This is a genomic window from Lentzea sp. NPDC051213 (assembly GCF_044455585.1).
GTDB lineage: Bacteria > Actinomycetota > Actinomycetes > Mycobacteriales > Pseudonocardiaceae > Lentzea.
Genome location: NZ_JBITEX010000008.1, coordinates 1 through 54,785, shown reverse-complemented (window position 1 = coordinate 54,785; position 54,785 = coordinate 1). Strand labels below are relative to the sequence as shown.

Genomic DNA, 54,785 nt, shown 5'->3' with positions numbered 1-54,785 from the left:
AGCGCCTGCACGGCCTTGGCCATGGCGAGGTAGGTCTTGCCGGTGCCGGCGGGACCGATGCCGAACACGATGGTGTTCTTGTCGATCGCGTCGACGTAGTGCTTCTGGTTCAGCGTCTTCGGCCGGATCGTGCGGCCGCGGCGGCTGATGATGTCGAGGCTCAGGATCTCGGCGGGCGACTCCGCCTCGTTCGCGCTCAGCATCGTGACGATGCGGCGGACGGTGTCCTGGCCGATGGCCGTACCCCGGCCGGCGAGGGTGATGAGCTCGGAGAAGACTCGTTCCGCGAAGGCCACGTCGGCGGGGTCGCCGGACAAGGTGATCTCGTTCCCGCGCACGTGCACGTCGGCGTCGAGGAGGTCCTCCGCGAGCCGGAGGTTCTCGTCACGCGACCCCAGCAGGGTGAGCACCGCACCTTCCGGCACGGCGAACCGGGACTGACCTTCCTTGTTGCTCTGCTGTGTTTCTTCGGCCACGTGGCCCCGGCCTGCTTCCTGTCGCTCGGATCTGGTGTGTCGATGCTAGTCCGGCCGAAAATGAGTGGCTACCGGATTGCTCACGGTGTGTGCTCGGGAACCGTGGAGATCCGCAGGCTTGGCGTTGACGACGTACCCGAGTGCATGAAGCTCGTGACGGACCGGGGTTGGGCGTGGACACCGGCGCAGTGGGAGCTGATGCTCTCGCTCGGTCCGGGCTGGGGTGCGTTCGACGAGACCGGGTTGCTGGCCACGACGCTCGTCACGCCGTATCCCGAAATGCAGGCGATCAGCGGCGTGCTGGTCGGTTCGTGGGCCGCACGGCGAGGCATCGCCACCACGCTGATATCCAATATATTGGATGCGGGTCCGTCGGTGCTCTACGCGACTCCGATGGCCGAGGCGCTGTACGTGAGGCTCGGCTTTCACCCGGTCGGGGCGACGAAGTCCTACTTCGGCGTGATCGACGGCGCGGGCACCGCCGTGACCCGGCCCGCCACGCCTGCCGACGTGCCGGAGCTGGCGGCGCTCGACCGCGAGGTGAGCGGGTTCTCGCGGTACGCGCTGTGGGAGCGGCTGGTCGACCCGGCGTCGTCGTACACGCTGCGCAGGTCGGACCACGGCCTGATCAGCACCCGCCCGAGTGGCGGCGGTCTCACCGTCGGCCCGCTGATCGCGCCGGACGCCGCCGCCGCGTGCGAGATGATCGCCGACGTGGCCGCCGGCGCGGGCGAGGTCCGCGTGGACACGGGTGCCGCGGACGTGGCGGCTTTCCTGCTGGGGCAAGGCTTCGAGGCGCGCAACGGTGGCTGCGCGCTGATGGTGCGCGGCGCCGCGGACGTGCCGGGCGACCGGTCGCGCTACTTCGCGCCTGCCTCGCACGCACTCGGATGACTGGGGGACGACCTTTGGAACTGCGACGACTGACCGCGGACGACCTGACCGCGTGCTCCGACCTGGCCGAGAGCCGTTCGTGGCCGCGCGAGGAGAGCAAGTGGGCGTTCCTGCTGACCCACGGCGAGGGCTGGGGTCTGTTCGACGACGACGGCCTCGTCGGCACGACGATCGTGACGCGCTACCCGGAGCTGGCGTCGATCAGCATGGTGCTCGTCGCCCAGCGGCGTGAACGCCAGGGCCACGCCCGCCGACTGGTGTCCCACGTAGTGGACACCGGCGTCTCGACGCTGTTCGCGACGTCGATGGGCCGCCCGCTCTACGAGCAGCTCGGCTTCCACGCCGTCGGCTTCACCGACATCCACACAGGCGTCTTCACCGGACCGATATCCAATATATCGGAGATCGCCACGGCCGCGGACCTCGACGACCTCGTCGCACTGGACGCCAAGGTCACCGGCCTCACGCGGCCGTTCCTGTGGAAGTCGCTGCTCGAAATGGGGTCCGTGCGGATCTCACCGAACGGCATCGCGGGCTCGTGGCAGGTCCGCGACGGGCGGCGGCTGATCGGCCCGGTCATCGCCGACTCCCCCGCCGACGCGTGCGCGCTCATCGCCGACTCCGCCGCAGGCCACGGCAGCGTGCGCGTCGACGTGCACGACCCCGAGGTCATCGCGTTCGTCCGGGCGAACGGCATCGACGAGTCGTGGGGCGAGTGCGCCTGGATGGTCAGGAACGCCGAGCAGCTGCCCGGCGACCGCGCCCGCTACCACGCACCACTGCTGCAGGCCCTCGGCTAGAGCCTGCAGGCCCTAGAGCTTTCTGCCGCCGAGCAGGTGGAGGTGGGCGTGGAAGACCTCCTGCCCACCGTCGGGACCGGTGTTGAACTGCAACCGGTACCCGCTCTCGGCGACGCCCTCGGCCTCGGCGACCTCCTTCGCGGCGGCGAAGAGGTCACCGAGCTGGTCGCGGTCGAGCGCCACGGCGTTCGGCACGTGCTCACGCGGGATGAACAGCACGTGCACCGGCGCCTTGGGGTGGATGTCGCGGAACGCGAGCGTCGTCGGCGTCTCGTGCACGATCGTCGCGGGAATCTCCCCCGCGACGATCCGGCAGAACAGGCAGGCCATAGCCCTGAAACCTAGACGAAGATGGTGTCCAGGTAGGCGTCGATGGCCTCGATCATCTCCTCGGGGGTGATGTCGTCCGGCCCGAACTGGTGATGGATGTTGAGTCCGTCGACCAGCGCGAGGAACCGCCGCGCCGCCTTCATCGGCACCACGCCGGGACGCAACTCCCCCGCCTCCTGCGCGGCTTCGATGATGCGCGCGTACTCGGCGTAGAACTCGCGGGTGGCATCGCGCTCCAGCTTGTGCAGCGACGGCTCCACCAGCGCCCGCGGCAGGAACGACAGCAGCACACCGGCCTCGACGCGGCGTTCTTCGTCGAGCGCGAGGACCTCGTGCGTGATGGCTCTCAGCAGATCCCGGTGCCCCAGCGTCTGATCAACCTGCTCGAACCGCTTGAGGAACCGCTGGTACGCGAGCTCCATCGCAAATCCCAGCAAAGCGTCCTGCGTGGGGAAGTAGTGGCGTAACGACCCGCTCGACCACCCGGACTCGGCTGCGATAGCGCGCACAGTGGCGTGCTCGATCCCGTCCCGTTGCACGATGCGCCACATGGCCTCGGCCAGTTCGCGGCGCCGTTCGTCGTGGTCGACAACCTTTGGCACGTGATCTTTTTAGCAGTTAATTGCGAGTCGAACGACCGAGGCGCGGCAGCGATCCCACGAATCGGTCCCCGGCGTGATCATGTCCATGTGCCCAGCCCCCTCCACCACGATCAGCTCAGCCTGCGGTTCCACAGCACAGAACCCAACACTCTGCGCAAGCGGCACATCCTCGTCAAGATCACCATGCACGCAGATCACAGGCTTGCCAATAGGCACCAAGGCAGCCGGCGAGGCAACCCCAAACTGCTCCTCCGAACACAACTCCAACGCCCGCTCAGTAACGTCCCGTGTGAAGTCCAGCACCCCAGCCTGAGCCACAGCTCCGACCACTCGCGCACTGTGCTTGGCCGCCCACACAGCGAGATGCCCCCCAGCACTGTGCCCAAGCGCAACAACGGGCCCAATATCAACGGCATCAATGGCAGCAAGAACGTCCTCGCCAGTCTGAGGCCACCCCCCACCCCCACCAACACGCCGATACTCAACGTTCCAAACAGCAAACCCCTCCCCAACAAGCACCTCAGCCAACGGCCGCCCCAACTCCAGCCCATACCGCTGATGCCAAAACCCACCATGAATGACGACAACAGCACCCTGAGTAACCCCACCAGGAAGGTAAAGCTCACCAAACTGACTGGGATGCGCCCCGTAAGCAATTCGCTGCACCCACAAAACCTACGCGAATCACGAACACCCCACGACAACCCAAAGCCCAAACACCAAGCCACCTGGGTTGGGCCGCGATGACGCGAAGCGTCGAGCCGGCCAGGGGGTCCGGGGGCGAAGCCCCCGGCTGGGGTTTGGGGGCTGGGCCCCCAAAAAACACGCTTTCGGTCCGACCAGCGAAGGCGCGCCAGCGCCGAGCAGGGAGGACCGAGACCGAAAGAGGCGCCCCGCGGTCCGAAGCCTGGGGGTCGCTTCGCCGCGGGGCGCCGACGCCGGACCGAGGGGGGAGGTGTCCGGCGAGTCTTTTGGTCAGAAGGGCCTAATCGTCTACTCCGTTTCCGGATAGACCAATCAACCCCTCTGCCGACAAGGGTAACCCCACGGGCCTGCGGTTCGCTACAACTTCCATCAAGCCAATCCATCCGATGTTCATCTTCGGAGTGATCGGGGTCACCAGCGGTCGGTAAGTACCCCAAGGGCACCAAGAGCAACCGCCGCAGCGGTAGAAGCACGCAGAACGGTTGGACCCAATCGGACGACACACGCACCCGAAGACCGCAACGCTTCCAGTTCTTCGGGCGTGATTCCGCCTTCCGGACCCACCACGAGCAGTACGTCTCCGGAAGCAGGCAGTTCGATGTCCGACAAACGCTCGGACGCGCTCTCGTGCAACACGAGCGTCAACGCCGACGCCGACACGCGCTTGGACAGCTGCGCCGTCGTCACCGGTTCGTCGACGAACGGAACTCGCGCGCGACGGGCCTGCTTCGCCGCCTCGCGAACCGTGGAACGCCAGCGCCCCAACGCTTTCGCGCCGCGCGGACCGTCCTCCCACTTGGCCACGCAACGAGCCGCGCGCCAGGGCACGACACCGTCCACTCCGGCCTCGGTCGCGAGCTCGACGGCGAGCTCGCCGCGGTCGCCCTTCACCAGGGCCTGGGCGAGCACCACGCGTGGGGCCGGTTCAGGCTCGACCCAGCGTTTCAGGACGCACAACAACAGCGCGGCGTCTTCCACCCCGATGACCTCGCAGTGCGCCAACGCACCCGAGCCGTCGGACACCAGCAGTTCCTCGCCCTCACGCAGACGGCGCACGTTCGCCGCGTGCCGGCCTTCGGGGCCGTCCAGCGTGAACTCCTCGGCTGCGGGCAACGCCTCGACGAGGAAGACCGGCAGGGTCACCGGTGACCGCGCGAGGCACGCAGGCGGGAGAACAGACCGCCGCCGCCCTTGCCGTTGTGCGACAACGAAGGCTCGTTCTCGCCACGCATCTCGGCGAGGTCGCGCAACAACGACGCCTGCGCCGCGTCGAGCTTCGTGGGCACGACGACCTCGAGGTGCACGTGCAGGTCGCCACGGCCGTCGACGCGGCCCGTGGAGCGCAGCTTCGGCATGCCGCGGCCGGTGAGCACCAGCTGCGTGTTCGGCTGCGTGCCGGGGTCGATCTGGAGCTCTTCCTCGCCGTCCAGCGTCTTCAGCGGCAACGTGGCGCCCAGGGCGGCCGTCGTCATCGGGATCTGCACGATGCAGTGCAGGTCGGCGCCGTCACGCTCGAAGATGTCGTGCGGGTGCTCCTCGACCTCGACGTAGAGGTCGCCGGCCGGGCCGCCGCCGGGGCCGACCTCGCCCTGGCCCGCGAGGCGCACGCGCATGCCCTCGGCGACACCCGCCGGGATGTTCACCGAGATGGTGCGGCGCGAGCGGACGCGGCCGTCGCCCTGGCACTGCTGGCACGGGTCGGGGATGACCTCGCCGAAGCCGCGGCACACCGGGCACGGGCGCGACGTCACGACCTGGCCGAGGAACGAGCGCTGCACGGACTGGACCTCGCCGCGGCCGTTGCAGGTGTCGCAGCGGACCGGCTTGGAGTCGCCGTTCGCGCCGCCGCCGTGGCAGCGGTCGCACAGGATCGCGGTGTCGACGGTCAGCTCACGGCTGGCGCCCGCCGCGCACTCCTCCAGCGTCATGTCGAGCCGGATCAACGCGTCGGAGCCCGGCTGCACGCGGCTGCGCGGACCGCGGCCGCCGCCGGTCGAGGCGCCGAAGAAGGCGTCCATGATGTCGCCGAGACCGAAGCCCGCGAACGGGTCGCCGCCCGCGCGGCCACCGCCGCCGGAGTCGAGCGGGTCGCCGCCGAGGTCGACCACGCGACGCTTCTCGGGGTTCGACAACACCTCGTAGGCGGCCGTCACCTCCTTGAAGCGGGCCTCCTCGTTGGGATTGACGTCCGGGTGCAGCTGCCTGGCGAGCTTGCGATAGGCGCGCTTGATCTCATCCTGTGTCGCGTTCTGCGAGACACCGAGGATGCCGTAGTAATCCCTGGCCACCTTGTTCGCTTTCGTCTTCATCAATTACCGCAAGTACATGTGGGCAAGTACGTCAGCGACCGGTCAGGATCTCACCGACGTAGTTGGCGACCGCACGCACGGCCGCCATGGTTCCTGGGTAGTCCATGCGCGTGGGTCCTACGACGCCGAGGCCGCCCAGCGGATTGTCGCGGCTGCCGTAGCCGATGGACACCACCGAAGTGCTGCGCATCTCAGCCGCCTCGTTCTCCTCGCCGATGCGCACCAGCACGCGACCGGGGTCGCGCGAGGCGGCGAGCAGCTTGAGCACGATGACCTGTTCCTCGAGCGCCTCCAGCACCTGCCGGAGCGAGCCGGGGAAGTCGGCCACGTTGCGGGTGAGGTTCGCGGTGCCGCCGAGCACCAGCCGTTCCTCCGGGTGTTCGACCAGCGTCTCGATCAGCACCGTGGCGACCCGCACCATCGGTTCGCGCAGGTCGTGCGGCACCTCGTCGGGCAGTTCGGCGACCTTGACCGAGGCGTCGGCCAGGCGCTGGCCCGCCATCGCCTGGTTCAGCACACCGCGCAGCTTCGCCACGGCGCCCTCACTGATCACGTCGCCCAGCTCGACGATCCGCTGGTCGACGCGGCCGGTGTCGGTGATCAGCACGAGCATCAGCCGCGACGGCGTGATCGGCAGCACTTCGAGATGCCGCACGGCCGCACGCGACAGGGTCGGCACCTGGATCACCGCGACCTGCCTGGTGAGCTGCGCGAGCAACCGCACGCTGCGGCGCATCACGTCGTCGAGGTCGAGCGCACCGTCGAGGAAGCTGCGGATGGCCCGCCGCTCCGCCTGCGACAGCGGCTTGATCTCGCTCAGCTTGTCGACGAAGAGCCGGTAGCCCTTGTCGGTCGGCACGCGGCCCGCGCTGGTGTGCGGCTGGGCGATGTAGCCCTCGTCCTCCAGCGCGGCCATGTCGTTGCGCACGGTCGCGCTCGACACCCCCAGGTTGTGCCGATCGACCAGCGCTTTCGACCCCACGGGCTCCTGGTTGGACACGTAGTCGGCGACGATGGCGCGTAGCACCTCGAACCGACGCTCATCGGCGTTCACCGCTGTTCACCTCCGTGTCCCGTACTCCCGAGTTTACCCAGCCGGTTTGCTGCCGGGCGCCCGCTCTGAACCCCACCGGATGTAAACACCGCAGAACTCCCCGGTTCGCTTGACTGACGGCTCAATCAAACCGTTGGGTAAAGGCGCCGTCGCCCCGGTCAAGTGAGGGGTGCGCGCATGCACAGACTGATCTGCCTGCTGCTCGGAGTGACCCTGCTCGCTCCGCCCGGTGCCGCGGTGGCGGATGGTTCGAGCCGGAACGCGATCCGCGGCTGGACCATCCTCTCCGACAGCGACTCCGGCGCCGGCGAGGTACTCGCGTCTGCCAGGAAATACCAGGTCAACCACCTGCAGCTGTCCCACGACGTGGTGCACGACCTGCAGGAGGTCCGCGACCCGCGCCGGCAGGCACAGGTGAACCGGCTGACCGACCTGGCCCACTCGTCGGGCATCGAGGAGGTCGCCGCCTGGGACCACGCCCTCTACAACCTCGCCTACTACCCCGCCCAGTTCCGCAGCGGCCCGAACGGCACGATCGACCTGGACAACCCGGCGTTCTGGGACTGGTTCCGCGGCGACTACCGGCAGATGCTCGACCTGGTGCCGGACGTCGACTCGATCATCCTGACGTTCATCGAGACCGGCGCCCGCGTCGAGAACCAGTACTCTGCACGGCTGAAGACCGCCGAGGAGAAGCTCGCCTACCTCGTCGACCAGATCGCCTCGGTCATCGACGAACGCGGCATGCTGCTGTACCTGCGCACGTTCGGCTACTACCCCGCCGAGATGGACCGCACGATCGGCGCGATCGACCGCGTGCAGAACAAGCGCATCCGCGTGATGGCCAAGGCGCAGCCGCACGACTTCTTCCTGACGCACCCGATCGACGTGACCGTCCCGAAGATCAAGCGCCCGGTGCTGATCGAGTACGACACCACCGGCGAGTACAACGGCCAGGGCAAGATCGCGAACGCGCTCGTCGCCGAGCACGCCGACCGCCTGCGGCACTACCGCAAGCTGCCCAACGTGATCGGCTACGTCGCCCGCACCGACCGCTACGACGAGTCGCGCATCACCAACACTCCCACCGAGATCAACCTGTTCGCGCTGAAACGGGCTTCGGAAGGCGCGTCGAACTCGCAGATCTACCTGGAGTTCGCGGCCCGCAAGTACGGCCTGCTCGCCGCACCGCGCGTCGCACGGGCGCTGGCGAGGTCACCGGAGATCATCACGTCGACGCTGTACACGTTGGGCAGCAACAACGCGAACCACTCGCGCCTGGACTTCGACCCGTACTGCTCCAGCTACCACCGCAGCGTGTCCGGCAAGTGGATCGACCCGCCCACCACGTACGTGCGGCACGGCGTGAACAAGAAGTTCCACTACTGGATCGACGTCGCGAACCACCTGGCGCCGCCGCACTGCAAGACCGACGGCATCCTGCGCCGTGAGGCCGGGTACGTGCTCGACCGCGGCTGGGTCACGCCGGGCAACCTGATGACCCAGGAGTACCTGAACTACATCAACATCGAGAAGGACCACGGCGTCATGCTCGCCGAAGCCTCGCTCAAGGACGTCGAGCACGTCCGGAAGTTGCTGCGCCCCAACGACTACGCGCAACTGAAGGCCTACTTCGAACGGACCGTGCTGACCGCGAAGCTGCACAGGTCCGTCGCGAAGGCCTACTTCGGTTACCGGATCTACGTCCAGCACCCGTCGGTGGAACTCGCCGGCACGATCTGGGCAGGTCTCGACGAGGCGCAAACCGTTGCCGCACAAGTGAGGGCGTACCCGGCGCCGGCGACCGGGGAGTGGAACTGGGTGGTCGACGCGGCCCAGGCCGACCTGTACGCGAAGCGGATCTCCGAAGGCTGGGACCGCTATTCCGGCATCAAAGTGCCGCGGCCCTGACCGCACGCCGCTTGGCCAGCGCCATCTTCACCAGGTAGACAGGTGTCGGCGGAACCCAGCCGAGCTGCTGCCCGACGCCGAGGTCGTCGCGGTTGGCCCAGTGCTCCACGATCCGGCCGTCCTCGAGCCGGAACCAGTGGGACTGGGTCACCGCGAACGTCCGGCCGGTGGGCGGAAACGCGGAGTCCACCTCGGCATCGGCGTCGTAGAACACCCACGGGGCGATCTGTCTGCCGTGCATGGTCGAGTTCACCACCACCAGGTCGCCGTCCGCGACCGCGTGGTGGATGTCGTAGTGCAGGTCGGCGCACGCGCCGCGCAACCACAGCGCCGTCGAGTAGAAGCCGTCCGGTCCCGGCACCCGCGAAGACGGCGGCTGGACCGCGTTCTCCCGGTCGGTGGCGAGCGGGTGGTACAAGGGCTCGAAGTCCGCCCGGTCACCGCTCGCCATGGCGTGGATGCTGCGCACGGCGAGAGCGATCGGATCGGCCGACACGTTCGTGGTCATGACGTCCCCAATCAGATACAGTTGGACTGTATCTAAAGCTTGGAACGAGGAATGGCACAAGTCAAGAGGTCTTACGACTCCTCCGGACGGCGTGAGCAGGCGCGCGCCCGGCGGCTCTCCGTCGTGCTCGCGGCCCGTGAGCTGTTCGAGCGCGACGGGTTTCGCACGACGACGATCGCCGCGGTCGCCAAGCACGCCGGGGTGTCGGCGGAGAGCATCTACAAGGGCTTCGGCACCAAGGCCGCACTGGCCAAGGCCGTGTTCGACGTGGTGATCGCGGGCGACGACGAACCGGTGCCGGTCGCCCAACGCCCTGCCGCACGGGAGATCGGCGACGAGCCCGACGTCCGCCGCAAGATCGCGCTGTTCGCCGAGGGGCTGGCCGGGAGGCAGGCGCGGTCGGCGAAGGTGCAGATCCTGATCCGCGACGGCAGGCACGTCGACGACTCGCTCGAACCGATCTGGGCGAAACTCACCGAGGAGGGCCTCACCGGCATGACGATGCTGGGCCGCCATCTGCTCGGCACCGGCGGCCTGCGCGAGGGCATCGAACTCGACGAGGTGCGGGACGTGCTGTGGAACTACCTCGCGATCGACCACTACGAGCGGCTGGTCCTGCTCCAGGGCTGGTCACTCGAGCGCTACACGCGCTGGCTCACCCGCGCGATGACCACCACTCTGGTCTAGCGGAATTGTCGGTGCCGGTCGCTAGGGTCCAAACGTGGACAACGTGGTGTGGCTTCGGCCGCCGGGGAGGGCGTGTCTGGTCCAGAGCGACGGCGAGTGGTGGGAGGGCGCCGTCGTCTGGGAGGAGGCCCGCCGGGAGGACGGGTTGTGGTGGGGCACCGTGACGTACCGCAAGGGCGGACAGGTGATCACCGAGGTGCACAGTCAGCACGACCTGCGCGCCCGGTGACGACTACGGCAACAGCCGCCTGACCACGGCGTCGGCCAGCAGCCGGCCCCGGTCGGTCAGCACGCACAGATCATCGAGGGGCTCCAGCAGCCCGTCGGCGATCGCCTGCTTCGCCTCCTCACGCCCGGCGCTGTCCAGCACATCGGTCGGCAGGCCCTCGGCCAGGCGCAGCTCCAGCAGCACCCGCTCGACCCGCTGGTCCTCCTCCGACAGCACCTCACGCCCAGCCGCCGGCGAAGCACCTTCGGCGAGCAGGGACGAGTAGCGAGCCGGGTGCTTCACGTTCCAGAAGCGGACGCCACCGACGTGGCTGTGGGCACCGGGCCCGAAGCCCCACCAGTCGGCGCCCTTCCAGTACAGGACGTTGTGCTGACACTGCGCCTCCGGAGACGTGGCCCAGTTCGACACCTCGTACCAGGAGAAACCGGCGCCCGAGAGCACCGAGTCGACCATCTCGTAGGACGACGCCAGCACGTCGTCGTCCGGCATCGGCAGGTCGCCGCGGCGGATGCGGCGGGCCAGGCCGGTGCCGTCCTCCACGATCAACGCGTAGGCGGACACGTGGTCGACGCCCGCCTCCAGCACGGTGTCCAGCGACGTGGCCAGATCCGCGGGCCGCTCCCCCGGTGTGCCGTAGATCAGGTCCAGGTTCACGTGCTCGAAGCCGGCCGCGCGTGCCTCCCGGGCAGCTTCCAGCGGACGGCCAGGCGTGTGCTTGCGGTCGAGCACCTGCAGAACGTGGCGGGCGGCGGACTGCATGCCCAGCGACACGCGCGTGTAGCCGGCGGCGCGGATGCCGGAGAAGAACTCCAGGGACGTCGACTCGGGATTCGACTCGGTCGTCACCTCGGCCCCGTCGGCCAGGCCGAACGACTGGCGTACCGCGTCCAGGACGTCGGTCAAGCCCGAGGCGCCCAGCAACGAAGGAGTGCCACCTCCGACGAAGACCGTCGAGGCCGCGGGAGGTGACCCCAGCACCGAGGCGGCGAGGTCCAGTTCGCGGCGCAGGCCCTCCAGCCACGACTCGGGCGACGCGGACGAGCCGAGCTCGCCCGGCGTGTAGGTGTTGAAGTCGCAGTAGCCGCACCGGGTGGCGCAGAACGGCACGTGCACGTAGATGCCGAACGGACGGGTACCGACAGCGGCCAGAGCGGAAGCGGGCAGCGAACCGTCGGCGGGCGCGGGCTCGCCTTCGGGCAAAGCGGAGGGCATGGGGTCAAGTGTCCCCTACACGGCCCGATTGGCGGTGTTCAGCCAGGGAAAGTGTCTGTCGGTGACAGAGATACTACGGAGTGAAACCAGCCTAGGATGTCAACTTCTCCTCGTCAATCCCAGCATTCGGTTGGCGGTGGACCATGCACTGGACGCCAGGCACACTGGTCCCATGCATTCGACTGGAGTTCGCCTCGTGGCCCGGCGCCACGTCGACTTCCGTCGTGTCTCCAGCGCGATGTGCCGTCGTTCGGCCTGATCGCGCGCTGATTTGTTCCCGTCGGCGCCCGGCGCGCTGACGATGCCCCCACCACAAGCACCTCTGGGCTCGCATGCGCACCTGGCGCCTCGAAACCCCGGAGGATGGCGATGGTCCCGCCGCAGACGTCACCGCGCGCCAAGCAGCGTCGCGGCGAGGGACAGTGGGCACTCGGCTACCGAGAGCCGCTGAACCCGAACGAGCGGAGCAAGAAGGACGACAACCCGCTCAACGTCCGGGCCCGCATCGAGAACATCTACGCCCGTGGCGGTTTCGACTCGATCGACCCTGCCGACCTGCGTGGACGGTTCCGCTGGTACGGCCTCTACACGCAGCGCAAGCCCGGGATCGACGGCGGCCGCACGGCGACGCTGGAGCCGGAAGAGCTGGACGACGAGTACTTCATGATGCGCGTCCGCAGCGACGGCGGCGCCCTCACGACCCAGCAGCTCACCGTGCTGGGCGAGATCTCGACCACGTACGCGCGTGACACCGCCGACATCACCGACCGGCAGAACATCCAGTACCACTGGATCCGGATCGAGGACGTTCCCACGATCTGGCAGAAGCTCGAAGCGGTCGGGCTCACCACGATGGAGGCGTGCGGCGACAGCCCGCGCGTCATCCTCGGTTCGCCGGTCGCGGGCATCTCCCAGGACGAGGTCATCGACGGCCAGCCCGCGATCGACATCATCCTCGAGCGCTACATCGGTGACCCGCGCTTCTCCAACCTGCCGCGCAAGTTCAAGACTGCCATCTCCGGCCTGCAGGACGTGGCCCACGAGATCCACGACATCGCGTTCGTCGGTGTGAACCACCCCGAGCACGGCCCCGGCTTCGACCTCTGGGTCGGCGGCGGCCTGTCCACGAACCCCATGCTGGGCAAGCGACTCGGCGCGTGGGTGCCCCTCGAGGACGTGCCGGACGTGTGGGAAGCCGTCATCAGCGTCTTCCGCGACTACGGCTACCGGCGCCTGCGTCACCGCGCGCGCATCAAGTTCCTCGTCGCGGACTGGGGTCCGGAGAAGTTCCGCCAGGTCGTCGAGGACGAGTACCTCAAGCGCAAGCTGATCGACGGCCCCGCGCCTGCGGTGCAGGACAAGGCACTCGACCACATCGGCGTGCACAAGCAGAAGGACGGCCTCTACTACGTCGGCGCGGCACCGATCGCGGGCCGCGTGTCCGGCTCGATCCTCGTCGAGGTCGCGAAGCTCGTCGAACGCGCGGGATCGGGGCGCGTGCGCCTCACGCCGCAGCAGAAGATCATCGTGCTCGACGTGCCGGAGCAGGAGATCAAGGCGCTGCAGGTCGATCTCGCGAAGCTCGGCCTGCAGACCGAGCCCTCGCCGTGGCGGCGCGGGGTCATGGCCTGCACCGGCATCGAGTTCTGCAAGCTGGCGATCGTCGAGACCAAGGCCAGGGCGAACGAGCTGGTCACCAGGCTGGAGCACAACCTCGCGGACATCGTCGACGGCGTCACGGCGCCGATCACGGTGCACATCAACGGCTGCCCCAACTCCTGCGCCCGCATCCAGACCGCAGACATCGGCCTCAAGGGCCAGATCGTCACGGACGAGGACGGCAACCAGGTCGAGGGCTTCCAGGTGCACCTCGGCGGCGGTCTCGGCCTCGACGCCGGCTTCGGCCGCAAGCTGCGCGGCCACAAGGTGACCGCGAAGGAGCTCCCCGACTACGTCGAGCGCGTGGTGCGGAACTTCGTTGCACAGCGCGAAGAAGACGAGCGGTTCGCCCAGTGGGTCGGTCGTGCGGAAGAAGGTGCGCTGAAGTGAGCGAACGCGCGACGCCCTTCTACTGCCCCTACTGCGGTGACGAGGACCTCCGGCCGCAGGAGGAACCCAGCTACGCGTGGCTGTGCACCGGTTGCCGGCGCGTCTTCAAGGTCTCGTTCGTCGGTCTGAACCTGCCGCAGGAGGTGAAGAAGTGAGCGTCAAAGAGGATCTCCGCATCATCGCGGAGGCGGCCGAGCTGGAGCTGAAGGACGCCACCGCCGAAGAGGCACTCGAGTGGACCGCGCGGACGTTCGGCGACAACTACATCGTCGCGTCGAACATGCAGGACGCCGTGCTGATCGACCTCGCGGCCAAGGTGAAGCCCGACTTCGACGTGCTGTTCCTGGAGACCGGCTACCACTTCCCGGAGACGGTCGGTGTGCGCGACGCGGTCGACCTGGTCTACCCGGACGTGCGCATCGTGAACGCGGCGGCCGAGCAGTCGGTCGAGGACCAGGAGCGCGAGTTCGGCCTGCTGTACCAGTCGAACCCCGCTCAGTGCTGCAACCTGCGCAAGGTCGTGCCGCTGCGGCGTGAGCTCGCCAAGTACGACGCGTGGGTCACCGGCGTGCGCCGCGTGGACGCGCCCACCCGCGCGAACACGCCGATCGTGCAGTGGGACGAGCGCAACGGGCTGGTGAAGATCAACCCGATCGCGCCCTGGAGCGACGACGAGTTCAACGCCTACATCCAGGAAAAGGGAATCCTCGAGAACTTGCTGGTGCAGGAGGGATATCCCTCGATCGGCTGCGCGCCGTGCACCGCCAAGCCGCTGCCGGGGCAGGACGCCCGCAGCGGCCGGTGGGCCGGCCAGTCCAAGACGGAATGTGGGTTGCACGGATGACACTGGCACTGGACACCCTGGGACGCCTCGAATCGGAGGCGATCCACATCTTCCGCGAGGTGGCGGGCGAGTTCGACCGGCCGGTGATCCTCTTCTCCGGCGGCAAGGACTCGACCCTGCTGCTGCATCTCGCGATCAAGGCGTTCTACCCGGCGCCGGTGCCGTTCCCGCTGCTGCACGTCGACACCGGGCACAACTTCGACGAGGTCATCGAGTTCCGCGACCGCGTTGTGGCACAACACGGTCTGCGCCTGGAGGTCGCGAAGGTCCAGGACTGGATCGACGACGGCCGCCTCGAGGAGCGCCCGGACGGCACGCGCAACCCGTTGCAGACCGTGCCGCTGCTCGACTCGATCACCGCGCACAAGTTCGACGCGGTGTTCGGCGGCGGGCGGCGGGACGAGGAACGCGCCCGCGCCAAGGAGCGGATCTTCAGCCTGCGCACCGCGTTCGGCCAGTGGGACCCGAAGCGCCAGCGTCCGGAGCTGTGGAACCTCTACAACGGCCGGCACCGCGCCGGTGAGCACGTCCGGGTGTTCCCGCTGTCGAACTGGACCGAGCTCGACGTGTGGAACTACATCGAGCGCGAAGGCATCGAGCTGCCGGACATCTACTACTCGCACCAGCGCGACGTGTTCCTGCGCGACGGCATGTGGCTCGCCGAAGGCCCGTGGGGCACCGCGGGTGACGGCGAGACGTTGCTGCGCAAGACGGTTCGCTACCGCACGGTCGGTGACGGCTCCTGCACGGGCGCCGTCGAGTCCGACGCCGCCGACATCCACGCGGTGATCGCCGAGGTCGCCGCGTCACGACTGACCGAGCGCGGCGCCACGCGTGCCGACGACCGGCTGTCCGAGGCCGCCATGGAAGACCGCAAGCGGGAGGGCTACTTCTAAATGAGCGACCTGTTGAGGCTGGCTACGGCAGGCAGCGTGGACGACGGAAAGTCCACGCTCGTCGGCAGGCTGCTCTACGACACCAAGTCCGTGCTCGCGGACACGCTCGACGCGGTGCACCGCGCGAGCGCCGACCGCGGTCTCGCGACGCCGGATCTCTCGCTGCTGGTCGACGGCCTGCGGTCGGAACGCGAGCAGGGCATCACGATCGACGTGGCGTACCGGTACTTCGCGACGCCGAAGCGCAGCTTCGTCCTCGCGGACACCCCCGGCCACGTGCAGTACACCCGCAACACGGTCACCGGCGCCTCCACCGCGCAGCTCGCGGTGCTGCTGGTCGACGCGCGCAAGGGCGTGATCGAGCAGACCCGCCGGCACGCCGCTGTGCTCGCATTGCTGGGCGTGCCGCGGCTTGTCCTGGCCGTCAACAAGATCGACCTCGTGGACTACGACGAGGTGACGTTCGCCCGCATCGCCAAGGAGTTCACCGCGCATGCCACGGCTCTCGGCTACACCGAAGACGCGGTGGTCGAGATCCCGGTTTCCGCTCTGGCCGGCGACAACGTCGTGGACAAGTCCGCGAACACGCCGTGGTACTCCGGCCCGACCCTGCTGGAGCACCTGGAGAACGTGCCGGTCGAGCCCGACCCGCACGACGCCCCGTTCCGGTTCCCGGTGCAGTACGTGATCCGCCCGCGCACGGCCGAGCACCTCGACTACCGCGGCTACGCCGGTCTGGTGGCCGCGGGCACGGTCAAGCCGGGCGACGAGATCGTGGTGCTGCCCTCTGGCAGGCGCTCGACGGTGACGAAGATCGACACGGCGGACGGCGAACTGACCGAGGCGGCGGCGGGCCAGTCCGTGACGTTGCTGCTGGCCGACGACATCGACATCTCGCGCGGCGACCTGATCTCGGTGGCGGACAACGCCCCCAAGGTCACCGACGAGCTGGACGCCACGCTCTGCTGGCTCGCGGAGAAGCCGCTGCGACCCGGCGCCCGTGTCCTCGTCAAGCACGGCACGCGCACCGTGCAGGCGATGGTCACCGACCTGCGCGACCGCTTCGACGAGCAGACGCTGTCCAGTGTGGACAGCCCGGCTTCGCTCGAGCTCAACGAGATCGGCCGCGTGGCCTTGCGCCTCGCGGAGGAAGTACCGCTGGACGACTACAGCTTCAGCCGGCGCACCGGGTCCTTCCTGGTGATCGACGCGAGTGACGGTTCCACTCTCGCCGCCGGACTGGTCGGGGCTCCGCTGCCGCTGCTTGAGGACGGCGTGGAGAGCTGTACCGGGGGTAGCGAGATCGCTGCCCCCGACACCCACGCCCTCGTCTCCCCCGGTCCCTGAAAGGCCTTGTTCCCGTGAACCTCAAGCCCGCCGTTGCCATCGCACTCATCGCCCTGACAGCACTTTCCGGTTGCAGCCGCGCCGGATCCAGCGACGCTCCCGCCGCCCAGTCCAAGGGCGCCGCGGCCGAGGTTCGCATCGGCTACTTCCCGAACGTCACGCACGCCGCCGCGTTGATCGGCGTGGAGAAGGATCTCTTCAAGTCCGAGCTCGGCTCCACCAAGCTGACGACGCAGACGTTCAACGCCGGTCCCGACGAGGTGAACGCGCTCCTCGGTGAGTCCCTCGACATCGCCTACATCGGTTCCGGTCCCGCGATCAACGCCTACTCGAAGTCCAAGGGCGAGGCCGTCAAGCTCATCGCCGGTGCCACGTCCGGTGGTGCGCAGCTGGTCGTGAAGCCCGAGATCAACTCGATCGAGGACCTCAAGGGCAAGACCGTCGCCACGCCGCAGCTCGCGAACACCCAGGACGTGTCGCTGAAGAAGTACCTGGCGGGCAAGAACCTCACCGGCCAGGTCACCGTCCAGAACGTGGAGAACGCGCAGAGCCTCGACCTGTTCAAGAAGGGCGACATCCAGGGCGCCTGGGCGCCGGAGCCGTGGTCGTCGCGCCTGGTGGCCGAGGCCGGCGCGAAGGTGCTGCTGGACGAGAAGACGCTGTGGGACGGCGGGGCGTTCCCGACCACCGTGGTCATCGTGCGGACGAAGTTCCTCCAGGAACACCCGGAGACGGTCGAGGCCGTGCTCAAGGGCCACGTCGCCGCCATCGACTGGGCCAAGGCCAACTCCGCCGACGCGAAGAAGACCGTGAACGCCGCGCTGGAGAAGCTCACCTCGAAGAAGCTCGGCGACAAGATCCTCGACTCCGCGTGGGCCAACATCGAGCTCACCACGGACGCGCAGGCGAAGCACTTCCCGCAGCTCGCGAAGGACGCCGTGACCGCCGGGGTGGCCAAGGCGGCCGCGGACGTGGCCGGGTACGCCGACTTCACGCTGCTGAACAAGGTCCTGCAGGCGCAGGGCAAGCCGCAGGTCCAAGCAGCAGGCCTGGACAAGAAGTAGTTCACGAGACGTTGAGGGGAAGGCACACGACCATGACCGCCACGCTCGAGACCACTGCTCTGTCCACTGTGGATACCGCCGTCGAACTGGCAGGCATCCGCAAGGTGTTCGGCCACGGCAGCTCGGCCGTGGTGGCGCTCGACGGCGTCGACCTGAGGGTCAAGCCGGGTGAGTTCGTGTGCCTTCTCGGCGCGTCCGGCTGCGGCAAGAGCACGCTGCTGAACATCGTCGCCGGCCTCGACGGCGCGACGTCGGGCTCGTTGGAGCTCAACACGTCGCGCCCGGCCGTGATGTTCCAGGAGCCAGCGCTCATGCCGTGGCTGACCGCGTCGCGCAACGTCGAGCTGGCGCTGCGGTTCGCCGGCGTCGGCCGGTTGGCGCGCAAGCGCCGCGCACTGGACCTGCTGGAGCTGGTGCGCCTCGGTGACGTCGCGGACAAGCGTCCGCACGAGCTGTCCGGCGGCATGCGTCAGCGCGTGGCTCTGGCCCGCGCACTGGCGTCGGCCACCGTGTCCCAGGACGGTTCTCCCGCCCTGCTGCTGATGGACGAGCCGTTCGCGGCACTGGACGCCATCACGCGGGACGTGCTGCAGAGCGAACTGCTGCGCGTGTGGGAGACCACGAACACCGCGATCATCTTCGTGACGCACGACGTGCGCGAGGCCGTGCGCCTCGGCCAGCGCGTCGTGCTGCTGTCCTCACGCCCCGGCCGTGTGGTGCGCGAGTGGGACGTCACGAACTCCTCCGACACGGTTCTCGACGAGATCAACACTCATCTGCGAGAGGTCATCAGTGGCCACGCCTCCTGACACGCTCGACAAGGTCGGCGCCGGCCTAGATGCACTGGACGCGCCGCCTCAGGAGCACAAGCCACCGGTGTGGCGCCGGTTCCTGAAGACCGGCGTGCCACCGATCATCGCCTTCGCGCTGCTGCTCGGCGTGTGGCAGGCGATCTGGGCTTCGGCGATCCTGCCGGAGTTCCGGTTGCCCGCACCGGCCAACGTGTGGAACGAGCTAGTGCGCTCGGTCTCCTCGGGTGAGGCGTTCGGCATCCTGTGGACCTCGTTGCACCGCGCGGTGTTCGGGTTCATCGCGGCGGTGCTGATCGCGACGCCGCTGGGGTTGCTGATCGCCAAGGTCAGGGTGGTGCGCGCGGCGATCGGGTCGTTGCTGACCGGCCTGCAGTCACTTCCTTCGGTGGCTTGGGTTCCGGCCGCGATCCTGTGGTTCGGCGCGACGCCTTCCACGATCTACTTCGTGGTGCTGATGGGCTCTGTGCCGTCCATCGCCAACGGGCTGGTGGCCGGTATCGACCAGATCCCGCCGCTGCTCCCCCGCGTGGGACGGGCGCTGGGCGCGGGCCGGTTGGCCTCCGCGCGGCACATCCTGCTGCCGGCCGCACTGCCCGGGTATTTGGCGGGGCTCAAGCAGGGCTGGGCGTTCTCGTGGCGGTCGCTGATGGCCGCGGAGATCATCGCGACCTCGCCTCAGCTCGGTGTCGGGCTCGGGCAGTACCTGCACAACGGGTCGTCGTTGAACGACATCAACATGGTGATCGCGGCGATCTTCCTGATCCTGCTGGTGGGCATCGGGATCGAGCTGCTGCTGTTCCGGCCGTTGGAACGCGCTGTGCTGCGAGCCCGCGGATTGACTGGAGCGCTGTGACTTTTCCACTTGTCGCTGTCGCGCACGGCAGCCGTGATCCGCGATCGGCCGCGTCCATCCACCAGTTGCTGGACGTGGTGCGGGGGTTGCGGCCGGAGCTCGAGGTGCGCGGAGCGTTTCTCGATCTTTGTGCGCCTCGGTTGAGCGATGTGCTGCGCGGGCCTGCGGTCGTGCTGCCTTTGTTGCTGGGCAAGGCTTATCACGCTCGGGTGGACGTGCCGGCCGCCGTTGCCGAGGCACGGGTGCCCGCGGTCGTGGCTGACGTGCTCGGCCCGGATCCGCGGCTGGAGTCGGCCGCGTTGCGGCGGCTTTCCGAGGCCGGCGTTGATTTCGGCGACCGCTCGTTGGGCGTGGTGCTCGCGGGTGCGGGCTCCTCGCACGCACCCGCCAACGAGGCGGTGGCGGCGGTGGCCCGGCGGTGGGCCCGGGAATCCGGGTGGGCCGGGGTCGAGGCGGCGTTCGCCTCGATCGCGTCGCCGGACGTGCCGGAGGCCATCGCCCGGCTCAAAGCCCGTGGTGCCGAACGGATCGCGGTCGCCTCGTGGTTCCTGGCGCCGGGCTTGCTGCCGGACAAGGTGGCCAGGCTCGCCGGAGACGCCGTTGTCGCCGCCCCGCTGGGGGACGACGTCGAGGTGGCCCAGCTGGTGCTGGACCGCTACGACGAGGCGCTCGCACAGCAGCTGGTAGCCCGCTCGGCCTGAGCGCGCGGCCTCTCGTTGATCGGTTGATCACGCGAGAGGCCGCGCTTCACCTACACCACTAGCAGTGGTACCAGCCTGTCCAGTTCCTGCCGTCGAAGTTCAGGCAGTATCCGTTGAAGTCGCCGCCGGCGACCGCGATTCGCGGACGGTTCGTGGTGGAGCCGAGCGAACGGACACCCTGGTACACGCGACCGCCGAAGGTCTGCCAGCCACTCCATTCGGTGTCACCGTTCCACCGTTGCCAGATGTGGTGGACCGCAGCGTCGGTACCGACGACGAACGTCTCCCAGCGGCCGTCACTCCACTGGAAATCGACATACGTCCAGATGTGGGATCCGCACAGCACTCGGCCGACGTGAACTCCTCGCCGGAAGTCGCAATGACCGGTGGAGTCGATCGACGCGGCTGATACCGGCACCTCTTTGACCACGACGTCCTGACCTGCCAGGACCGTGGCCGCAGGGATCGTCGCCAGTATCAAGGCCATCGCGGCGACCACACCGCCGACCGTTTTCCAGAATCGCCTTTCCATGCGAGCTTCCTCTCCTTCGAGTGATCTGTTCCGACGTCCTCCACCACACCCCCAGCGGTGGTGGAGGACGCTGCGATCAACGGTGATCCCTCGTTGTTGCGGGAAGTTTGTGATTTCGTTGTCCCCCTGACCGGGGAGGCGAGATGGTCGTGGAGTTCCGCGTGCTCGGCGCCGTCGAGATGGACGCTGACGGCCGGCAGGTGGAGGTGGGGCCGCCACGGCGACGGTGTGTGCTGGCGGCGCTGCTGGTCGACGCGGGCCGGTCGGTGCCGGTCGAGCACCTGGTGGACCGGGTCTGGGGCGAACGGCCCCCGCCGAGTGCCCGTGCCACGCTGGCGAGCCACATCACCCGGCTGCGCCAGCTACCCGGCTGTGGTTGCCTGTCCCGGCGGTCCGGTGGCTATGTCCTGGACACCGAGGACGTCGACCTGCACAGGTTCCGCCGGCTCGTCGCACGGGCGCGGACAGCGGACGACGAACCGGCCGCCGCGTTGCTCGGTGAAGCGGTCGGCCTGTGGCGTGGAGAGGCGTTCGCCGGCCTGGACACCGAGTGGATCAACGTTGTGCGCGTGGGTCTCGCAGCCGAACGCCAGGCGGCCGAGCGTGACCTGACCGACGTCGGGCTGCGGCTCGGGCGGCACACCGAGCTTCTCGCGGGGCTGCGCGCTCAGGTGGACGACGATCCGTCGGACGAGCGACTGGCCGGCCAGTTGATGCTCGCGTTGTACCGCTCCGGCCGCCAAGCCGAGGCACTCACGGCGTTCCAGCGCCTGCGCACGCTGCTCGTCGACCAGCTCGGGGTGGAGCCCGGCGCGGCGGTTCGCGACCTGCACACCTCGATTCTGACGAACGACCGCGCGCTGGTGCCGCAGGCGGAAGAGACCATCCGGCTGCAGCGCAAGCTGATCGAGAAGACCGACGAACTCGCCGACGCACGCGGGCAACTGGCCGAGAGCATGCGCGCCGAACAGCGGTCCTCGCAACTCGTGCTGGTGCTGCAGACTGTGCTGACGCGATTGTCCACAATGGTCACCCAGCTCACCGAGGAACGGGGTGCCCTGCTGGCCAAGGCCACCACTCAGCTCGCTCAGGCCCGTCGCGAGCGGCGGCGCGCGGAAGCACTGGCCGACGCGGCGCAACGCCGGATCCTCGTGCTGGAACAACGGTTGCAGCCATTGGACGGCACGTCACCATTCGGCGAGCTCGTTCCGGTCCTGAGCGGTCCTACACCAGACGAGGTGCTCACGGACGCAGGCACAGGCCTGGACCGGGTCCAGCAGCTGCTGGACGAGCAGGACGAGCGGCTCACCGAGATCGAGACGCACCAGCTGCGCGACGACAAGGTCTGGGACATCTGGCAGAACGGGGCATTCCGCGAACTCTTCTTCGACCTCAAGATCGGCGTTGGCATCATGGGGCTCGACGGCGCGATCATGGACGCGAACCGCACGCTGCAGGACTTGCTCGGCCGGGACCTGCGCGAAATGCGGGCAGCGGGGCTGGACCGATACGTGGCGACAGAACATCTGCCGCAGTGGCGGGAGTTGCAACTGGATGTGTGGCGCGAGAGCCGCAACAACCTGGGCAGGTACATCAGGTTCGTCAGGGCCGACGGCGAGACGGTGCGGACGAAGTTCATGCTGTCGAAGGTGTCCGACGACAACGGGGCTCCGCGCTATCAGCTGGCGGTTGTGTATCCCATGCTGCGGCTGACTGCGACGGAAGACCCGTTGACCGGTCTGCCGGGCCGGGCCACCCTGATGAGGCGGCTGAAGCAGACCACCGCGTGCCGGGTCGGACTGTGCTACCTCAACCTCGACGACTTCAAACTCGTCAACGACCGCATCGGCCATCACCTCGGCGACCAGGTGCTGGCCGAGGTCGGCCGGCGATTGACCGAACTCGACACGTTCGTGGCGCGGGTCGGTGGCGGCGAGTTCATGTTGCTCGTCGAAGACGCCAAGGCGGAAGACATCGCTGAACGAGCCGTGCGAGCACTGCGGCGGCCGATGGTCATCGGTGACCACGAGCTGACGGTGACCGCCAGCGTCGGCGTAGTCGAACGGCCACTGGCCACCACAACCGTGAACGAACTGCTACGCGTTGCCGACATCGCGTTGCGCCTGGCCAAAACCTCTGGCAAGGACCGGTGGGTGACCACTGCCACCGTCACCGACGCGAACGACTGACTCCGTTGCAGGACGGTTTGCTCAGGACTTCTGGGCTCCGAGGTAACCGACAGTCGCCCAACCGATGCCGAGCAACGCTCCCCCGGCGATCGCGACGACCGTGAGCGCACCCGAACCGGAGACCGCCAGCAGAGCGATGACAGCCGCGTAGACCATCGACAGGATCAGCAGGACAAGACCGGACTTCTTCTTCGTCATGACCGCAAATCCTGGCGTCGCCGTGGTGCGGTAAACATCGACGGACCGGTGGGTTTCGCGATCCGTCGACCGGTTACTGGTGTTTCCGCGTGCGTGGCTGCACAGTTTGCTGGTGTCCTCCGAAGACGCCTGGGACCGCACCAAGGTCGCCTGGCACGTCGCCTTCGCGGTGTTCGCCGCGGTCGGCGTGATCCTGGTGGTCGCGGAGGACCAGGTCCCGCGGAACGCTCGCTTCGCCGCCTTGGCGCTGCTGGCCGCGCTGTGCCTCTGGTACTGGCGCGTCGGGGCGCCCCTGCAACGCGATGCCCGCGGGGTTCGCTACCTGGCCGTCGCGATTCCTTTGGTCATCGCGATGTTCGCCCTGGTACCGGCTCTGTCCGTGTTGTTCTTCGCGCTCTACCCGCACATCTGGTCGTTGCTGGAGCCGCGCCTGGCGATCTGGGCGACCGCACTGACGTCCGCGTCGATCGGGATCGTCGTGCTGGTGACCGGCAGCTTCGGGCCGGACTCGGTCGGCGCGGCGGTGATCATCTTTCTCAGCGTGGTGCCCGCGGTGATGCTGGGGCTGTGGATCGCCCGGATCATCCAGCAGAGCCGTGAACGCGCCGAGCTCGCCGACGTCAGCCACGAGGCGGGCGTGCTCACCGAACGGGAGCGGCTCGCTCGCGACCTGCACGACACCCTCGCTCAGGGCGCGACCTCGGTGCTGCTGCTGTTGCGTGCGGCCCGAACCGCCACTGATCCTGTTGCGCGCGACCAACATCTGGCGCTGGCCGAGCAGACCACGGCCGAGAACCTCGCCGAAATCCGCGCCCTGGTCGCGGCACTCACACCGGCCGCGTTGAACGGCTCCTCGCTGCCCGCCGCGCTGGAACGGCTGACCTCACGCCTCGGTCGCGAACTCGGGCTCGCCGCATCGATGAACGTGACCGGCGAGCATCGGCCGTTGCCACCTGATCGCGAGGTCATGCTGTTGCGCGTCACGCAGGAGGCACTGGCGAACGTCCGCAAGCACGCGCACGCCTCGACGGTGACCGTCTCGCTCGACTACTCGGACGCGATTTCACTGCGGATCGCGGACGACGGTCGCGGTTTCGGCGAAGACGCCCCGCAGGGCTACGGTCTCGACGGGTTGCGGGATCGGGTGCGGGCGGCCGGCGGGGTGTTCGACATCCGTTCTGCCCCAGGCGAAGGAGTCCACGTGCACGTGCGGCTGGAGGATTCGTGATCCGTGTGCTGCTGGCCGACGACCACCCGGTCGTCCGCTTCGGGCTGCGCACGATCCTCGAAGGCCAGCCGGATCTGACCGTCATCGGCGAGTGCGGCTGTGGCGAGGACGCGGTGCGGCTGGCGGGCGAGCTGGCGCCGGACGTCGTGCTGATGGACCTCAAGATGCCCGGCATGGACGGCGCCACCGCGACCGGGAAAGTCGTTGCGAGCACGGCTTGCCGGGTCGTTGTGCTGACGACGTTCGACACCGACGGCGACATCCTGCGGGCGATCGAGGCCGGTGCCACCGCGTATCTGCTCAAGGACGCGCCGAGCGACGAGCTGATCAACGCCGTTCGTGCCGCCGCCCGGGGTCAGACGGTGCTGGCCTCCCCCGTCGCGACCAAGCTCGTGAGCGCCGTGCAGCGGCCGGGGTTGAGCGCGAGAGAGGCCGAGGTGCTCGCGCTCGTCGCCCGTGGGCTGTCCAACATCGCGATCAGTCAGGAGTTGAGCGTCAGCGAGGCGACCGTGAAGAGCCACCTGCTGCACGTGTTCACGAAGCTCGACGTCAACGACCGCACCGCGGCCGTGACCGTGGCGTTGAGCCGGGGCTGGCTACCGCCGCTGTAGCAACGTTTGTCATAGCTCGTGTCCCTTTCGGGCGCGGCCACAAGATCGAATGTGCAGGGCCGTTCGGGCGATGTGAAGTGTGAACCGTTGACGTGAAACCTACTCATTAGTAGGCAAGAGATTACGCCGTGTGCTGGAACGCCCCTCGTCCCTCAACGAGGAGAGTCCATGAAGCTAGCCGGAATCGCATCTCTACTACTGGTACCCATGCTGATGTTCGCCACCAACGCCTCAGCGGCTCCGCAGACGATCACCTTCAAGATGCGGGCCAGCGCCGCCGGTCAGACGGCGGAGTTCACGCTCGAACAAGGGCTCGACGCCACCGCACCGGAGACCGTCGCACCCAACGGCTCCGTCAAGGTGACCATCGACCCTGCACCCAACAAGGTGCCGTCGGAGGCGGAGGGCAGGCAGGTGCGCGAGATCAAGAACTTCGCGCTCAGCATGCCCGTGCCCGCCAACTCGAAGTTCACGTCCGCGTCGCTCTCCGGCGGCTCCGGGCTGAACAGCACGCCCACCATCGGGCTCGTCGGCAACGACGTCGTGCTCAAGGTGCCTGGCCCGATCAAGGGTGGCGCCGACTTCGAACTGCCCGTGGTGACCATCGAGCTGCAGGCCGGCGGCACCGGGACCGTCGCCACGAAGCTCGGCGGCACCAGCTATGACGCGCCAGGCCTCACGTTCACCGCGGTCGTGATCGCGTTCGGCTTCCCGATCGACGCCGCCGCGAAGGGCTACCCGGACCCGAGCCCCGTCCTGACCAGCACCACCATCGGTTGAGACCCAGGAGATCGAGGGATGCCCCACCCCCTGCCGGGCATCACGAAGTAGCAGCGACCAACGCGGTCATCGTGGAGAGCGTCGTGCGCAGGTCTTCGAGCGAGACCTGCGCACTGACGCGATTGGCCCACTCGTACTGCGCGTCCCGCAACCGTTCGATCGCCGCGAAACCCTCTTCGGTGGGCCGGACGAGCTTCGCGCGCTGATGCGCGGGGTTCGGCAGGTACTCGGCCAAACCCTTGTCCACCAACAGGTCCGCGATCCGCTGCACGGACTGGCGGGCCAGCCCCATCTCGCGGGCGACGCCGGAGACGGACCGCGGCTCACGCAGCACCGCCCCCAGCACCTGCCACCACGCCGCGGTCAGGCCGACCGGCTTCGTCATCACCTCCGCCGCCTCGAGAAACGCCCCGTACAGCCGGAACGTCCTCATCACGACGTCGGTCAGCACGTCGCCCGACTCAGTCCTGGACACTCGCCACCAGCCTCTCGAACGCCGCCACGCCGTCCTCGCGGTTGAAGTCGTACCAGGCCTGAAGAGTCTTCGGCGAGTACGCCTCCAGCTCGGCCAGGACCTCGCGCGCCCACTCCAGCGCGCTCGCGCCGCCGGCCGTGATGACTCCCTGGTCGCGCACGACCCGTTCGTCGCGGTAATGCGCCGCACCGCCGTAAGAGCCAAGCCCCTCAAGGAAGTTCGACGTGTGCGCCACGTCGTCCAGCAGCCCCTCGGCCGCCAGCGCGACCGTCGCGCCGCAGATCGCCGCGATCGGCTTGCCCGCCTCGCGGAACTGCCGCGCGAGCTTCGCGAACGGCGCCAGCGCACCGCTCTCCCAGCCATCGCCGCCCGGCAGCACCAGCATCGCGGCGTCGTCGAGCGAGACGTCCGAGATCGCGATGTCCGGCAGCATCCGCACGCCGCCGATGGTCCGGATCGGGTCCGTCGTGAGGCCCACGGTCCTGATCTCGTAGCGCCCCGGCTGGACCTGGAACTGCTGCAGGCTCACCTGGGCGGCCACGTGGCCGTACTCCCAGTCCGCGAGGTCGTCGGCCAGAGCGAGGTACACCGTCGTTGTCATGACAGTAGACTGTCATATATGACAGCATGCTGTCAATATCGGAGGGCGTTAAGGTCAGCGGCATGGCAGATGAGCTGGTCCACTACGAGGTGCAGCGCGGCATCGCGACGATCACGCTGGACTCTCCCCACAACCGCAACGCGCTGTCCTCGCAGCTGCGCCGGGAGCTCCGCGAGCACCTGACGACAGCGTCGAAGGACGATCAGGTGCGCGTGGTCGTGCTGACCCACACGGGCTCCGTGTTCTGCTCCGGCATGGACCTCAAGGAGGCGGCGGGAGCGAGCGCGGGCGACCAGGGCGTCAACGAGTTCCCCGCGATCCTCGAGCAGCTCTGGACCAGCCCGAAGCCGGTCGTGGCCGCCCTCAAGGGCCCGGCCCGCGCCGGCGGCGTCGGCATCGTCGCGGCCTGCGACATCTCGATCGCCGCGAACGAGGCGACGTTCGCGTTCAGCGAGGTCAGGATCGGTGTCGTGCCGGCGGTCATCTCGGTGACCGTGCTGCCGCGGCTGCTCCCCCGCCAGGCGCACGAGCTGTTCCTCACCGGCGAGGCCTTCGACGCCGCACGGGCCGTCGAGATCGGGCTGCTCAACTCCGCCGTACCGGTCGACGGGGTCGACGCCGAGGTCCGCCGCTACACGGACATGCTCGCCCTGGGTGCGCCCAGCGCGTTGGCGGCGACCAAGGAGATGCTGCAGCAGGAGCGGTCCACCAACCTCGGCGAGGTCTTCGCGGACATGCTCAAGCTGTCGGCACAGCACTTCGGCGGGCCGGAGGGCCAGGAGGGCATCGCGGCGTTCAAGGAGAAGCGCAAGCCCTCCTGGGTGCCAGCGGACTAGAACCAGCCACTGCACTCGATCTTGCCCTGCGACGAACCGCAGGCGCGCATGACCTTGCCGTCGTTCTTGAAGGCCTCGGTGTACTTCGCGGTGCCCGAGTCGATCCTGGTGTACCCGAGGAACCCCTCGTGCTCGTTGGCCGAGGGGTCCTTGCGGTCCGTCCAGATCTCCTCGCCAGGCGTGCCGTAGGAGATGCGGCCCCACGCGCACTTGGACTTGTTCGAGGCGCGCAGCTCGATCACCCGGCCGTTCGGCATCGTCACCGGGTTGTCACCGTCGATGGTCTCGAACGGCGTGAAGGGCCCCTCCTGCGAGCAGTCCGGGTCACCGGCGTACGACGTGGCGGGATTGAGCACACCAACAACTGCAACGACGCTGAGCAGAACGCCCAGACGGCGGAATTGCGTTCCCATGGAAGTGCACTGTCCACTCTGGACGGCGGAAACGCAGCACAAGTCACCGATCTGTGCGAACAACCCGAAGTCTGCGGTCACCTGATTCGGCGGTTTGCTTCGCAGCGTCACGCAATACTTCCGAGACGCTCGCGTCTAGATTTGCCGGTACGAACAGCACGTATTCGCCGGGATCCAGCCACGAGAGGTCGGTCAGGCTGTCGTACAGCGCGTCCAGGTTGTGCCCGAACCACTCCGGAAACGACAGCGCCTCCGCGATCGCCGCGATCGCCGCCTTCTTTTCCGAAACGAGAATGTGCCGTTTCACTTCTGCACGTCCACGACGACGAACGACGAATAGTGGTCGCCGGTGTAGAAGACTTCCTTTTCCGAACCGGTCACGAGCCTGCGTGCACCGCGATCCTGACTTCCCGGCGTCGGCACCGTGTACTCCTTGTAGTACCCGGAGTCCTTCTGCGGCAGCCGCTTCTCCCGGTTCTGGAACGTCACGCCGTCGTTGCGCGGGTGCGGGAACGGCCCGTTCGACCCGATCAGCTTCCAGGTCGCGGCCGCTTCCTTGGGCAGCGACGACAGCGCTTTGACGTCCAGGCCGGACTTCGCACCGGGCACGCCGGCGACCGCGGACGCCGAGGCCGGAATGCTCGCCGGGGGCTTCTCCGGGTTCGAGACGTTGTCCTTGACGAACCAGCCGACCACGACCAGCGCGATCAGGCCGACCAGTGCGACCGTCAGGCGGCGACCAGGGCTCACGCGGGGACCTTCTCCGGCTCGGGCTCAGGAGCCACCTCGGCCCCCGAAGCCGGGTTCTTCGCGCCCCAATCCACGACCCGGTCGATCAACCGCGCCACGCCCAGGCAGAGCGGCAGCACGACCACCATCACCACGGGGAACTGCACGGCGACGGGCAGCTGCACGACCCACAGCTCGACCCCGTCCCACCACTGCACCAGCCAGTCCACGACTCCGAGCCTAGCGTCTGCTGGCCTCGTGACCGGTGTCACGGCATTTGGCCGACCCAACGATGGGTATGTTGCGAACCATGTTCGCCGTTTACGCAGCAGAACCCAGTCCTGAGAACCCGCTGGCCTCGCTTCGCGTCGGCGAGCGCCCCGACCCGGAGGTCCCCGCCGGCTGGGTGCGCGTCGCCGTCAAGGCGGCCAGCCTCAACATGCACGACCTGTGGACGTTGCGCGGCGTCGGCATCAAGCCCGAGCAGTTCCCGATGATCCTGGGCTGCGACGGCGCCGGCACCCTCGACGACGGCACCGAGGTGGTGCTGCACTCGGTCATCGGCGACCCGAACTGGTCGGGCGAGGAGACCCTCGACCCGAAGCGGACGCTGCTCACCGAGAAGCACCAGGGCACGTTCGCCGACTACACGATCGTCCCGGCCCGCAACGCGCTGCCCAAGCCCGCCGACCTGTCGTTCGCCGAGGCGGCGTGCATGGGCACGGCGTGGCTGACCGCGTACCGGATGCTGTTCGTGAAGTCCGGTCTGCGTCCCGGTCAGACGATGCTCGTGCAGGGCGCGTCGGGCGGTGTCTCGACCGCGCTCGTCCAGCTGGGCCGCGCCGCCGGGTTCCGCGTCTGGGTCACCGGCCGCAGCGAGGAGAAGCGCGCGCTGGCGACCGCTCTCGGGGCGCACGACGTGTTCGAGTCGGGTGCGCGCCTGCCTGAACGGGTCGACGCGGTGTTCGAGACCGTCGGCAAGGCCACCTGGTCGCACTCGATGAAGGCGTTGAAGCCCGGCGGCATCGTGGTGATCTCCGGCGCGACGTCGGGTGACGCCTCGGCGGCCGAGTTGCAGCGGCTGTTCTTCCTGCAGCTGCGCGTGGTCGGCTCGACCATGGGCACCCGCGAGGAGCTGGGCGACCTGCTGCGGTTCTGCTCGATCAACGGCCTCAAGCCGCAGATCGGCGCCGAGCTGAAGTTCGAGGACGCCGAGCAGGGGCTCAAGTCCATGCTCGACGGTGAGACCGCGGGCAAGATCGTCTTCTCCCGAGGATAGACACTGGCCGTAAACAGCACGTCAGGACAAAAGTCGGCTTCCTGATTGGTGGGTTCGGACAAACCGCGTGACAGTTGACGCGAATAGGTTCGCCCGGACCCACTTCATCAAGGGAGCTGAAGCATGACTACGCAGGGCGTGTTCCGGCGAAAGCCCATCGACCAGATCTCCGAGGACAAGGGCGACGGGCTCACCAGAACACTGGGCCTGTGGCAGCTGACCGCGATCGGCATCGGCGGCATCATCGGCGCGGGCATCTTCTCGCTCGCGGGTGCCGTCGCGAACAAGACCGCCGGCCCGGCCGTGCTGATCTCGTTCCTCGTGGCCGGTATCGCGAGCGCGGCGGCGGCGTTCTCGTACGCGGAGTTCGCGGGCCTGATCCCCAAGGCGGGCAGTGCCTACACCTACGGCTACGCGGTGCTCGGCGAGATCGTCGGCTGGTTCATCGGCTGGGACCTGCTGCTCGAGTACACCGCGATCGTGGCGGTGGTCGCGATCGGCATCTCCGGCTACTTCACCGAACTGCTGTCGTTGCTGAACATCCATCTACCGCAGTGGATGCTGGGCGCGCCGGGCACCGAGACAGGTGGCGTCGCCGAGGGCACGTACAAGGTCAACCTGTTCGCGGTGTTGCTGTGCCTGCTGATCGCGTACGTGCTGAACACGGGCATGAAGAACGCGGCCCGCTTCGAGACCACGCTTGTGTACCTGAAGATGGCCGTGGTGGCGCTGGTGATCATCGTCGGCGCGTTCCACATCAACACCGACAACTACAACCCGTTCTTCCCGTTCGGCATCTCGGGTGCGCTCACGGGTGCGGCGACGGTGTTCTTCGCGGTGTTCGGCTACGACGCGATGTCGACGGCGGCTGAGGAGTCGAAGGACTCGCAGCGGCACATGCCGAAGGCGATCATCTACTCGCTCGCGGTCTCGATGGTGCTGTACGTGCTGGCCTGCCTGGTGCTGACCGGCATGGTGAACTACAAGGACGTCGACTCGGAGTCCGCGTTCGCCACGGCGTTCGCCGACATCGGCCTGCCGGCGCTGGGCATCATCATCTCGGTCGGCGCGATCCTCGGCATCACGACGGTGCTCTTCACGTTCCTGCTGGGCGCGGCCCGCGTCGGCTACTCGATGAGCCGTGACGGCCTGCTGCCCCAGTGGTTCGCGAAGACGCACCCGGTGAAGCACGTGCCGTCGCGCATCACCTGGGTGCTCGGCATCGCCTCGGCGGTCATCGCCGGGTTCCTGCCGATCGCCGAGGCCGCCGAGCTCACGAACATCGGCATCCTGCTGGCGTTCGTCGTGGTCTGCATCGCCGTGATCGTGATGCGCTACAAGCAGCCGGACCTGCCGCGCACGTTCAAGACGCCGGGCATGCCGGTGGTGCCGATCATCGGCGTGATCTTCTCGGTCTGGCTGATCACGTTCCTCACGCCGGAGACCTGGCTGCGGTTCGCGGTCTGGTTCGTGATCGGCCTGATCATCTACTTCACCTACTCGAAGCGGAACTCCGTCATGGAGAAGCAGTCCAAGCAGTGACGATGTCGTCGAGAACGGACAGCGGTACCGATCCGGAGCCGATCACCAGGTCGTGAAAGGCACGCACGTCGAAGCGGTCGCCGAGCTTGGCCTCCGCTTCGGCGCGCACCCGCTGGATCTCCAGGCGCCCCACCATGTACGCGAGCGCCTGCCCCGGTGCCTCGATGTACCTGTCGACCTCGGAGCTGATCTCCGACTCCGCCATCGCGGTGTGCTCGCGCAGGTAGTCGACGGCCTGCTGCCTCGACCAGCCGAACGCGTGCAGGCCGGTGTCGACCACCAGACGGCCGGCGCGGATCGCGTCCAGCGCCAGCATGCCGAGGCGTTGCTCGTCTGAGGAGTACAGGCCCATCTCGTCCGCGAGGCGCTCGCTGTACAGGCCCCAGCCCTCGATGTAGGCCTCGATGAACGCGAATCGCCGGAGGTTCGGCAGGTCGGTCTCGGCCGCGATCGACAGCTGGTAGTGATGGCCGGGCACAGCCTCGTGGAACGCCGTGACCTCGGACTGGGTGCGGCTGCGTTCGGTGGCGTTCAACGGGTTCAGCCAGTAGGTGCCGGGACGGGTGCCGTCCAGCGACGCCAGGTCGTAGTACGCGATCGCCGCGACCTGGCGTTCCGCCTCGTCGACGAGCCGCACCTCGCAGCCGGTCTTCGGCATGCGGCCGAACCACTTCGGTGCCTCGGCCTCGGCCCGTGCGATCGCCTCCAGCGCGCTGGCGACCATCTCGTCCTCGTTGTCCCACAACAGTTCCGTGCGCAACCGGTGGAAGATCTCCGGCACGTCCTTCGTGCCCCACACCCGTGAGCCGATCTCGGCGTACTCCTCACGCAGCCGCGCCATCGACTCCAGGCCGAGGTCGTGCAGTTCGCGCGGGGTGTACGAGGTGGTCGTGTAGCTGCGGGCCATGTTCACGTAGTTCCGCTCGCCGTCCGGCAGCCAGCACAGGCCCGGCTGGTCGTCGCCGCGCGGATTCTCGATCGACCGCAGGACATCGCGGTACCCGGCGATGGCCGTGCGGATCTCCGCGGAGTGATCGCCTTCCCACTCCTGCACCGGGGAGGCGAGGAAGCTCTCCAGCCGCGTCACGCCGATCTCGACGTGCCGGCGCAACGGCCTGCGCTCCGAGCCCTGCAGCCGTTCGGCGGCCTGCTCGACGTACCGCGCGACCTTCCCGGTTCGCTGGGACATGTCGACGTGCGGGGCCATCATGAGCAGCCCGATGACCGGTGCCTCCAGCATCGTCGCGACGGCGTGCTCGGACAGCCGGGCGTCGATCCGGTCGATGATCGCCCGGCCCTGGTGCCGCAGGACCGCGAGGGTGACCGGGTCCTCGTCGCTCGTCTCCGCACGGCTCAGGATGTCCGTGATCCGTGCCCGCAGTACCTGCTGGCCCTCCTCGCTCAGGTCCGTGAGCTTGTCGTCCCAGCCCGGCAGGCCGAGCATCGTGGGGTAGAGAGGCGTCCAGTCCATCGACGCCTGGAACATCTCGTCCGCGAGCGAGGTCATACGGCCCAATCTGTCACGAGATCACCGAGGGTGGACAGCGGCATCGGCCCGGAGCCGATCACCAGGTCGTGGAACGCCTTGATGTCGAACCGGTCACCCAGCTTCGCCTCCGCCTCGGCGCGCACCCGCTGGATCTCCAGGCGTCCCATCATGTACGCGAGCGCCTGGCCCGGTGCCTCGATGTACCTGTCGATCTCGGCGTTGATCTCCGGCTCGGGCATGACCGTGTTCTCGCGCAGGTAGTCGACGGCACGCTGCCTGGTCCACCCGAGCGCGTGCATCCCGGTGTCGACCACGAGCCGCCCGGCGCGCATCGCGTCCAGCCCCAGCACACCGAGGCGTTGCTCATCCGACGAGTACAGCCCCATCTCGTCGGCGAGGCGCTCGGTGTACAGGCCCCAGCCCTCGATGTAGGCCTCGATTCGCGCGAACCGGCGGAGGTTCGGCAGGTCGGTCTCGGCCGCGATGGAGATCTGGTAGTGGTGGCCCGGCACGGCCTCGTGGAACGCCGTGACCTCCGACTGCGTGCGGCTGCGTTCGGTGGCGCCCAACGGGTTCAACCAGTAGATGCCGGGACGGGAGCCGTCCAGCGACGCGTGCGTGTAATACGCGATCGCCGCGTTCGGCCGTTGCGCCTCGTCGACCAGTCGCACCTCACAGCCGATCTCTGGCATGCGGCCGAACCAGTTCGGTGCCTCGGCTTCGGCTCGCGCGATCGCCTCCAACGCGCTGGCGACCATCTCGTCCTCGTTGTCCCACAACAGTTCCGTGCGCAGCCTGTGGAAGATCTCCGGCACGTCCTTCGTGCCCCACACCCGTGAGCCGATCTCGGCGTACTCCTCACGCAGCCGCGTGACCAGGTCGAGGCCCAGCTCGTGCAGTTCGGCCGGGGTGTACGAGGTGGTCGTGTAGTCGCGGGCGAGGTTCGCGTAGTTCCGCTCACCGTCGGGCAGCCAGCACAGGCCAGGCTGGTCGTCGCCGCGCGGATTCTCGATCGACCGGAGAACGTCGCGGAACCCGGCGATGGCCGCGCGGATCTCCGCGGAACGGTCGCCTTCCCATTCCTCCACCGGAGAAGCGAGGAACCTCTCCAGCCGCGTCGCACCGGACTCGACGTGCCTGCGCAACGGCTTGCGGTCGGAGTTCCGCACCCGGTCGCCCGCCTGCTCGACGTACCGCGCGATCTTCCCCAGGCGCTGGGACATGTCGATCATCGGCGCCATCATGAGCAGCCCGTTGACCGGTGCGTGCAACGACGTCGCGACGGTGTGCTCGTACAGCCGGGCCTCGATCTTGTCGCTGATCGAGTGGGCCTGGTGCCGCAGGACCGCGAGGGTGACCGGGTCCTCGTCGCTCGTCTCCGCACGGAGCAGGATGCCGGCGATGCGGGCCTGCAACGCCTGCCCGCCCTCCTCGCTCAGGTCCGTGAGCTCGTCGTCCCAGCCCGGCAGGCCGAGCAACGTGGCGTAGAAGGGGTTCCAGTCCATGGATGCCTGGAACATCTCGTCCGCGAGCGAGGTCATGCGGACCAACCTGCCACGAGATCACCGAGGGTGGACAGCGGTACCGGGCCGTTCTCCAGCACGAGGTCGTGGAACGCCTTGATGTCGAACCGCTCGCCCATCCGCGCCTCGGCCTCGCCGCGCAACCGCAGGATCTCCAGGCGCCCCACCATGTACGCGAGCGCCTGGCCCGGTGCCTCGATGTACCTGTCGATCTCGGCGCTGATCTCCGGCTCGGGCATGACCGTGTTCTCACGCAGGTAGTCGGCGGCCTTCTGCCTGGACCAGCCGAACGCGTGCATCCCGGTGTCGACGACCAGCCGCCCGGCGCGCGTCGCGTCGAGCCCCAGCATGCCGAGGCGTGCCTCCTGCGAGGAGTACAGGCCCATCTCGTCGGCGAGGCGCTCGGTGTAGAGGCCCCAGCCCTCGAGGTACGAGTCGATGGACGCGAACTTGCGCACGTTCGACAGCTCGGTCTCCGCGGCGATCGTCGCCTGGAAGTGGTGGCCGGGAACGGCCTCGTGGAACGCCAGCACCTCCGCGAGGGTGCGGCTGCGTTCCTTGGCGCCCAACGGGTTCACGAAGTACGTACCAGGACGTGAACCGTCGAGCGCGGCCTCCACGTAGAACGCGAGCGGCGAGGCCTCGCGGTCCATCTCGGTCACGAACCTGACGTCGCAGGGCGCCTGCGGCACCCGACTGAACCAGTTCGGCGCCTCCCGCTCGGCCCGTGCGACGGCCTCCACCGCTGTGGTGAGCATGTCGTTCTCGTTGACCCACAACAGTTCCGTGCGCAGCCGCTGGAAGATCTCCGGCACGTCCTTCGTGCCCCACACGCTAGAGCCGATCTCCGCGTACTCCTCGCGCAGCCGCGCCATCAGGTCGAGACCCAGCTCGTGCAGCTCGGCCGGGGTGTACGAGCTGGTCGTGTAGTCGCGGACCAGCTTCGCGTAGTTCGCCTCGCCCTCGGGCAGCCAGCAGAGGCCGGCCTGCTCGTCGTCACGGCCCGGCAGCTCCAGCAGGATCTCGCGGAACCGGGCGAACGCCGGCCGCAGGTCCGCGTCGCCCTCCCACTCCTGCACCGGGGAGGCGAGGAAGCGCTCGAGGTGGGCCGCGCCGCTCTCGGCGTGCCGGCGCAACGGCCTGCGGTCGGTGTTGAGCAGCCGTTCCCCCGCCTGCTCGAGAAAACGCGGGATCTGGTGCAGCCGCTGCGAGTAGTCGACCACGGAGGCGACCGCGAGCAGCGCCGCGACCGGTGCGCTGAACCCGGACGCCACGGTGTGCTCGACCAGCCGCGCGTCGATCTCGGTGATGATCGACTCGGCCTGATGCCTGATCACGGCACGCGAGACCGGGTCCTCGTCGCTCTCGTCGACGCGGGCGAGGATGTCCACGAGCCTGCTGCGCATGGCCTGGTGACCGTCGACGCTGAGGTCGTCGAGCCGGTCGTCCCAGCCGGGGATGCCGAGCTGCGTGGCGTACGTCGGCGACCAGTCCATCATCGCCTTGAACATCACATCTGAGAGCGAGGTCACGCTCTCCTTCTTAGCCGCGCTTGAAGCGCTCGGCCAAGTTATTAACCACTTCGGTGAGCTCGGCCTGCAGGCGGCGCACGATGTCACCCGCCGGTTCCGCCGTGGCCAGCGGATACGTGGTGCCCGCCCACAGCGACATGACCTCCAGCTCACCGGTCGCGCGCACAGGCTTGGTCAGGTGATGCACGTTCGGGTACGCGGCCGGCGCGTGCGGGCTGTGCTCGATCAGGAACCGGTTCACCAGCCCGCGGGCCGGCCGTCCGCTGAACGCCCGCGTGAGCGCGGTCCGGCGAGCCCCTTCGGCAAGCGCTTCCCGGTGCACCGCATTGGTTCCAGCCTCCGGGCAACCGAGGAACGCGGTGCCGAGCTGGGCCGCGACCGCCCCCGCGGCGAGCACGGCGGCGACGTCCGCGCCGTTGATCAGGCCACCGGTCGCGATCACCGGCAGGTCGACGGTGCTCTTCACCAGCCGCAGCGCGGCGAGCGTGCCGTACAGCTCGCCACCGCCGGGCGAGATGCCGTCGTCGGTGAACGTGCCGCGGTGGGCGCCGGCGTCCGAACCCTGCACGCACAGGACGTCCGCGCCGATCTGCTTCGCCTGCCGGGCTTCACTCGGGGTGGTGACGGTGACCACGATCGTGGTGCCCGCTGCCTTGAGCCGCTGCACGTCGTCGGCGTCGGGCAGGCCGAAGGTGAACGACACGACCGGCACCCGCAGCGCCAGCACCAGTTCGAGCTTGGCGGCGTAATTGTCGTCGTCCCAGCGCGGGTCGCCGGGCACCGCTCCGATCTTCTCCGCGCACGCGGTGACGCGGTGCACGTAGGACGAGATGTCCGCCGTCGGCCGCGTGCCGGGCACGAACAGGTTGACCCCGAACGGCTTGCTGGTGAGCTCGCTGGTCCGCGTGATCTTCTCCGCGAACTGCTCGACCGTGAGGTAACCGGCCGCGAGGAACCCGAACCCGCCTGCTTCGCTCACCGCGGCGACCAGTTCGGGGGTGGAGGCACCACCTGCCATGGGCGCGGCGATCACGGGCACGGCCAGCGTGTGGAACATGAGGACAACCTAGTTGGAGCGCGACGTGGACGCCCGGCGAAATCCCTGTGTCCTTGCCAACGCAAGAAAAACCGGTCGGCGCCGCCTCCACTCGGGACGCGGCGCCGACGTGACCATCATCTAGGGCAGGGAGTCCAGATGAGGGGCGACGGTGTTGGCGAACTGCCAGTTGTTCGAGGCGTCCCAGTTGATCGACCACGTCATGGCGCCGCGGATGGACGGCCAGGTCGTGCTCGGCTTGAACGTTCCGCAGTTGGTACCGCGGGCGAGGCAGCTGAGCGCGTTGTTGACGTTGGACGGCGACTGGTACCCGCCACCGGCACCCGAAGGTGACGCGGGCAGGCCGAGACCGACCTGGTCGGCCCGCAGGCCGCTCTGCAGCTGGATGCAGGCGAGCGCGGTCAGGAAGTTGACCGTGCCCTGGGCGTAGACCTGCTGGTCGCAGCCGAGCATCGTGCCGGAGTTGTAGTACTGCATGTTGACGATGGTCAGGATGTCCTTGATCGCCAACGCCAGCTTGAAGTACTCGGCACCGGTGTTCTGCATGTCGATCGTCTGCGGCGCCATCGTGATCACGGTGCCGCCACCGGCGTGGATGCTGCGCAGCGCCTGTCCCATGAACGTGGCGTTGACGCCGTTCTCCAGGTCGATGTCGACCCCGTTGAAGCCGTACGTGGAGATCAGGCTCCGGACGCTGTTGGCGAAGTTGGTGGCCGCGGTGGAGTTGCCGACACTGATCGTGCCGCGCTCACCGCCGACGGAGATGATCACCTTCTGACCGCGGTTCTGCAGCGTCCTGATGTCGGCCTTGAACTGCGCGTCGGTGTAGCCGCCGAGCTGGCTGCTCAGCCCCGGGTCGAGGTTGAACGCGACCTGTCCCTGCACGGCCGTCGCGTCGGCGAACGACACCGCCACGATGTCGTAGGTGGTGGGGACGTCGGAGAGACGCAGTGCGCGCGCTCCGTTGTAGAAGTTCTGCCAGTAGCCGGTCAGCACGTGCTTGGGCAGGCCGGTGTTCGGCGGGTTGCTGGTCGTGGTGGTGGTAGTGGTCGTCGTGGTGGTGGTCGTGGTGCTCGTGGTCGTCGGCGGCGTGCCGGGCCCATCGAGGTTGACGTCGTCGGCGAAGTAGGCGGGCTGGCCGTACCAGCCGTGCAGGTAGATCGTCACGCTGGTGGCGCCGCCGCTGTTGAAGTCGACGGCGAGCTGCGTGAAGCTGCTCGCGCCGGGCGTCCAGGTGTTCTTCTCCACTCCACCGGTGACACCGAGGTAGACGTAGCTGCCCTGCACCCACGCCGACAGCTTGTAGGCCGTGTTCGGTTGCACCGAAACGGTTTGCTGGCAACGCGCGTTGCTCTGCCCCACCGGCGCGCCCTGAAGCGCGTAGTTGCCGGAGCGCTTGGTGCTCGTGGTGGCACTGGTGCCCTCGGTGCAGGTCCAACCGCTCAGGTTGCCGGCCTCGAAACCGCTGTTGGCCGCGAGGTTCGCGGCAACGGCGTTGCCGTTGATCACCAGCACCAGACCCGCACAGGCGATGAACGCCGACAGCATCGCTATCGCCGCTCGTCTGGTCTTGGACATGGTCCACCTCCACACATCATGCGGCGGCCATGCTGTGAGTCGGTTAAAAATGGACTAGACCACTGGTCCCGGTCAAGCGTTGCGTAGGTCATCGGATGTATTTCGACCACCACGCCGCCACCACGCTGCTTTAGTTTGGTGCGGGTGTTCACGCTTTCCGACGCCATCGCGCTCGCCACCGCCGCCCACGACGGCCAGGTCGACAAGTCCGGCCGGCCCTACATCGGGCACCCGCTGCGGGTGATGGCAGCCGTCACCGGTGAACACGCGCAGATGACCGCCGTCCTGCACGACGTCATCGAGGACACGTCCGTGACGGTGTCGGACCTGCGTGCGCACGGATGCCCTGCCGTTGTTGTTGACGCGGTCGTGGCGTTGACGCACCTGCCCGCCGAGCCCCAGGAGGACTACCTGCGGCGCGTGGCGGCCGACCCGTTGGCGTTGATCGTGAAGCGGGCGGACATCAACGACAACCTCTCGCCCGCGCGGATGGCCCGCCTGGACGCGGCCACGCAGGAACGACTGCAGGCCAAGTACGCGACCGCGGTGAGGTTGCTCGACAACTTCGTGAGGTAACTAACTTCTTCATCGGTACAGGTGCCCTGAACAGGGTGTATTATCAAACCGTAACCGATTGGAAGGACGAAATGACCCGCCACGACCTGACCGTGAAGTCCCTGCGCTCGAGCCTGGCCTCCCGCCGTGCTGCTCGTGTGGAGCGCCGGAGCCTGGAGCGGCAGTTGGCCAGCTACACCTCCGAGAGCGACCGCATCGAACTGGACGCCATCCTCTCCCGCCACAGCGCCGAGGAGACGACCGAGCTCCGTTCGATCATCAACCGCCAGGCCATGGATCGTTTGCTCCGTACCGCCTGACGAACACACATGTGTGGGCCACCCCGGCAGCGTTGCCGCGGGTGGCCTTTGCGTTTCCAGACCCTTGGCAGACCGCTCGTGGACCGCGGTCCTGCTGGTGGCCGGCGACAAGGCGGGCAACTGGAACGGCTGGTACAACACGAACATCCCGCTCGCCGAACAGCGGTACGACGAGCATCTCGTGAACGCGGAAGTTAGGTGACGCATGGGCCGCTCGTGGAAGGACGTGAAGGCGGACAAGGAAGCCATCGACCGCACCAACGGACGTGACGTCGAGGCCGCCCGCGCCCTCGCCCGCAGCCAGACGCAGGCCTACGTACTGGGTTTCCGGCTCACAGAGTTGCGCAAGAAGATCGGCCTGACCCAGGTCGACGTCGCCGAACGCATGGGCGTCAGTCAGGCGCGGATCAGCCAGCTCGAGCAGGGCGAGGTGGACCAGCTCGAGGTGGACACCGTGCGGCGGTACATCACGGCGTTGGGCGGCACGCTCAAGATCGTGGCCGACATCGGCGGCGAGGACGTGAACATCGCGACCAGCCAGGTCGCCTAGAAACGCGAAGGCCACCCGTGCGGGTGGCCTTCGCGTTTCTAGAGCAGGCGTTTGACGGTGAGCACGTTGTCCTTGCGCGTCTCCGCCTGCCCATCCGGCCCGGTGATCTCCCGCTCCACGACCTCATCGGTGACGACGATCCAGTTGTCGGTCAGCCGGAGGTGGTCGAGCACATCCTTGGTAGTCGGGAAGTAGTAGTCCTGATGCTCGGACCACGACGGCGCTCCAGCGTGCCCGCCAACGATCAGATAGCCACCCGGAGCCACCGCCTCCGACGCCTTCCGAAGGATGCTGTCGCGCTCACCGTCCTCCTCGACGGGTGAGTGCAGAAACTGGGCACTGACGAGGTCGTACTCCCCTTCCGGGAACGTGACCTTGAGGTCGTGCCGCTCCACCGCGATCTCCACGCCGGCATCGGACGCGTGCTTCACCGCACGATCGAGCGCGACCTGCGACACGTCGACACCCAGCACCCGCCAGCCCCGCGCGGCCAGCCACACGGCGTCGCCACCCTCGGCGCACCCGATGTCCAGCGCGCTGCCAGGCGTGAGGTGTGCGGCCTCGCGCACGAGCAGCGGGTTGGGTTTGCCGGACCAGACCTGGTCCCGCTCCGAGTAGAAGGACTCCCAAAACTCCTGCGCAGTCGTCATACGACCTAGAATGCGTAAGAACGTGCTGAACCGGCAACATTCGTTGCCGATATAGCAACACCGAGGGGTAGGCAGTCGTGCCGGTCCAAGACGTGTACTTCCTGGCGCTCCACGAGCCGTACCAGACGCCGGAGTACCCGGTGCTGATCAACGCGACGATCGTGCACGCCCGCACGTTGCTTCATCCGGCGCTGCCCCAGCCCGACGGCGGACGCATGTTCCGCTGCCTCACCGAGTTCCCGGTGCGCACGCCCGGCTGCGTCGTTCCGTTGTCCACGTTGACGTTCGAGCTGAACGGCGGGCGCTGGTGGCCTGAAGTCGCGGACTGGCAACGAGTTGTGGATGCCGTAGTGCACGTTTCGCGGACCAAGGGCTGCGACGCGCTCCCGCTGGGACTGCCGGCTCAGACGGCGGCGTACCTGGCGCAGGGCCCGACGACCGGGCCGCCCGAACGGCAGGAAGCGCTCAACGACATCACCGCGCAGGTGCACAAGCTCGTCGAGGACGGGCCGCTCTTCCCCGGCCCCGACCTCGTCATGCCGCCGGACACGCCGGAGACCCTGCCGTACCGGCCGTGGGACGGTCGCGCCACCTGACCGGTGGCGCGACCAGGGCCTACTTCTTGCCCTTCGGCTCGTCCGTCGACAGTGCGGCGACGAAGGCCTCCTGCGGCACCTCCACGCGCCCCACCATCTTCATCCGCTTCTTGCCTTCCTTCTGCTTCTCGAGCAGCTTGCGCTTACGGGTGATGTCACCGCCGTAGCACTTGGCGAGCACGTCCTTGCGGATCGCGCGGATCGTCTCGCGGGCGATCACGCGAGCGCCGATCGCCGCCTGGATCGGCACCTCGAACTGCTGCCTGGGGATGAGCTCACGCAGACGCGTCGCCATCCGCGTGCCGTAGGCGTAGGCGTAGTCCTTGTGCACGATCGCGCTGAACGCGTCGACGGTCTCGCCCTGCAGCAGGATGTCGACCTTGACGAGCTCCGCGTCCTGCTCGCCGGACTCTTCGTAGTCGAGCGACGCGTAACCGCGGGTGCGGGACTTCAGCGAGTCGAAGAAGTCGAAGATGATCTCACCGAGCGGCATCGTGTAGCGCAGCTCGACGCGGTCCTCGGAGAGGTAGTCCATGCCGCCGAGCTGGCCGCGCTTGGACTGGCAGAGCTCCATGATCGCGCCGATGTAGTCGGACGGGGCGATGATGGTGCACTTGGTGATCGGCTCGTAGACCTCGGCGCGCTTGCCCTCCGGCCAGTCGGACGGGTTCGTCACCACGTGCACGGTGCCGTCCTCCATCACGACGCGGTACACGACGTTCGGGGCCGTGGAGATCAGGTCGAGGCCGTACTCGCGCTCGAGGCGGTCGCGGGTGATCTCGAGGTGCAGCAGGCCGAGGAAGCCGCAGCGGAAACCGAAGCCCAGTGCCGCGGACGTCTCCGGCTCGTAGGTGAGCGCGGCGTCGTTGAGCTGGAGCTTGTCCAGCGCCTCACGCAGCTCCGGGTAGTCCGAGCCGTCGACCGGGTACAGACCGGAGTAGACCATCGGGCGGGGCTCGCGGTAGCCGGCCAGCGGCTCCGTGGCGCCCTTGCGCTCCGACGTGACGGTGTCACCGACCTTGGACTGGCGCACGTCCTTCACGCCGGTGATCAGGTAGCCCACCTCACCGACGCCGAGACCCTGCGACGGCTTCGGCTCGGGCGAAACGATGCCGACCTCGAGGATCTCGTGGGTCGCACCGGTCGACATCATCTTGATGCGCTCGCGCGGCGTGATCTTGCCGTCGACGACGCGGATGTACGTGACGACGCCGCGGTAGGTGTCGTAGACCGAGTCGAAGATCATCGCGCGGGCCGGTGCGTCGGCCTGGCCGACCGGGGCCGGAACTTTCTTCACGACCTCGTCGAGCAGCGCGCCGACACCGAGACCCGTCTTCGCCGAGACGCGCAGCACTTCCTCGGGCTCGCAGCCCACGATGTGCGCGATCTCCTTGGCGTACTTGTCCGGGTCGGCCGCCGGCAGGTCGATCTTGTTCAGCACCGGGATGATGGTGAGCTCGTTCTCCATCGCCAGGTACAGGTTCGCGAGCGTCTGCGCCTCGATGCCCTGCGCGGCGTCGACCAGCAGCACGGCGCCTTCACAGGCCTCCAGCGCGCGGGACACCTCGTAGGTGAAGTCGACGTGGCCAGGCGTGTCGATCATGTGCAGGACGACGTCCTGCCCGTCGAGCTGCCACGGCAGGCGCACGTTCTGCGCCTTGATGGTGATACCGCGCTCGCGCTCGATGTCCATGCGGTCGAGGTACTGCGCCCGCATCGCCCGCGCGTCGACCACGCCGGTGAGCTGCAGCATCCGGTCGGCCAGGGTCGACTTGCCGTGGTCGATGTGCGCGATGATGCAGAAGTTCCGGATGAGCTCCGGCGGCGTGAACGTCGTGTCGGCGAACGTGGTCAAGGTAGTCCTCAACAGGAAATCGGACGGGTGTCCCCTTATGGTCCCATAGAGGGCGGTGTGCGCTGCACCACTAGGGTGCATCCGTGCTGATGAACGGTGAGGACCCCCGCCCCGCACGCGGGGCGGTTCGCGAGATCTTCGACGCCGCCGACGCCGCCAAGCTCGAGTACGAGCCCTCGATGGACGGCGACGCGGATCCCGGTGAGGTCGTCTGGGCCTGGGTCCCCTTCGAAGAGGACGCCTCGCGCGGCAAGGACCGCCCGCTGCTGGTCGTGGGCAGGGCGAAGGGCGAGCTGATCGCGCTGATGCTCTCCTCGAAGGAGCCGCGCGACGACTACCTGGAGCTGGGCGCCGGCGCGTGGGATCGCGACGGCCGGCCCTCCTACCTGCGGCTCGACCGGGTTTTCGCGTTGGACTCGGACGACGACATCCGGCGCGAGGGTGCCGTGCTGGCACCCGCCGCTTTCGGCCAGGTTGTGGACGTCCTCCGCGAACGTCACGGCTGGCGGTCAACTACTCGCCCCTGAAGGGCCGACTTTGAGGGCTCGGTCCCGGTGGGGCCTTGTTAGCGTTCCTCGTCCACGGCTGGCTGCGCGTGTGCGGGCCGCATCTACCGATGGCCGTTCAGGCGGCTATCGGGTCGGGCACGTTGACATGTACCCACACCGACCGTGCCCGGTTTCTGACGTTCACGGCGGCGACGACGTCGGCGGGTCCAGCGAGACCGCACCGGCGACAGCGAAAGTGGTCCCTGGTGGGACGGTTGGCGCGTTCGGTATGCCTGCAGCGCGGGCACATTTGGCTGGTGTAACGCGCGTCGACGAGTAGCACCGGCACACCGGCGCGTTTCGCTTTGTAGCGGATGTGCTGTTCGAGTTGGTGGAACGGCCAGCTGGTGAGGGTGGCTCGCTGGTGCCGGGAAACCGAGACCCGGTCACGGATACCGCCTAGATCTTCCAGGGCGATACCGCGGCCGGTGCGTTCGGCAACAGCCACAACCTGCTTGGCGATCTTGTGGTTCACCTGCGCCGCGTGCCGCTGCTCGCGCCGGGCACGCTTCTTGAGCCGCCTGCGGGCGGACTTGGTCTTCCTCGCCTGCAACTCCGCCCGCTTCCGGGCATGCCAACGCCGATAACGCAGCAGGCGGCGCCCCTGGAAGTTGTCTAGATCGCTCGTGGTCGCCAGGTTCGCGATACCGCGGTCCACACCGATCCAATCGACCGGTTCGAACTCAGGCTTCTCCTCGATGTCGCAGGTGGCGATCAGGAACCACATGCCGTCCCGGTGCACTAGGTCCGACTCGCCCCGCCTGTGTGCACGCAGCGTCTTGAGCTGCTCCGGCGAGCCCGTGAACCGTAGGTTCTTCACCCTGCCCGCGACGGTCCAGATCGACACCGTCTGTTGATCGTGCTGCCAGGACAGGCACCGATCATCGAACGGCTGCGCCGCATCCGGCCGGAAGCTGATCGGTGTCGACTCCGCCTTCACCCGACGCCTGCCGCCCGCGGGACCAAGGTTGCCGTTGCGGACGTTCGCGTGCAGAGTCGTATACGCGTCCGAGACTTTCTTGATCACATGCTGGGCGGCCTGCGCGCCCAAACCCCGCGCCTTCAGCGCGGCGTAGACGTGCTTGCGCAGCGCGTACTCCCGAGACACGCCCGTCCCGAGCGCTACCGCCGACACGTCGTTAGCCGCGCCGTTGCACGCGTGCAGAGTCAACCGCAACGCCGCCGTCTGCTCGGCGGTCGGCAGCAGCTTGACCTGTACGACGAGCTTCACAGCAGTAATGCTAGCGAACATGTGTTCGACACAACCGCCGGGCCGGGCAACCTGCCGCATCCCAGCATCCTGCTTTCGCGGGCGCCAGGACGCCGCGGAACCACTAGAGCGCACTCCTCCCGGCCGCAATCGGCCGGCGTTCCTGCACTAAGTTCGCTGAACGAACGCACGCCATGCGGGCGCGCTGAACCTCAACGTGCCCGCCTCGGCATTCTTGGAGTCACGCACGAGCACTTCGAGCGCGACCGACACCTCGACGCAGTCACCCTCAGGGGTGCCATTGCTGTAGCTGCTCTTACGCCAGGTGCGGTCCTGCATCGTCGAGGTCCTCTCGCGGTGAGCTGATGTACTCCATCAGCTTGCTCCGCGATTGTTCCTCATCCAAAGCGACGTGCTCCACACGATTGAAGATCAGCCTGGTCCGCGCGATGACGGCCAAATCCTGCGCGAACACCTGCGTCACATCAGTTTCGGTGTACGCGACCGGCATCGCCTTCTCGTACTCCCACAGCCGGATACCAGCCGAGTTGACCAGCACGTCCGCCGGCACGATCCGGACGAACCTCGCGTTTGCATACAGCCGTCGATACTGATCCGCCATGATCCGCTCGTCACCGACTCGCTGCCGCAGCGCTATCTCATGGATGAAGAACAAGCAATCCGGCCGATTGTGCCTACGCAGAACCGCCTGACGGTCCATCCTGGCCCGCACGAGTGCCGGGATACGTTCCTCGGTCACGACACCGGCCGCGCGGTACAAGGCGTCGGCGTACGACTCCGTCTGCATGAGCCCAGGCACGGTCAACGTGTCGTAGTTGAGCATCTTCTTGGCCGTCGACTCGGCCAAGGCCAGCGTGCGAACGTTGTCCGAGACCTGCACGACGTACTCCTCGAAGGCGTACCGGTAGCGGCGTCGGAATTCCTCGAAGTAGTCGGTGTCCTTGCCGCACATCATCAAGAACTGCACCAGGTCTATCTCGCTGGCACGAGCCTTGCCGTGCTCGATGTTGGACACCTTGCTCGGATCCCAGCCGAGCCTGATCGCCAGTGCGCGGCCACCGAACTCGGTACAGCTCTCCCGCAACCGGCGCAGCTCGTCACCAAGATCCCTGCTGTACGCCGTCGACGTGATCACAGTCATACATCGACGCTAGGGCTTGCCCCTGCTCCACAGAACAGGCTCGTTCGGGTGAAAACTAGGCAAGCCTCGTGATGTCCACAGTGACGTCCAGCGCGGTCGCCGCCCCTCCCGAGTAAATGCCCTTGAGCGGCGCCACATCCGCGTAGTCACGCCCGAGCGCCACCCACACGTGCCGAGGCCCGACCGGGATCGCGTTGGTCGGGTCGTACCCCCACCACCCACCGGTCCACGCCTCGATCCACGCGTGCGACTCGCCGCGCACCGTCTCTCGCAGCGCACCGTCTTTCTTCGTGTGCAGATAACCGGAGACATAGCGGGCGGGGATGTTCATGCCGCGCAACAACACCAACGTCAGATGCGCGAAGTCCTGGCAGACGCCCTTGCGTTCCTGCCACGCGTCAACGGCCGAACTGTGCACACCGGTGGAACCCGCCTGGTACTTCAGCTGCTCCCACACCCACTGCGACGCGGCCAGCACCGCGCCCGACGGCGTCTGGCCCTTCTTGAGGTCCCGCGCCACGGACAGCAGCTCGCGATTGCGCGGCGTGTAGCGCGTGGGCTCCAAGAACTCCGTGTAGCGGTCAACCAGGTTCTCCGCGCGCACGTCGCCCCACGTGCCTGAGGTCACCGGCTCGATCTCACCGCTCGTCTCCACCACCGACGACGCGACGACCTTGAGTTCGGTGTGCGGGGCATGCAGGTCGAACGACGTGACCTCGGTGCCCCAGTAATCGGTGTAGCGGTACGCACGGGTCGCCGGGTTGGTTTCCACGCGTGAGACGACCACGTTCTGACGGCGGTCACCGCGCGGGGTCAACCGCGCCTCGTTGTACGACTGCACGACCGGTGCCTCGTACCGATAGCCCGTCGTGTGCACGACGCGAACACGCCAGCTCATGCTCACACCACCTCGGCGTTCGTCCAGGCGACCCACGGCGCCGAGTGGAAGTACTGCTGTGACACGGCTTCACCGACGTCGCGCACGGTTTTCTGAAGTGCCGCAAGACGTTTCGGCAGGTCGTCCAGCAAGTCGTGCGGGCGCAGGAACTCCAGGTCGCTGCGCGCCTTGCCGAGCAACCGCAACGCTTCCGCCCGCGCGCCGACCCGCACGGTCGGCTGGTGGTCGAGCTGCTCCAGACAGGCTTCCGCCTGACGCAGCGCGTGGAACACCGAACGCGGGAACAGCCTGTCCAGCAACAGGAACTGCACCACGCGGGACGCGTCCAACGCGCCGCGATAGGTCCTGAGGTAGGTGTCGTGCGCGCCGGCGGAACGCAGCACCGTCACCCAGCCGGGAGACGACGCCTTGTCGCCGACGCGGGCGAGCAGCAGCCGCACGATCATGTCGACGCGCTCGACGGAACGGCCGAGCACGAGGAAGCGCCAGCCGTCGTCGCGCGACATCGTGGAGTCGGCCAGGCCGGCGAACATCGCCGCGCGTTCCTCCACGAACGAGAAGAACGCGTGCGGGCCCATCGTGCGCGCGTAGCGCTGACGTTCCGCGACGGCGTTCCACATCGCGTTGAGGCACTCCCACATTTCGGTCGACACGACCTCGCGGGCGCCGCGGGTGTTCTCACGCGCGCTGTTCACCGACGAGACGATCGAGGCGGGATTGTCCTTGCTGTACGCGACGAGTTCCGTCAGCGACCACACGTCGAACTGCGACTCGCCGTCCGGCGGCTTGATGCCGAGGACGGTCAGCAACTGCCGTGACGTCGCGTCCGGGTTGACCGTCGCGTCCTCCAGCAACTGGTGGACCGAGACGTCGAGGATGCGCGCCGTGTCGTCCGCCCGTTCGACGTAACGGCCGATCCAGTACAGCGACTCCGCGTTGCGAGCCAGCATCGCGCTCCTCCTTACTGCTGTTGCTGCTGTTGCTGGGACGAGGTCAGCTCAGGACCCTGCTCGGCGACCGCCGACTCCATCTTCGTCGACGCGGCCAGACCGGGCTCCGCGAGTTCACGCTCCACAGTGGACGACTTGGGCGCGAGCACCCAGGTGTCCTTGGAACCGCCGCCCTGCGACGAGTTCACGATGAGGCTGCCTTCCGGCAGCGCCACGCGGGTCAGGCCACCGGGCAGCACGAAGATGAAGTTGCCGTCGTTCACCGCGAACGGCCGCAGGTCCACGTGCCGCGGCGCCAGCTTGTCGCCGATCTTCGTCGGCACCGTCGACAGCTGCACGACCGGCTGCGCGATCCACCCGCGCGGGTTGTTCCGGATCCGCTTGCGCAGTGAGTTCAGTTCCTTCTGCGACGCCTCCGGCCCGAACACGATGCCGTAGCCGCCGGACCCCTCGACGGGCTTGACCACCAGCTCGTCGAGCTTGTCGAACACGTGCGCCCGCTCGTCCGGCAGCCAGCAGCGGAACGTGTCCACGTTGGGCAGCAGCGCCTTCTCGCCCAAGTAGTACTGCAGAATCTCCGGCAGGTAGGTGTAGACGAGCTTGTCGTCGGCCACGCCGTTGCCCATGGCGTTGGCGACGACAACGTTGCCCGCCCGCGCCGCGTTCACGAGCCCCGCGATGCCCAGCACCGAGTCCGGCCGGAAGTGCACGGGATCGAGGAAGTCGTCGTCGATGCGCCGGTAGATGACGTCGACCTGCCGCTCACCCTGCGTCGTCCTGAGGTAGACGAAGTTGTCGCGGCAGAACAGGTCACGCCCCTCGACCAACTCCACACCCATCTGCCGCGCGAGCAGCGAGTGCTCGAAGTAGGCGGAGTTACCCAGGCCAGGCGTCAGCACCACAACGTTCGGATCCGCCGCGTTAGGCGCCGCGGCATTGCGCAAAGCCCGGAGAAGGTGCACCGCGTAGTCACCCACCGCGCGCACACGATGCCGTGCGAACAGGTCGGGGAACACGCGCGCCATCGTGCGGCGGTTCTCCATCACGTAGGAGACCCCGGACGGGCACCTGAGGTTGTCCTCGAGCACCCGGAACGTCCCCTGCTCGTCCCGCACGAGGTCGACGCCAGAGACGTGGATGCGCACCCCGTTCGGCGGGTTGATGCCGGCCGCCTCGCGGTGGAAGTGCTCGCAGCTCGTAATGAGACGCCGCGGCAACACTCCATCCCGGACGATCTGCGCGTCGCCGTAGATGTCCGCCAGGAACATCTCCAGCGCCCGCACCCGCTGCACGATGCCTCTTTCGAGCTTCGACCACTCACTCGCCGTGATGATGCGAGGAATGAGGTCGAGCGGGAACGGCCGTTCCTGGCCACTCAGCGAGAACGTGATGCCCTGGTCCACAAACGCACGGCCAAGGGCCTCACTACGCGCGTTCAGGTCGTTGACCTGCGACGGAGCGACCGACTCGTACAGCGCGCGGTAGGCACTGCGCACACCGCTGTCGGTCGAGAACATCTCGTCGTAGGCGCCGGCGTGTGGCCGGTCGGGATCCAGATAGCCGTTGAACAGCGCACCGAGCCTCGGCGTGGTGACCGTGCGGCTGCGGCGCAGTCCGGATGTGCGGGCTCGGCGTTCCATGGTCCACATCTTCACCCTGTTCAGGGCAATTTCGCACTAGTCCGACCGGACAGAAACCTCCCGGAAACGAAACTCGGTACTTTCCAGGCGTGACGTCAGCCGATGTGCCGCGGATGGAGCTCGAACGCACGATCGAGTTCAGCACACCCATCATCGGCCTCGCGACCGTGCCTGGTGATCCAGCGGATCCGCAGCTCCAGGTGTTCTTCGACGGGCGGCCGCCGGAGATCGTGTGGACGAGCACCGGTGCTCGTGCGGAAAGTCGCGATCGGAAGGGCCGGGAGCCGCTGGTCGGCCCGCTGACGTCGATAGGGGTCGACGGTCAGGTGATCAGGGCCTACGGCGCGGACATCATCGTCCACGGCACCGGATCGACCGCTGAGATCGCCCGGTTGACCGGGCACAGCACGCCGGTCACGTCTCTGGCGGTGTTTCCAACGACAGGTGAACCACTGCTCGTCTCTGGGAGCCGGGGTGGCTCGGTGCGGCTCTGGAATCCGCGCACAGGTGAGCTGATTCGCCGCAGTGAGCCGTCTCGGGTCTCGGTGCTGGTCGTCTACGCAGGCCCGGACGGGCAGGCTCGCATCGCGTCCGGCGGCGAGACCGGTCGGCTGCGCATCTGGAACCCGATGCTGCCGGTGCCGTATCGAATCGGGTCGGTGTCGACCCGCGGGTTCAGCGATCGGGTGGCTGGCAAAGACCTGCTGGACCGCTCCGCACTCGTGTCCGCACTCGTCGACGTGCTGACGCTCGGCGACGGCCCAACCGTCCTCACGGTCGAAGGAGCCTGGGGTTCTGGCAAGAGCACGGTGCTGGACTTCGTCCGGGGCAGGCTCGCCAAGGAGCTCGACGAAGCTGGGAGCGAACAGAAGCTGACGGTGTTCCGCGCCGACCGGATGCTCTACCAACCACCCGAGGACGCACCGGACCGGAAAACGAAGAAGCCGACCAGAACACTTGTCGCTTCGTTCAACCCGTGGCGGCACCAGTCGAGCGAACAGGTCTGGGCGGGACTGGCGAAAGCCGTCACCGCGGCCGCCACACCGGCGATCATGCCCGACCAGGAGTCCAAGGAACGCTACTGGTTCACGAAAAACGCCGGCCGGGTGGATCGCAGGCACCTGCAACGTCAGCTGTGGAAGCGGATCTACTCGCCACTGCTGTCGTTCGCCGGCCTGGGTTTCGGGCTGTCATTGCTCGCGCAGCTGACGAAGCTGAATGTGCCGTGGGCGTGGGTGGCAACTGCGGCCCTGGCCGTCCTGGGCGTGCTGCACACGGCAAAGCGGTACTTCTGGGACCGGGCCTCGGCTTTCCTGCCAGGCGAGTTGTTCGCAGGGCCGGTTACCAGCAATGCGTTCGCGGGTCCCAGCGCTGATCCGTTGCTCCGCGACCCGTACTACCAGGCGAAAGCCGGCTACCTGTACCTCGTGCAGCACGACGTGAAGGCACTGCTGGATGACCTCAACCAGCAGGAGTACCAGGTCGTTCTGCTGATCGACGATCTCGACCGGTGCACCCCGCGGACGACGGCACAGGTGTTCGAGGCGATCAACGTGTTCCTGTCGGAGGACTTCCCCACCACGAGATTCGTGCTGGGGCTCGACACCACCGTCGTCGCGTCGCACGTCGACCACGCCTACAAAGAACTCGCCGACGCGAACATCGTGACGCACCCGGATGATCCGAGTCCGGGTTGGACGTTTCTGCGCAAACTCGTCCAGCTCCCGGTACGACTGCCCCGCACGACCGCTGACAACGTCGACGACGTGGTGCTCGACCAACTCGGGCCTGTGCACCGCGACGAACCCGCCATGACAACACTGGCCGGGTACGAGGCGGACAGCACCATTTCCGCAGACGTTCTCGCTGTGCCGCCGGAACAGAAGATCATCGCGATCGAGCAGCACCGGGATGTTCGCGACCACCTGCGGCGTCGGCTCCGGGCTCAACCCGAACAGACGGTGCGCGAGGAGAAGCGGCTGCTCAACGTCTGGCAGTTCTACCTGCGCGTGCTGTCATCGACGGACCTCGGTCAGGCCGGCCACCTGGTCGCCGTCGCCGAGATCGCCACGCGTTGGCCGGCCTACCTGCACCGGCTGCGCGGTGCCTGGCAGGACCTGGCCGACGTGGTCGACGACGACGTCCAGTGGGGTGCCACGATCGCCAAGCTCGGGTTCTCCTACTCGGACCGCAAGGCCGCAGAGAACCTCAGGAAACTGCTGGCCGACTGCGACGCGCAAGCGGTTGCGGGGCTGGCGAACCGGTTGTTCTAGAGGCGGACCTTCAGCACCGTGCCGGAGGCCTGGGTGACGAACATGGTGCGGGTGCCGGGCAGGAAGCGGGCCGCGGTCGGGTTCTTGAGGCCGGACATCAGCACGCAGTGTGCGCCGGTCCACGGGTCGACCTTGATGAGCTCGCCACTGGTGTACGTGGTGACGTAGAGCTTGCCGTCGGGACCCACGGCCAGGTCGTCGAGGCCCTTGTCGGGGGCGCCGAGTTCGATGCGGGTCTGGCGGTTGCCGGTGATGCGGACGATGGCGGACTTCGGGTCGATGAGGATGTTGGTGAAGACGGTGTTGCCGATGGTGACGATGCCGTTGGGGTAGGCCAGGTCGATGTGGCGGACCAGTGAGCCCTGGCGGTCGAACTCGTACAGGCCGGTGAACGGGTCGGAGACGTAGAGGTGGCCGCGGGCGTCGAACTCGGCGCCGTTCGCGGAGCTCAGGGTGTCGCCGCCGATCCAGACCTCCGGCTTCGGGGTCAGGCGGACCACGCCGGAGGGTTGGTCGCGCGTTTCCGGGCTGTCGTTGCCGAAGTTGACGTGCAGGACGCCGTCCGGGCCCTTCCTGATCGCGCCTGGTGCGCGGAGATTGTGGTGCTGGATCTGGGTGCCGTCCAGGCGGTACTGCTCGATGCGGTTGCCGCTGAGGTTCGACAGCCAGAGGGTGCCTTTGTCGAACTCCAGGTTCTCGTACCAGTCGGTGCTGGTGAGGAACGTGGAGACCGTCGGCGTCCCGCAGCGGATCGGGGCGGCTTGCGCTGGTGCGGCGGTCATGGCGAGCAGGAGACCCAACAACGCGATGATCCTCATGTTCGCAAGCTAGCGAGGGCTCGCTGAACGGCGCGACGTTTGTTCCACAATGATGTTGTTTCAATTCGAACTACTGCTAGCGTTTGGGTCCATGCCGAACTCTCGTCGTGCGTTCTTCAAGACCGGCGCGGTGGCCATAGCGGGTGGTGCGGCCGTGTCCGCGGCACCTGTGGCCAAAGCCGGTCCGTTACAGGTCACGCCCGCTTGTGCGGGCCATGAGACGCCACCCGCGCTGGATGGGCCGCTGTTCAAGCCGAGCTCGCCGGAGCGAACGAACCTGATCACGCCGAGCGCCAAAGGCGTGCGGTTGGACCTGCGCGGCGTCGCGTACAGCCCGCAGTGCGCGCCCATTCAAGGGGCGTTGGTCGACTTCTGGCAGTGCGACCAGAACGGTGACTACGACACGCTCGGCTTCGGGCTGCGCGGTCACCAGTTCACGAACCGCAAGGGCGAGTACCACCTGAACACGATCATCCCGCGCGACTACTTCGGGCAGTGGGGCTGGCGTGCGCCGCACATCCACGTGCAGATCCAGGCGCCGGACGGGCCACCGCTCGTGACGCAGCTGTACTTCCCGGACGACACACAGGCGTATGGACGGGACTTCGCGGCGCTGAATGCCGGCGACGAGTTCATCAACCGGGTCTGCACGATCCAGCTGGCCCGCTCCGGCTCCGGGTACCGCGGCACCTTCGACTTCGTCATCAAGACGACGGTGGGTGCGCCGTGAAGCTCGCACTCGTCCTCACCCTGACCCTGCTCGCTCCGGTACCGACGACCACGAGTGCCTGGCAGGACACACCTGTCCCGCTGTCCAAGGGCGACATCAACGCCGTCGCCACGGCCGGCCCTGACGCGTGGGCCACCGGGTATCAGCTGACGTCCCTGCGGACGCTGGAATCGGTGTTGCTGCGGTGGGACGGGAAGGCGTGGCAGCGCACTTCTCCGTTGCCGGCGCAGGCGTTGCCGAAGGCCATCGCGGTGAACGGTCCGTCGGACATCTGGCTCGTCGGCCGCACGGAGGACCTGCACGCCGAGGCCCTCGAAACCGTGCACTGGAACGGCACCTCGTGGTCCAGCCACTCGCTGGCGGTCAACCCGGTCAGCGGACCGCCGGACGTGATGGGCGGCGTGATGCCCGAAGCCGTCGCCGCGCATTCCGGCAAGGCTTGGGTCGCCGGCAGGGCGTGGCGCAACACCATCAGCACCGGTGTTCCAGCGATCCAGTCGTGGGACGGGACGAAGTGGCAGCACGCGGTGCTGCCGGAGGTCGGACCGGGCGAGCTCGTGAGCCTGACGGCGCTGTCGCCGAATGACGTGTGGGCGGCCGGGGTTGCGTACTCGAACCCGCAGACTCCCCTGCTGTTCCACTTCGACGGGGTGACGTGGCGCCGGGTGGAGGTGCCGGGTCAGCACACCTGGCTGAGCGGCGTGACTGCCTTTGCTGCCAACGATGTCTGGGTTGTCGGCGGGAAGTCCGGTGAGCGCGGTGACCAGCCGTTCGCCTCGCACTGGGATGGTCGGAAGTGGACGGTCAGCCGCACGCCGCGGATCGGGGACGGGCGTTTGAAGTCCGTTGCGCGGACGGCGGACGGGCGGGTGTGGGCCGTCGGCGGCAAGGGTGATGTTTCTGTTGCGCTGCAATGGCACGCGCCGTTGCGCACGTGGGTTCGTGTGCAGGCGCCGAACGTCGTGGTTCGCGGTGCGGTGGCCGGCGGCAACGCGCTGTGGACCGCGGGAATCTCGCGCACCGGCGATCTGGTACCCGCGATCGCACGCAGGTAGAAATAGAAAAAGCCCTGCGGGGAGCGCTTGTGGCGCTCAACCCGCAGGGCAAATTAAGTTCGGCGGCGACCTACTCTCCCACACCGTAACCAGTGCAGTA

The 54,785-nt window shown here is 67.7% G+C and carries 61 protein-coding genes (1 of these 61 running past the window's edge); 30 read left to right on the top strand and 31 right to left on the bottom strand.

Features of this window, described 5'->3' with window-relative positions:
* A protein-coding gene (locus ACIA8G_RS32010) for a PhoH family protein (protein WP_396422430.1) crosses the window boundary here: on the bottom strand, positions 1 to 476 show its 5' portion. It extends 574 nt beyond the left edge of the window; the window shows 476 of its 1,050 coding nt (coding positions 1-476); it begins with the start codon at positions 474 to 476; the stop codon falls past the left edge of the window.
* 144 nt (positions 477 to 620) lie between these two features.
* Here ACIA8G_RS32010 and ACIA8G_RS32005 point away from each other — a divergent pair, with 144 nt between their 5' ends.
* The gene (locus ACIA8G_RS32005) at positions 621 to 1,370 is read left to right on the top strand and encodes a hypothetical protein (RefSeq protein WP_396422429.1); all 750 of its coding nucleotides are present in this window, start codon (positions 621 to 623) and stop codon (positions 1,368 to 1,370) included.
* Between the two features lie 14 nt (positions 1,371 to 1,384).
* Positions 1,385 to 2,170, top strand: a complete 786-nt coding sequence (locus tag ACIA8G_RS32000; protein ID WP_396422428.1) for a GNAT family N-acetyltransferase — start codon at positions 1,385 to 1,387, stop codon at positions 2,168 to 2,170.
* A gap of 12 nt (positions 2,171 to 2,182) precedes the next feature.
* Here the strand turns inward: ACIA8G_RS32000 and ACIA8G_RS31995 are convergent, their stop codons facing one another.
* The 6 genes from ACIA8G_RS31995 to hrcA all read right to left on the bottom strand — a co-directional run bounded on the left by ACIA8G_RS31995 (position 2,183) and on the right by hrcA (position 7,170).
* A complete protein-coding gene (locus ACIA8G_RS31995; RefSeq protein ID WP_396422427.1) occupies positions 2,183 to 2,500 on the bottom strand; it encodes a histidine triad nucleotide-binding protein in 318 nt (105 codons plus the stop codon).
* Between the two features lie 11 nt (positions 2,501 to 2,511).
* The gene (locus ACIA8G_RS31990; RefSeq protein WP_396422426.1) at positions 2,512 to 3,102 is read right to left on the bottom strand and encodes a TetR/AcrR family transcriptional regulator; all 591 of its coding nucleotides are present in this window, start codon (positions 3,100 to 3,102) and stop codon (positions 2,512 to 2,514) included.
* Between the two features lie 9 nt (positions 3,103 to 3,111).
* Positions 3,112 to 3,768: an alpha/beta hydrolase gene (locus tag ACIA8G_RS31985; protein WP_396422425.1), complete on the bottom strand. Its 657-nt coding sequence runs from the start codon at positions 3,766 to 3,768 to the stop codon at positions 3,112 to 3,114.
* A 450-nt stretch (positions 3,769 to 4,218) separates the two neighbouring features.
* Positions 4,219 to 4,950 carry a 16S rRNA (uracil(1498)-N(3))-methyltransferase gene (locus ACIA8G_RS31980; RefSeq protein WP_396422424.1) on the bottom strand — a complete coding sequence of 244 codons (732 nt, stop codon included), beginning with the start codon at positions 4,948 to 4,950 and terminating at the stop codon, positions 4,219 to 4,221.
* Positions 4,947 to 6,095 carry a molecular chaperone DnaJ gene (dnaJ, locus tag ACIA8G_RS31975; RefSeq protein ID WP_396422834.1) on the bottom strand — a complete coding sequence of 383 codons (1,149 nt, stop codon included), beginning with the start codon at positions 6,093 to 6,095 and terminating at the stop codon, positions 4,947 to 4,949. The genes ACIA8G_RS31980 and dnaJ overlap by 4 nt, the downstream gene beginning before the upstream one ends.
* A gap of 52 nt (positions 6,096 to 6,147) precedes the next feature.
* Positions 6,148 to 7,170 carry a heat-inducible transcriptional repressor HrcA gene (gene hrcA / locus ACIA8G_RS31970; protein WP_396422423.1) on the bottom strand — a complete coding sequence of 341 codons (1,023 nt, stop codon included), beginning with the start codon at positions 7,168 to 7,170 and terminating at the stop codon, positions 6,148 to 6,150.
* 177 nt (positions 7,171 to 7,347) lie between these two features.
* Between hrcA and ACIA8G_RS31965 the strand changes: the two genes are divergently transcribed.
* Positions 7,348 to 9,081 carry a hypothetical protein gene (locus ACIA8G_RS31965; protein WP_396422422.1) on the top strand — a complete coding sequence of 578 codons (1,734 nt, stop codon included), beginning with the start codon at positions 7,348 to 7,350 and terminating at the stop codon, positions 9,079 to 9,081.
* Here ACIA8G_RS31965 and ACIA8G_RS31960 read toward each other — a convergent pair.
* Positions 9,062 to 9,589 carry an ester cyclase gene (locus ACIA8G_RS31960; RefSeq protein WP_396422421.1) on the bottom strand — a complete coding sequence of 176 codons (528 nt, stop codon included), beginning with the start codon at positions 9,587 to 9,589 and terminating at the stop codon, positions 9,062 to 9,064. The two genes, ACIA8G_RS31965 and ACIA8G_RS31960, sit on opposite strands and share 20 nt — an antisense overlap.
* 51 nt (positions 9,590 to 9,640) lie before the next feature.
* On the opposite strand from ACIA8G_RS31960, the gene ACIA8G_RS31955 reads away from it, so the two are divergent.
* Positions 9,641 to 10,276, top strand: coding sequence for a TetR/AcrR family transcriptional regulator (locus ACIA8G_RS31955; RefSeq protein ID WP_396422420.1), 636 nt, complete (start codon positions 9,641 to 9,643; stop codon positions 10,274 to 10,276).
* A 34-nt stretch (positions 10,277 to 10,310) separates the two neighbouring features.
* Positions 10,311 to 10,505, top strand: a complete 195-nt coding sequence (locus ACIA8G_RS31950) for a hypothetical protein (RefSeq protein WP_396422419.1) — start codon at positions 10,311 to 10,313, stop codon at positions 10,503 to 10,505.
* Between the two features lie 3 nt (positions 10,506 to 10,508).
* Here ACIA8G_RS31950 and hemW read toward each other — a convergent pair whose 3' ends face one another.
* Positions 10,509 to 11,717, bottom strand: coding sequence for a radical SAM family heme chaperone HemW (hemW, locus tag ACIA8G_RS31945; RefSeq protein WP_396422418.1), 1,209 nt, complete (start codon positions 11,715 to 11,717; stop codon positions 10,509 to 10,511).
* Positions 11,718 to 12,086: 369 nt separating this feature from the next.
* On the opposite strand from hemW, the gene ACIA8G_RS31940 reads away from it, so the two are divergent.
* The 9 genes from ACIA8G_RS31940 to ACIA8G_RS31900 are packed head-to-tail and all read left to right on the top strand — an operon-like array spanning position 12,087 to position 20,283.
* Entirely contained in the window at positions 12,087 to 13,766 is a 1,680-nt protein-coding gene (locus ACIA8G_RS31940) for a nitrite/sulfite reductase (RefSeq protein WP_396422417.1), read from the top strand.
* Positions 13,763 to 13,921, top strand: coding sequence for a hypothetical protein (locus ACIA8G_RS31935; RefSeq protein ID WP_030472080.1), 159 nt, complete (start codon positions 13,763 to 13,765; stop codon positions 13,919 to 13,921). The genes ACIA8G_RS31940 and ACIA8G_RS31935 overlap by 4 nt, the downstream gene beginning before the upstream one ends.
* Entirely contained in the window at positions 13,918 to 14,610 is a 693-nt protein-coding gene (locus ACIA8G_RS31930) for a phosphoadenylyl-sulfate reductase (protein ID WP_396422416.1), read from the top strand. Before ACIA8G_RS31935 ends, ACIA8G_RS31930 begins: the two co-directional genes overlap by 4 nt.
* Positions 14,607 to 15,506: a sulfate adenylyltransferase subunit CysD gene (gene cysD / locus ACIA8G_RS31925; protein WP_396422415.1), complete on the top strand. Its 900-nt coding sequence runs from the start codon at positions 14,607 to 14,609 to the stop codon at positions 15,504 to 15,506. Before ACIA8G_RS31930 ends, cysD begins: the two co-directional genes overlap by 4 nt.
* Positions 15,507 to 16,853, top strand: a complete 1,347-nt coding sequence (locus ACIA8G_RS31920; protein ID WP_396422414.1) for a sulfate adenylyltransferase subunit 1 — start codon at positions 15,507 to 15,509, stop codon at positions 16,851 to 16,853. It abuts the gene before it with no gap.
* Between the two features lie 14 nt (positions 16,854 to 16,867).
* Positions 16,868 to 17,917, top strand: coding sequence for an ABC transporter substrate-binding protein (locus tag ACIA8G_RS31915; RefSeq protein ID WP_396422413.1), 1,050 nt, complete (start codon positions 16,868 to 16,870; stop codon positions 17,915 to 17,917).
* Positions 17,918 to 17,949: 32 nt separating this feature from the next.
* The gene (locus tag ACIA8G_RS31910; protein ID WP_396422412.1) at positions 17,950 to 18,726 is read left to right on the top strand and encodes an ABC transporter ATP-binding protein; all 777 of its coding nucleotides are present in this window, start codon (positions 17,950 to 17,952) and stop codon (positions 18,724 to 18,726) included.
* Positions 18,710 to 19,582, top strand: coding sequence for an ABC transporter permease (locus tag ACIA8G_RS31905; protein WP_396422411.1), 873 nt, complete (start codon positions 18,710 to 18,712; stop codon positions 19,580 to 19,582). Before ACIA8G_RS31910 ends, ACIA8G_RS31905 begins: the two co-directional genes overlap by 17 nt.
* Positions 19,579 to 20,283: a sirohydrochlorin chelatase gene (locus ACIA8G_RS31900; RefSeq protein ID WP_396422410.1), complete on the top strand. Its 705-nt coding sequence runs from the start codon at positions 19,579 to 19,581 to the stop codon at positions 20,281 to 20,283. Before ACIA8G_RS31905 ends, ACIA8G_RS31900 begins: the two co-directional genes overlap by 4 nt.
* A 58-nt stretch (positions 20,284 to 20,341) precedes the next feature.
* Here ACIA8G_RS31900 and ACIA8G_RS31895 read toward each other — a convergent pair whose 3' ends face one another.
* Entirely contained in the window at positions 20,342 to 20,815 is a 474-nt protein-coding gene (locus ACIA8G_RS31895; RefSeq protein ID WP_396422409.1) for a hypothetical protein, read from the bottom strand.
* Positions 20,816 to 20,958: 143 nt separating this feature from the next.
* On the opposite strand from ACIA8G_RS31895, the gene ACIA8G_RS31890 reads away from it, so the two are divergent.
* Positions 20,959 to 23,004: a BTAD domain-containing putative transcriptional regulator gene (locus tag ACIA8G_RS31890; RefSeq protein WP_396422408.1), complete on the top strand. Its 2,046-nt coding sequence runs from the start codon at positions 20,959 to 20,961 to the stop codon at positions 23,002 to 23,004.
* A 21-nt stretch (positions 23,005 to 23,025) separates the two neighbouring features.
* Here the strand turns inward: ACIA8G_RS31890 and ACIA8G_RS31885 are convergent, their stop codons facing one another.
* Positions 23,026 to 23,202, bottom strand: a complete 177-nt coding sequence (locus ACIA8G_RS31885) for a hypothetical protein (RefSeq protein WP_396422406.1) — start codon at positions 23,200 to 23,202, stop codon at positions 23,026 to 23,028.
* A gap of 112 nt (positions 23,203 to 23,314) precedes the next feature.
* On the opposite strand from ACIA8G_RS31885, the gene ACIA8G_RS31880 reads away from it, so the two are divergent.
* From ACIA8G_RS31880 to ACIA8G_RS31870, 3 genes are all read left to right on the top strand, one after another.
* Positions 23,315 to 24,430: a sensor histidine kinase gene (locus tag ACIA8G_RS31880; RefSeq protein ID WP_396422405.1), complete on the top strand. Its 1,116-nt coding sequence runs from the start codon at positions 23,315 to 23,317 to the stop codon at positions 24,428 to 24,430.
* Positions 24,427 to 25,041, top strand: coding sequence for a response regulator (locus ACIA8G_RS31875; protein WP_396422404.1), 615 nt, complete (start codon positions 24,427 to 24,429; stop codon positions 25,039 to 25,041). Before ACIA8G_RS31880 ends, ACIA8G_RS31875 begins: the two co-directional genes overlap by 4 nt.
* A gap of 168 nt (positions 25,042 to 25,209) precedes the next feature.
* Positions 25,210 to 25,821, top strand: coding sequence for a cyclase (locus tag ACIA8G_RS31870; RefSeq protein ID WP_396422403.1), 612 nt, complete (start codon positions 25,210 to 25,212; stop codon positions 25,819 to 25,821).
* 40 nt (positions 25,822 to 25,861) lie between these two features.
* On the opposite strand, the gene ACIA8G_RS31865 is transcribed toward ACIA8G_RS31870, so the two are convergent.
* Entirely contained in the window at positions 25,862 to 26,296 is a 435-nt protein-coding gene (locus ACIA8G_RS31865) for a MarR family winged helix-turn-helix transcriptional regulator (protein ID WP_396422402.1), read from the bottom strand.
* Positions 26,283 to 26,897: a DJ-1/PfpI family protein gene (locus ACIA8G_RS31860; RefSeq protein ID WP_396422401.1), complete on the bottom strand. Its 615-nt coding sequence runs from the start codon at positions 26,895 to 26,897 to the stop codon at positions 26,283 to 26,285. Before ACIA8G_RS31860 ends, ACIA8G_RS31865 begins: the two co-directional genes overlap by 14 nt.
* A 62-nt stretch (positions 26,898 to 26,959) precedes the next feature.
* Here ACIA8G_RS31860 and ACIA8G_RS31855 point away from each other — a divergent pair, with 62 nt between their 5' ends.
* Entirely contained in the window at positions 26,960 to 27,733 is a 774-nt protein-coding gene (locus ACIA8G_RS31855) for an enoyl-CoA hydratase-related protein (protein ID WP_396422400.1), read from the top strand.
* Here the strand turns inward: ACIA8G_RS31855 and ACIA8G_RS31850 are convergent.
* The 4 genes from ACIA8G_RS31850 to ACIA8G_RS31835 are packed head-to-tail and all read right to left on the bottom strand — an operon-like array spanning position 27,730 to position 29,105.
* Positions 27,730 to 28,146 carry a hypothetical protein gene (locus tag ACIA8G_RS31850; protein ID WP_396422399.1) on the bottom strand — a complete coding sequence of 139 codons (417 nt, stop codon included), beginning with the start codon at positions 28,144 to 28,146 and terminating at the stop codon, positions 27,730 to 27,732. The two genes, ACIA8G_RS31855 and ACIA8G_RS31850, sit on opposite strands and share 4 nt — an antisense overlap.
* Before the next feature lie 43 nt (positions 28,147 to 28,189).
* Positions 28,190 to 28,453 carry a barstar family protein gene (locus tag ACIA8G_RS31845; RefSeq protein WP_396422398.1) on the bottom strand — a complete coding sequence of 88 codons (264 nt, stop codon included), beginning with the start codon at positions 28,451 to 28,453 and terminating at the stop codon, positions 28,190 to 28,192.
* On the bottom strand, positions 28,450 to 28,896 hold the full coding sequence (locus tag ACIA8G_RS31840) for a ribonuclease domain-containing protein (protein ID WP_396422397.1): 447 nt from the start codon (positions 28,894 to 28,896) through the stop codon (positions 28,450 to 28,452). The genes ACIA8G_RS31845 and ACIA8G_RS31840 overlap by 4 nt, the downstream gene beginning before the upstream one ends.
* Positions 28,893 to 29,105 carry a hypothetical protein gene (locus ACIA8G_RS31835; protein ID WP_396422396.1) on the bottom strand — a complete coding sequence of 71 codons (213 nt, stop codon included), beginning with the start codon at positions 29,103 to 29,105 and terminating at the stop codon, positions 28,893 to 28,895. The genes ACIA8G_RS31840 and ACIA8G_RS31835 overlap by 4 nt, the downstream gene beginning before the upstream one ends.
* Positions 29,106 to 29,185: 80 nt before the next feature.
* Between ACIA8G_RS31835 and ACIA8G_RS31830 the strand changes: the two genes are divergently transcribed.
* Together ACIA8G_RS31830 and ACIA8G_RS31825 are read left to right on the top strand one after the other, a co-directional pair.
* The gene (locus ACIA8G_RS31830) at positions 29,186 to 30,154 is read left to right on the top strand and encodes a zinc-binding dehydrogenase (protein WP_396422395.1); all 969 of its coding nucleotides are present in this window, start codon (positions 29,186 to 29,188) and stop codon (positions 30,152 to 30,154) included.
* A 123-nt stretch (positions 30,155 to 30,277) separates the two neighbouring features.
* Entirely contained in the window at positions 30,278 to 31,696 is a 1,419-nt protein-coding gene (locus ACIA8G_RS31825) for an amino acid permease (protein WP_396422394.1), read from the top strand.
* Here ACIA8G_RS31825 and ACIA8G_RS31820 read toward each other — a convergent pair.
* The 5 genes from ACIA8G_RS31820 to ACIA8G_RS31800 form a co-directional block, all read right to left on the bottom strand.
* Positions 31,671 to 33,203, bottom strand: a complete 1,533-nt coding sequence (locus ACIA8G_RS31820) for a DUF885 domain-containing protein (protein WP_396422393.1) — start codon at positions 33,201 to 33,203, stop codon at positions 31,671 to 31,673. The genes ACIA8G_RS31825 and ACIA8G_RS31820 overlap by 26 nt on opposite strands.
* Positions 33,200 to 34,726 (bottom strand): DUF885 domain-containing protein, encoded by a 1,527-nt coding sequence (locus ACIA8G_RS31815; protein ID WP_396422391.1) that lies wholly within the window; start codon positions 34,724 to 34,726, stop codon positions 33,200 to 33,202. The genes ACIA8G_RS31820 and ACIA8G_RS31815 overlap by 4 nt, the downstream gene beginning before the upstream one ends.
* Entirely contained in the window at positions 34,723 to 36,240 is a 1,518-nt protein-coding gene (locus ACIA8G_RS31810; protein ID WP_396422390.1) for a DUF885 domain-containing protein, read from the bottom strand. The genes ACIA8G_RS31815 and ACIA8G_RS31810 overlap by 4 nt, the downstream gene beginning before the upstream one ends.
* Before the next feature lie 10 nt (positions 36,241 to 36,250).
* Positions 36,251 to 37,297 (bottom strand): nitronate monooxygenase, encoded by a 1,047-nt coding sequence (locus tag ACIA8G_RS31805; RefSeq protein WP_396422389.1) that lies wholly within the window; start codon positions 37,295 to 37,297, stop codon positions 36,251 to 36,253.
* A 120-nt stretch (positions 37,298 to 37,417) separates the two neighbouring features.
* Positions 37,418 to 38,875: a chitinase gene (locus ACIA8G_RS31800; protein ID WP_396422388.1), complete on the bottom strand. Its 1,458-nt coding sequence runs from the start codon at positions 38,873 to 38,875 to the stop codon at positions 37,418 to 37,420.
* Between the two features lie 144 nt (positions 38,876 to 39,019).
* Between ACIA8G_RS31800 and ACIA8G_RS31795 the strand changes: the two genes are divergently transcribed.
* From ACIA8G_RS31795 to ACIA8G_RS31780, 4 genes are all read left to right on the top strand, one after another.
* Entirely contained in the window at positions 39,020 to 39,451 is a 432-nt protein-coding gene (locus ACIA8G_RS31795; RefSeq protein ID WP_396422387.1) for a phosphohydrolase, read from the top strand.
* Positions 39,452 to 39,522: 71 nt separating this feature from the next.
* Positions 39,523 to 39,750 (top strand): hypothetical protein, encoded by a 228-nt coding sequence (locus ACIA8G_RS31790; protein WP_396422386.1) that lies wholly within the window; start codon positions 39,523 to 39,525, stop codon positions 39,748 to 39,750.
* A gap of 64 nt (positions 39,751 to 39,814) precedes the next feature.
* Positions 39,815 to 39,952: a hypothetical protein gene (locus tag ACIA8G_RS31785; protein ID WP_396422385.1), complete on the top strand. Its 138-nt coding sequence runs from the start codon at positions 39,815 to 39,817 to the stop codon at positions 39,950 to 39,952.
* Positions 39,953 to 39,955: 3 nt separating this feature from the next.
* Positions 39,956 to 40,300 (top strand): helix-turn-helix domain-containing protein, encoded by a 345-nt coding sequence (locus tag ACIA8G_RS31780; protein WP_396422384.1) that lies wholly within the window; start codon positions 39,956 to 39,958, stop codon positions 40,298 to 40,300.
* A 38-nt stretch (positions 40,301 to 40,338) separates the two neighbouring features.
* On the opposite strand, the gene ACIA8G_RS31775 is transcribed toward ACIA8G_RS31780, so the two are convergent.
* Positions 40,339 to 40,950 (bottom strand): class I SAM-dependent methyltransferase, encoded by a 612-nt coding sequence (locus ACIA8G_RS31775; RefSeq protein WP_396422383.1) that lies wholly within the window; start codon positions 40,948 to 40,950, stop codon positions 40,339 to 40,341.
* Between the two features lie 77 nt (positions 40,951 to 41,027).
* On the opposite strand from ACIA8G_RS31775, the gene ACIA8G_RS31770 reads away from it, so the two are divergent.
* A complete protein-coding gene (locus tag ACIA8G_RS31770; RefSeq protein ID WP_396422382.1) occupies positions 41,028 to 41,546 on the top strand; it encodes a hypothetical protein in 519 nt (172 codons plus the stop codon).
* Positions 41,547 to 41,565: 19 nt separating this feature from the next.
* Here ACIA8G_RS31770 and lepA read toward each other — a convergent pair whose 3' ends face one another.
* On the bottom strand, positions 41,566 to 43,401 hold the full coding sequence (lepA, locus tag ACIA8G_RS31765; RefSeq protein WP_396422381.1) for a translation elongation factor 4: 1,836 nt from the start codon (positions 43,399 to 43,401) through the stop codon (positions 41,566 to 41,568).
* An 89-nt stretch (positions 43,402 to 43,490) separates the two neighbouring features.
* Here lepA and ACIA8G_RS31760 point away from each other — a divergent pair, with 89 nt between their 5' ends.
* Complete coding sequence (locus ACIA8G_RS31760) at positions 43,491 to 43,928, top strand: type II toxin-antitoxin system PemK/MazF family toxin (RefSeq protein WP_396422833.1); 438 nt, start codon at positions 43,491 to 43,493, stop codon at positions 43,926 to 43,928.
* A gap of 97 nt (positions 43,929 to 44,025) precedes the next feature.
* On the opposite strand, the gene ACIA8G_RS31755 is transcribed toward ACIA8G_RS31760, so the two are convergent.
* From ACIA8G_RS31755 to ACIA8G_RS31730, 6 genes are all read right to left on the bottom strand, one after another.
* Positions 44,026 to 45,180 (bottom strand): RNA-guided endonuclease InsQ/TnpB family protein, encoded by a 1,155-nt coding sequence (locus ACIA8G_RS31755; RefSeq protein WP_396422380.1) that lies wholly within the window; start codon positions 45,178 to 45,180, stop codon positions 44,026 to 44,028.
* A 147-nt stretch (positions 45,181 to 45,327) separates the two neighbouring features.
* Positions 45,328 to 45,498, bottom strand: coding sequence for a DUF397 domain-containing protein (locus ACIA8G_RS31750; protein WP_396422379.1), 171 nt, complete (start codon positions 45,496 to 45,498; stop codon positions 45,328 to 45,330).
* Positions 45,476 to 46,321 carry a helix-turn-helix domain-containing protein gene (locus ACIA8G_RS31745; RefSeq protein WP_396422378.1) on the bottom strand — a complete coding sequence of 282 codons (846 nt, stop codon included), beginning with the start codon at positions 46,319 to 46,321 and terminating at the stop codon, positions 45,476 to 45,478. The genes ACIA8G_RS31750 and ACIA8G_RS31745 overlap by 23 nt, the downstream gene beginning before the upstream one ends.
* A 55-nt stretch (positions 46,322 to 46,376) precedes the next feature.
* Positions 46,377 to 47,219 (bottom strand): transglutaminase domain-containing protein, encoded by an 843-nt coding sequence (locus ACIA8G_RS31740; RefSeq protein ID WP_396422377.1) that lies wholly within the window; start codon positions 47,217 to 47,219, stop codon positions 46,377 to 46,379.
* A gap of 2 nt (positions 47,220 to 47,221) precedes the next feature.
* Positions 47,222 to 48,169 carry an alpha-E domain-containing protein gene (locus tag ACIA8G_RS31735; RefSeq protein WP_396422376.1) on the bottom strand — a complete coding sequence of 316 codons (948 nt, stop codon included), beginning with the start codon at positions 48,167 to 48,169 and terminating at the stop codon, positions 47,222 to 47,224.
* 11 nt (positions 48,170 to 48,180) lie between these two features.
* Complete coding sequence (locus ACIA8G_RS31730) at positions 48,181 to 49,809, bottom strand: circularly permuted type 2 ATP-grasp protein (protein WP_396422375.1); 1,629 nt, start codon at positions 49,807 to 49,809, stop codon at positions 48,181 to 48,183.
* Positions 49,810 to 49,898: 89 nt separating this feature from the next.
* Between ACIA8G_RS31730 and ACIA8G_RS31725 the strand changes: the two genes are divergently transcribed.
* Entirely contained in the window at positions 49,899 to 52,082 is a 2,184-nt protein-coding gene (locus ACIA8G_RS31725) for a P-loop NTPase fold protein (protein ID WP_396422374.1), read from the top strand.
* Here the strand turns inward: ACIA8G_RS31725 and ACIA8G_RS31720 are convergent.
* Positions 52,079 to 52,900, bottom strand: a complete 822-nt coding sequence (locus tag ACIA8G_RS31720) for an SMP-30/gluconolactonase/LRE family protein (RefSeq protein ID WP_396422373.1) — start codon at positions 52,898 to 52,900, stop codon at positions 52,079 to 52,081. The two genes, ACIA8G_RS31725 and ACIA8G_RS31720, sit on opposite strands and share 4 nt — an antisense overlap.
* Positions 52,901 to 52,991: 91 nt before the next feature.
* Between ACIA8G_RS31720 and ACIA8G_RS31715 the strand changes: the two genes are divergently transcribed.
* Positions 52,992 to 53,630, top strand: a complete 639-nt coding sequence (locus tag ACIA8G_RS31715; protein ID WP_396422372.1) for a dioxygenase — start codon at positions 52,992 to 52,994, stop codon at positions 53,628 to 53,630.
* Complete coding sequence (locus ACIA8G_RS31710) at positions 53,627 to 54,685, top strand: hypothetical protein (protein ID WP_396422371.1); 1,059 nt, start codon at positions 53,627 to 53,629, stop codon at positions 54,683 to 54,685. The genes ACIA8G_RS31715 and ACIA8G_RS31710 overlap by 4 nt, the downstream gene beginning before the upstream one ends.
* Positions 54,686 to 54,785 lie beyond the last annotated feature (100 nt).

What these genes read in the sequence shown, in the direction of transcription:
- ACIA8G_RS32005 (WP_396422429.1), top strand. Translation starts at nt 621, where the DNA reads ATGAAGCTCGTGACGGACCGGGGTTGGGCGTGGACACCGGCGCAGTGG.
- ACIA8G_RS31995 (WP_396422427.1), bottom strand. Translation starts at nt 2,500, where the DNA reads ATGGCCTGCCTGTTCTGCCGGATCGTCGCGGGGGAGATTCCCGCGACG.
- ACIA8G_RS31965 (WP_396422422.1), top strand. Translation starts at nt 7,348, where the DNA reads ATGCACAGACTGATCTGCCTGCTGCTCGGAGTGACCCTGCTCGCTCCG.
- ACIA8G_RS31960 (WP_396422421.1), bottom strand. Translation starts at nt 9,589, where the DNA reads ATGACCACGAACGTGTCGGCCGATCCGATCGCTCTCGCCGTGCGCAGC.
- ACIA8G_RS31955 (WP_396422420.1), top strand. Translation starts at nt 9,641, where the DNA reads ATGGCACAAGTCAAGAGGTCTTACGACTCCTCCGGACGGCGTGAGCAG.
- hemW (WP_396422418.1), bottom strand. Translation starts at nt 11,717, where the DNA reads ATGCCCTCCGCTTTGCCCGAAGGCGAGCCCGCGCCCGCCGACGGTTCG.
- ACIA8G_RS31940 (WP_396422417.1), top strand. Translation starts at nt 12,087, where the DNA reads ATGGTCCCGCCGCAGACGTCACCGCGCGCCAAGCAGCGTCGCGGCGAG.
- cysD (WP_396422415.1), top strand. Translation starts at nt 14,607, where the DNA reads ATGACACTGGCACTGGACACCCTGGGACGCCTCGAATCGGAGGCGATC.
- ACIA8G_RS31920 (WP_396422414.1), top strand. Translation starts at nt 15,507, where the DNA reads ATGAGCGACCTGTTGAGGCTGGCTACGGCAGGCAGCGTGGACGACGGA.
- ACIA8G_RS31910 (WP_396422412.1), top strand. Translation starts at nt 17,950, where the DNA reads ATGACCGCCACGCTCGAGACCACTGCTCTGTCCACTGTGGATACCGCC.
- ACIA8G_RS31895 (WP_396422409.1), bottom strand. Translation starts at nt 20,815, where the DNA reads ATGGAAAGGCGATTCTGGAAAACGGTCGGCGGTGTGGTCGCCGCGATG.
- ACIA8G_RS31890 (WP_396422408.1), top strand. Translation starts at nt 20,959, where the DNA reads ATGGTCGTGGAGTTCCGCGTGCTCGGCGCCGTCGAGATGGACGCTGAC.
- ACIA8G_RS31885 (WP_396422406.1), bottom strand. Translation starts at nt 23,202, where the DNA reads ATGACGAAGAAGAAGTCCGGTCTTGTCCTGCTGATCCTGTCGATGGTC.
- ACIA8G_RS31870 (WP_396422403.1), top strand. Translation starts at nt 25,210, where the DNA reads ATGAAGCTAGCCGGAATCGCATCTCTACTACTGGTACCCATGCTGATG.
- ACIA8G_RS31860 (WP_396422401.1), bottom strand. Translation starts at nt 26,897, where the DNA reads ATGACAACGACGGTGTACCTCGCTCTGGCCGACGACCTCGCGGACTGG.
- ACIA8G_RS31855 (WP_396422400.1), top strand. Translation starts at nt 26,960, where the DNA reads ATGGCAGATGAGCTGGTCCACTACGAGGTGCAGCGCGGCATCGCGACG.
- ACIA8G_RS31850 (WP_396422399.1), bottom strand. Translation starts at nt 28,146, where the DNA reads ATGGGAACGCAATTCCGCCGTCTGGGCGTTCTGCTCAGCGTCGTTGCA.
- ACIA8G_RS31830 (WP_396422395.1), top strand. Translation starts at nt 29,186, where the DNA reads ATGTTCGCCGTTTACGCAGCAGAACCCAGTCCTGAGAACCCGCTGGCC.
- ACIA8G_RS31825 (WP_396422394.1), top strand. Translation starts at nt 30,278, where the DNA reads ATGACTACGCAGGGCGTGTTCCGGCGAAAGCCCATCGACCAGATCTCC.
- ACIA8G_RS31820 (WP_396422393.1), bottom strand. Translation starts at nt 33,203, where the DNA reads ATGACCTCGCTCGCGGACGAGATGTTCCAGGCGTCGATGGACTGGACG.
- ACIA8G_RS31815 (WP_396422391.1), bottom strand. Translation starts at nt 34,726, where the DNA reads ATGACCTCGCTCGCGGACGAGATGTTCCAGGCATCCATGGACTGGAAC.
- ACIA8G_RS31805 (WP_396422389.1), bottom strand. Translation starts at nt 37,297, where the DNA reads ATGTTCCACACGCTGGCCGTGCCCGTGATCGCCGCGCCCATGGCAGGT.
- ACIA8G_RS31800 (WP_396422388.1), bottom strand. Translation starts at nt 38,875, where the DNA reads ATGTCCAAGACCAGACGAGCGGCGATAGCGATGCTGTCGGCGTTCATC.
- ACIA8G_RS31790 (WP_396422386.1), top strand. Translation starts at nt 39,523, where the DNA reads ATGACCCGCCACGACCTGACCGTGAAGTCCCTGCGCTCGAGCCTGGCC.
- ACIA8G_RS31780 (WP_396422384.1), top strand. Translation starts at nt 39,956, where the DNA reads ATGGGCCGCTCGTGGAAGGACGTGAAGGCGGACAAGGAAGCCATCGAC.
- ACIA8G_RS31775 (WP_396422383.1), bottom strand. Translation starts at nt 40,950, where the DNA reads ATGACGACTGCGCAGGAGTTTTGGGAGTCCTTCTACTCGGAGCGGGAC.
- ACIA8G_RS31760 (WP_396422833.1), top strand. Translation starts at nt 43,491, where the DNA reads ATGAACGGTGAGGACCCCCGCCCCGCACGCGGGGCGGTTCGCGAGATC.
- ACIA8G_RS31750 (WP_396422379.1), bottom strand. Translation starts at nt 45,498, where the DNA reads ATGCAGGACCGCACCTGGCGTAAGAGCAGCTACAGCAATGGCACCCCT.
- ACIA8G_RS31745 (WP_396422378.1), bottom strand. Translation starts at nt 46,321, where the DNA reads ATGACTGTGATCACGTCGACGGCGTACAGCAGGGATCTTGGTGACGAG.
- ACIA8G_RS31740 (WP_396422377.1), bottom strand. Translation starts at nt 47,219, where the DNA reads ATGAGCTGGCGTGTTCGCGTCGTGCACACGACGGGCTATCGGTACGAG.
- ACIA8G_RS31735 (WP_396422376.1), bottom strand. Translation starts at nt 48,169, where the DNA reads ATGCTGGCTCGCAACGCGGAGTCGCTGTACTGGATCGGCCGTTACGTC.
- ACIA8G_RS31730 (WP_396422375.1), bottom strand. Translation starts at nt 49,809, where the DNA reads ATGGAACGCCGAGCCCGCACATCCGGACTGCGCCGCAGCCGCACGGTC.
- ACIA8G_RS31720 (WP_396422373.1), bottom strand. Translation starts at nt 52,900, where the DNA reads ATGAGGATCATCGCGTTGTTGGGTCTCCTGCTCGCCATGACCGCCGCA.
- ACIA8G_RS31715 (WP_396422372.1), top strand. Translation starts at nt 52,992, where the DNA reads ATGCCGAACTCTCGTCGTGCGTTCTTCAAGACCGGCGCGGTGGCCATA.